Annotated in this window: 54 protein-coding genes and 1 tRNA gene (1 of these 55 running past the window's edge); 40 read left to right on the top strand and 15 right to left on the bottom strand. The window is 44.9% G+C overall.

Annotated features, from left to right (window positions below):
- Together GX089_06930 and GX089_06925 are read left to right on the top strand one after the other, a co-directional pair.
- Positions 1 to 186, top strand: the end of a protein-coding gene (locus GX089_06930; GenBank protein ID NLP02210.1) for a hypothetical protein. It extends 189 nt beyond the left edge of the window; 186 of the gene's 375 nt are visible here — the last part of the coding sequence; its start codon lies beyond the left edge, outside the window; its stop codon occupies positions 184 to 186.
- The gene (locus GX089_06925; protein ID NLP02209.1) at positions 137 to 1,225 is read left to right on the top strand and encodes a tetratricopeptide repeat protein; all 1,089 of its coding nucleotides are present in this window, start codon (positions 137 to 139) and stop codon (positions 1,223 to 1,225) included. The genes GX089_06930 and GX089_06925 overlap by 50 nt, the downstream gene beginning before the upstream one ends.
- Before the next feature lie 33 nt (positions 1,226 to 1,258).
- On the opposite strand, the gene GX089_06920 is transcribed toward GX089_06925, so the two are convergent.
- Positions 1,259 to 1,663 carry a methyltransferase domain-containing protein gene (locus GX089_06920; protein NLP02208.1) on the bottom strand — a complete coding sequence of 135 codons (405 nt, stop codon included), beginning with the start codon at positions 1,661 to 1,663 and terminating at the stop codon, positions 1,259 to 1,261.
- Positions 1,664 to 2,233: 570 nt separating this feature from the next.
- Here GX089_06920 and GX089_06915 point away from each other — a divergent pair.
- Positions 2,234 to 2,306: transfer RNA gene (locus GX089_06915), tRNA-Thr, on the top strand.
- Between the two features lie 192 nt (positions 2,307 to 2,498).
- Here the strand turns inward: GX089_06915 and GX089_06910 are convergent.
- The 5 genes from GX089_06910 to GX089_06890 are packed head-to-tail and all read right to left on the bottom strand — an operon-like array spanning position 2,499 to position 8,057.
- Complete coding sequence (locus GX089_06910) at positions 2,499 to 3,251, bottom strand: hypothetical protein (GenBank protein ID NLP02207.1); 753 nt, start codon at positions 3,249 to 3,251, stop codon at positions 2,499 to 2,501.
- Positions 3,252 to 3,266: 15 nt separating this feature from the next.
- On the bottom strand, positions 3,267 to 4,859 hold the full coding sequence (locus GX089_06905; GenBank protein ID NLP02206.1) for a DUF1957 domain-containing protein: 1,593 nt from the start codon (positions 4,857 to 4,859) through the stop codon (positions 3,267 to 3,269).
- 20 nt (positions 4,860 to 4,879) lie between these two features.
- Positions 4,880 to 5,524 carry a DUF4912 domain-containing protein gene (locus GX089_06900; protein ID NLP02205.1) on the bottom strand — a complete coding sequence of 215 codons (645 nt, stop codon included), beginning with the start codon at positions 5,522 to 5,524 and terminating at the stop codon, positions 4,880 to 4,882.
- A 37-nt stretch (positions 5,525 to 5,561) separates the two neighbouring features.
- Entirely contained in the window at positions 5,562 to 6,800 is a 1,239-nt protein-coding gene (locus tag GX089_06895; protein NLP02204.1) for a hypothetical protein, read from the bottom strand.
- Positions 6,801 to 6,812: 12 nt separating this feature from the next.
- A complete protein-coding gene (locus GX089_06890; protein ID NLP02203.1) occupies positions 6,813 to 8,057 on the bottom strand; it encodes a hypothetical protein in 1,245 nt (414 codons plus the stop codon).
- Between the two features lie 264 nt (positions 8,058 to 8,321).
- On the opposite strand from GX089_06890, the gene GX089_06885 reads away from it, so the two are divergent.
- The 10 genes from GX089_06885 to GX089_06840 all read left to right on the top strand — a co-directional run bounded on the left by GX089_06885 (position 8,322) and on the right by GX089_06840 (position 18,762).
- Complete coding sequence (locus GX089_06885; protein NLP02202.1) at positions 8,322 to 9,782, top strand: diguanylate cyclase; 1,461 nt, start codon at positions 8,322 to 8,324, stop codon at positions 9,780 to 9,782.
- Positions 9,779 to 11,050 carry a hypothetical protein gene (locus GX089_06880; protein ID NLP02201.1) on the top strand — a complete coding sequence of 424 codons (1,272 nt, stop codon included), beginning with the start codon at positions 9,779 to 9,781 and terminating at the stop codon, positions 11,048 to 11,050. The genes GX089_06885 and GX089_06880 overlap by 4 nt, the downstream gene beginning before the upstream one ends.
- On the top strand, positions 11,047 to 12,150 hold the full coding sequence (holA, locus tag GX089_06875; GenBank protein NLP02200.1) for a DNA polymerase III subunit delta: 1,104 nt from the start codon (positions 11,047 to 11,049) through the stop codon (positions 12,148 to 12,150). The genes GX089_06880 and holA overlap by 4 nt, the downstream gene beginning before the upstream one ends.
- A gap of 8 nt (positions 12,151 to 12,158) precedes the next feature.
- The gene (truA, locus tag GX089_06870; GenBank protein NLP02199.1) at positions 12,159 to 12,893 is read left to right on the top strand and encodes a tRNA pseudouridine(38-40) synthase TruA; all 735 of its coding nucleotides are present in this window, start codon (positions 12,159 to 12,161) and stop codon (positions 12,891 to 12,893) included.
- Positions 12,893 to 14,131, top strand: coding sequence for a trypsin-like serine protease (locus GX089_06865; GenBank protein NLP02198.1), 1,239 nt, complete (start codon positions 12,893 to 12,895; stop codon positions 14,129 to 14,131). Before truA ends, GX089_06865 begins: the two co-directional genes overlap by 1 nt.
- Positions 14,132 to 14,162: 31 nt before the next feature.
- The gene (locus tag GX089_06860) at positions 14,163 to 14,459 is read left to right on the top strand and encodes a DUF4321 domain-containing protein (GenBank protein NLP02197.1); all 297 of its coding nucleotides are present in this window, start codon (positions 14,163 to 14,165) and stop codon (positions 14,457 to 14,459) included.
- Positions 14,460 to 14,514: 55 nt separating this feature from the next.
- Positions 14,515 to 15,951, top strand: coding sequence for an Asp-tRNA(Asn)/Glu-tRNA(Gln) amidotransferase subunit GatA (gene gatA / locus GX089_06855; protein NLP02196.1), 1,437 nt, complete (start codon positions 14,515 to 14,517; stop codon positions 15,949 to 15,951).
- Positions 15,952 to 15,964: 13 nt separating this feature from the next.
- Positions 15,965 to 16,507, top strand: a complete 543-nt coding sequence (locus GX089_06850; GenBank protein NLP02195.1) for a C40 family peptidase — start codon at positions 15,965 to 15,967, stop codon at positions 16,505 to 16,507.
- Positions 16,504 to 17,355 carry a prephenate dehydratase gene (gene pheA / locus GX089_06845; GenBank protein ID NLP02194.1) on the top strand — a complete coding sequence of 284 codons (852 nt, stop codon included), beginning with the start codon at positions 16,504 to 16,506 and terminating at the stop codon, positions 17,353 to 17,355. Before GX089_06850 ends, pheA begins: the two co-directional genes overlap by 4 nt.
- 126 nt (positions 17,356 to 17,481) lie before the next feature.
- A complete protein-coding gene (locus GX089_06840; protein NLP02193.1) occupies positions 17,482 to 18,762 on the top strand; it encodes a hypothetical protein in 1,281 nt (426 codons plus the stop codon).
- On the opposite strand, the gene GX089_06835 is transcribed toward GX089_06840, so the two are convergent.
- Positions 18,763 to 18,945 carry a 50S ribosomal protein L28 gene (locus GX089_06835; GenBank protein NLP02192.1) on the bottom strand — a complete coding sequence of 61 codons (183 nt, stop codon included), beginning with the start codon at positions 18,943 to 18,945 and terminating at the stop codon, positions 18,763 to 18,765.
- A 296-nt stretch (positions 18,946 to 19,241) separates the two neighbouring features.
- Here GX089_06835 and GX089_06830 point away from each other — a divergent pair, with 296 nt between their 5' ends.
- From GX089_06830 to rseP, 13 genes are all read left to right on the top strand, one after another.
- Positions 19,242 to 20,081: an MBL fold metallo-hydrolase gene (locus GX089_06830; protein NLP02191.1), complete on the top strand. Its 840-nt coding sequence runs from the start codon at positions 19,242 to 19,244 to the stop codon at positions 20,079 to 20,081.
- 216 nt (positions 20,082 to 20,297) lie between these two features.
- The gene (locus GX089_06825) at positions 20,298 to 21,146 is read left to right on the top strand and encodes a sigma-70 family RNA polymerase sigma factor (GenBank protein ID NLP02190.1); all 849 of its coding nucleotides are present in this window, start codon (positions 20,298 to 20,300) and stop codon (positions 21,144 to 21,146) included.
- Between the two features lie 107 nt (positions 21,147 to 21,253).
- Complete coding sequence (locus GX089_06820; protein NLP02189.1) at positions 21,254 to 21,604, top strand: hypothetical protein; 351 nt, start codon at positions 21,254 to 21,256, stop codon at positions 21,602 to 21,604.
- Positions 21,605 to 21,796: 192 nt separating this feature from the next.
- Complete coding sequence (gene rplM / locus GX089_06815) at positions 21,797 to 22,225, top strand: 50S ribosomal protein L13 (protein ID NLP02188.1); 429 nt, start codon at positions 21,797 to 21,799, stop codon at positions 22,223 to 22,225.
- A gap of 22 nt (positions 22,226 to 22,247) precedes the next feature.
- Positions 22,248 to 22,637 (top strand): 30S ribosomal protein S9, encoded by a 390-nt coding sequence (gene rpsI / locus GX089_06810; protein NLP02187.1) that lies wholly within the window; start codon positions 22,248 to 22,250, stop codon positions 22,635 to 22,637.
- Positions 22,638 to 22,861: 224 nt separating this feature from the next.
- The gene (gene rpsB / locus GX089_06805; protein NLP02186.1) at positions 22,862 to 23,704 is read left to right on the top strand and encodes a 30S ribosomal protein S2; all 843 of its coding nucleotides are present in this window, start codon (positions 22,862 to 22,864) and stop codon (positions 23,702 to 23,704) included.
- A 43-nt stretch (positions 23,705 to 23,747) separates the two neighbouring features.
- A complete protein-coding gene (locus GX089_06800) occupies positions 23,748 to 24,623 on the top strand; it encodes an elongation factor Ts (GenBank protein NLP02185.1) in 876 nt (291 codons plus the stop codon).
- Between the two features lie 8 nt (positions 24,624 to 24,631).
- Complete coding sequence (locus GX089_06795) at positions 24,632 to 25,351, top strand: UMP kinase (GenBank protein ID NLP02184.1); 720 nt, start codon at positions 24,632 to 24,634, stop codon at positions 25,349 to 25,351.
- Positions 25,348 to 25,911 (top strand): ribosome recycling factor, encoded by a 564-nt coding sequence (gene frr / locus GX089_06790; GenBank protein NLP02183.1) that lies wholly within the window; start codon positions 25,348 to 25,350, stop codon positions 25,909 to 25,911. The genes GX089_06795 and frr overlap by 4 nt, the downstream gene beginning before the upstream one ends.
- A gap of 421 nt (positions 25,912 to 26,332) precedes the next feature.
- The gene (locus tag GX089_06785; GenBank protein ID NLP02182.1) at positions 26,333 to 27,061 is read left to right on the top strand and encodes an isoprenyl transferase; all 729 of its coding nucleotides are present in this window, start codon (positions 26,333 to 26,335) and stop codon (positions 27,059 to 27,061) included.
- On the top strand, positions 27,058 to 27,951 hold the full coding sequence (locus tag GX089_06780) for a phosphatidate cytidylyltransferase (GenBank protein NLP02181.1): 894 nt from the start codon (positions 27,058 to 27,060) through the stop codon (positions 27,949 to 27,951). Before GX089_06785 ends, GX089_06780 begins: the two co-directional genes overlap by 4 nt.
- A 2-nt stretch (positions 27,952 to 27,953) precedes the next feature.
- A complete protein-coding gene (locus GX089_06775) occupies positions 27,954 to 29,114 on the top strand; it encodes a 1-deoxy-D-xylulose-5-phosphate reductoisomerase (GenBank protein NLP02180.1) in 1,161 nt (386 codons plus the stop codon).
- A complete protein-coding gene (rseP, locus tag GX089_06770; protein ID NLP02179.1) occupies positions 29,111 to 30,445 on the top strand; it encodes an RIP metalloprotease RseP in 1,335 nt (444 codons plus the stop codon). Before GX089_06775 ends, rseP begins: the two co-directional genes overlap by 4 nt.
- A gap of 37 nt (positions 30,446 to 30,482) precedes the next feature.
- Here the strand turns inward: rseP and GX089_06765 are convergent, their stop codons facing one another.
- Genes GX089_06765 through GX089_06755 form a run of 3 tightly spaced genes read right to left on the bottom strand, consistent with a single transcriptional unit; the run spans position 30,483 to position 31,693 of the window.
- Positions 30,483 to 30,725, bottom strand: coding sequence for a PLDc_N domain-containing protein (locus tag GX089_06765; GenBank protein NLP02178.1), 243 nt, complete (start codon positions 30,723 to 30,725; stop codon positions 30,483 to 30,485).
- Positions 30,726 to 30,737: 12 nt separating this feature from the next.
- The gene (locus tag GX089_06760; GenBank protein ID NLP02177.1) at positions 30,738 to 31,259 is read right to left on the bottom strand and encodes a hypothetical protein; all 522 of its coding nucleotides are present in this window, start codon (positions 31,257 to 31,259) and stop codon (positions 30,738 to 30,740) included.
- Entirely contained in the window at positions 31,256 to 31,693 is a 438-nt protein-coding gene (locus tag GX089_06755) for an OsmC family peroxiredoxin (protein ID NLP02176.1), read from the bottom strand. Before GX089_06755 ends, GX089_06760 begins: the two co-directional genes overlap by 4 nt.
- A 706-nt stretch (positions 31,694 to 32,399) precedes the next feature.
- On the opposite strand from GX089_06755, the gene GX089_06750 reads away from it, so the two are divergent.
- Positions 32,400 to 34,877 (top strand): hypothetical protein, encoded by a 2,478-nt coding sequence (locus GX089_06750; protein NLP02175.1) that lies wholly within the window; start codon positions 32,400 to 32,402, stop codon positions 34,875 to 34,877.
- 7 nt (positions 34,878 to 34,884) lie between these two features.
- Positions 34,885 to 36,666: a hypothetical protein gene (locus GX089_06745; protein NLP02174.1), complete on the top strand. Its 1,782-nt coding sequence runs from the start codon at positions 34,885 to 34,887 to the stop codon at positions 36,664 to 36,666.
- A 19-nt stretch (positions 36,667 to 36,685) separates the two neighbouring features.
- Here the strand turns inward: GX089_06745 and GX089_06740 are convergent, their stop codons facing one another.
- Positions 36,686 to 37,129, bottom strand: a complete 444-nt coding sequence (locus GX089_06740; GenBank protein ID NLP02173.1) for an ATP-binding protein — start codon at positions 37,127 to 37,129, stop codon at positions 36,686 to 36,688.
- A gap of 155 nt (positions 37,130 to 37,284) precedes the next feature.
- Between GX089_06740 and GX089_06735 the strand changes: the two genes are divergently transcribed.
- A complete protein-coding gene (locus tag GX089_06735; protein NLP02172.1) occupies positions 37,285 to 37,383 on the top strand; it encodes a 30S ribosomal protein THX in 99 nt (32 codons plus the stop codon).
- A 130-nt stretch (positions 37,384 to 37,513) separates the two neighbouring features.
- Here GX089_06735 and GX089_06730 read toward each other — a convergent pair whose 3' ends face one another.
- From GX089_06730 to glgB, 3 genes are all read right to left on the bottom strand, one after another.
- Positions 37,514 to 39,844 carry a YfhO family protein gene (locus tag GX089_06730; protein ID NLP02171.1) on the bottom strand — a complete coding sequence of 777 codons (2,331 nt, stop codon included), beginning with the start codon at positions 39,842 to 39,844 and terminating at the stop codon, positions 37,514 to 37,516.
- 135 nt (positions 39,845 to 39,979) lie between these two features.
- The gene (locus GX089_06725) at positions 39,980 to 41,506 is read right to left on the bottom strand and encodes a protein kinase (protein NLP02170.1); all 1,527 of its coding nucleotides are present in this window, start codon (positions 41,504 to 41,506) and stop codon (positions 39,980 to 39,982) included.
- Positions 41,507 to 41,760: 254 nt separating this feature from the next.
- Complete coding sequence (gene glgB, locus GX089_06720; GenBank protein NLP02169.1) at positions 41,761 to 43,704, bottom strand: 1,4-alpha-glucan branching protein GlgB; 1,944 nt, start codon at positions 43,702 to 43,704, stop codon at positions 41,761 to 41,763.
- Positions 43,705 to 44,036: 332 nt separating this feature from the next.
- Between glgB and GX089_06715 the strand changes: the two genes are divergently transcribed.
- Positions 44,037 to 44,783 carry a hypothetical protein gene (locus GX089_06715; GenBank protein NLP02168.1) on the top strand — a complete coding sequence of 249 codons (747 nt, stop codon included), beginning with the start codon at positions 44,037 to 44,039 and terminating at the stop codon, positions 44,781 to 44,783.
- Between the two features lie 14 nt (positions 44,784 to 44,797).
- Here the strand turns inward: GX089_06715 and GX089_06710 are convergent, their stop codons facing one another.
- A complete protein-coding gene (locus tag GX089_06710) occupies positions 44,798 to 45,394 on the bottom strand; it encodes a DUF3157 family protein (protein ID NLP02167.1) in 597 nt (198 codons plus the stop codon).
- Between the two features lie 124 nt (positions 45,395 to 45,518).
- Between GX089_06710 and GX089_06705 the strand changes: the two genes are divergently transcribed.
- From GX089_06705 to dnaK, 10 genes are all read left to right on the top strand, one after another.
- Complete coding sequence (locus GX089_06705; GenBank protein ID NLP02166.1) at positions 45,519 to 46,463, top strand: glycosyltransferase; 945 nt, start codon at positions 45,519 to 45,521, stop codon at positions 46,461 to 46,463.
- Positions 46,460 to 47,494 (top strand): glycosyltransferase family 4 protein, encoded by a 1,035-nt coding sequence (locus GX089_06700; GenBank protein NLP02165.1) that lies wholly within the window; start codon positions 46,460 to 46,462, stop codon positions 47,492 to 47,494. The genes GX089_06705 and GX089_06700 overlap by 4 nt, the downstream gene beginning before the upstream one ends.
- A gap of 168 nt (positions 47,495 to 47,662) precedes the next feature.
- Entirely contained in the window at positions 47,663 to 48,427 is a 765-nt protein-coding gene (locus GX089_06695) for a pentapeptide repeat-containing protein (GenBank protein NLP02164.1), read from the top strand.
- 80 nt (positions 48,428 to 48,507) lie between these two features.
- Entirely contained in the window at positions 48,508 to 48,699 is a 192-nt protein-coding gene (locus GX089_06690) for a hypothetical protein (GenBank protein ID NLP02163.1), read from the top strand.
- A gap of 169 nt (positions 48,700 to 48,868) precedes the next feature.
- Positions 48,869 to 49,312 (top strand): hypothetical protein, encoded by a 444-nt coding sequence (locus GX089_06685; GenBank protein NLP02162.1) that lies wholly within the window; start codon positions 48,869 to 48,871, stop codon positions 49,310 to 49,312.
- Positions 49,313 to 49,410: 98 nt separating this feature from the next.
- Positions 49,411 to 49,857, top strand: coding sequence for a 23S rRNA (pseudouridine(1915)-N(3))-methyltransferase RlmH (locus GX089_06680; GenBank protein ID NLP02161.1), 447 nt, complete (start codon positions 49,411 to 49,413; stop codon positions 49,855 to 49,857).
- A gap of 239 nt (positions 49,858 to 50,096) precedes the next feature.
- On the top strand, positions 50,097 to 52,127 hold the full coding sequence (locus GX089_06675; protein NLP02160.1) for an ATP-dependent DNA helicase RecG: 2,031 nt from the start codon (positions 50,097 to 50,099) through the stop codon (positions 52,125 to 52,127).
- 102 nt (positions 52,128 to 52,229) lie between these two features.
- Positions 52,230 to 53,741 carry a glycosyltransferase gene (locus tag GX089_06670; GenBank protein ID NLP02159.1) on the top strand — a complete coding sequence of 504 codons (1,512 nt, stop codon included), beginning with the start codon at positions 52,230 to 52,232 and terminating at the stop codon, positions 53,739 to 53,741.
- A 131-nt stretch (positions 53,742 to 53,872) separates the two neighbouring features.
- Positions 53,873 to 54,940 carry a redox-regulated ATPase YchF gene (gene ychF / locus GX089_06665; GenBank protein NLP02158.1) on the top strand — a complete coding sequence of 356 codons (1,068 nt, stop codon included), beginning with the start codon at positions 53,873 to 53,875 and terminating at the stop codon, positions 54,938 to 54,940.
- 508 nt (positions 54,941 to 55,448) lie between these two features.
- Positions 55,449 to 57,401, top strand: a complete 1,953-nt coding sequence (dnaK, locus tag GX089_06660; GenBank protein NLP02157.1) for a molecular chaperone DnaK — start codon at positions 55,449 to 55,451, stop codon at positions 57,399 to 57,401.
- Positions 57,402 to 57,671: the final 270 nt, after the last annotated feature.

Raw genomic sequence — 57,671 nt, 5'->3', positions numbered from 1 at the left:
TCCTATAAATTGTATGATGAAGGGAAATATTCCAAGAAGGCCGAGGTTGATTTTTATTTCCTCAAGAGCGTAAATGTCAAGATAGTAAGGAAATATCGTTATCTTAGATCGAAGCGGATGTGGGAACGATACTTTAATGACTACAGTCTTCTGCCCGATAAAGCTGATTCTTCGCGGAAACAATAGCATTTCCACCGCGGTCCTGGTCTTTTTATGCATAGTCAATGTTTATTCCGCAGCACCGCCGCTCCCCGAAGATCTTCACCAATGGGCTATTGCATCGCTGGATCATGTTTACAATGAAGATTTGAAGGAGTCTGAGGAGGAGGTCCGCAGGATTATCAGAAAGTATCCGGATCATCCGGCCGGTTACTTCATGATGGCGGTTGTGATAGATGCCTGGATGGTTAAATTCCAGTCGAAAAAGAAGGAGAATGAGTTTTACCGCTATTGTGATCTTGCAATAGAGAAGGGTGAGAAGCTTCTCAGTAAAGATCCTGGGGATCAATGGGCAAAGTTTTTTATAGGCGGGGCGGATGGGTATAAAGGGACCTATGAGGCCAGATATGAGAGGTGGATTACGGCATTCAGGTATGGATGGAAAGGTGTGTCGGTTCTGCTGGAGCTTCAGGATGCAAAAAGTGATATAGTTGATATCAATTATGGTGTTGGCAGTTATGATTACTGGCGCAGTGCTTTGATGAAAGTACTCTGGTGGATGCCGGGTGTAGAAGATAAGAGGGAGAGTGGGATACAGAAGCTTTATGTGGCTCGTCAGCGCGGTGTTTACACCAGAAATTTCGCTTCATCGGCACTGGTGGATATTCTGCTGAATGAAAAAAGGTATAAGGAAGCGCTGGAGATAGCTGATGAGATGCTTCAGAAGTATAAGAGGTCAACTCTTTTTCAGTGGGGGAAAGCCAGGGCGCTTTTCGGCCTGAAAAGGTATGATGAGGCAAGGATGATTTTCCAGTCTATCTTGAGTAAAGTGGAAGCTGATCCTCAGGATAATCATTACAATGCGGCTCTTTGTCATCTGTTGATTGCCAAAATAGATATGGAGCTAAACAGGTACGAGCAGGTGATTGCTGAAGTCAACAGAATGGGACATTACGAATTCGACAATGAGGTAAGAAAGAGACTTGATAAACCGTTTTCTGAGGCCAGGCACCTAAAGAGGAAGGCACTTTCTGCTCAGCAGAAAAGAGAAGAAATCAGTGAATAGTTTGCAATTACCTCAGCAGCTTCAGGAATTTTTTTAATCACACCTGTTTTTATAAGCGATAAATGTGTAACAATCAAAAAAACCATAATGATGGTACTCCCGGTATTTTGGAATATCAATCTTAACATTGAAACCAATTCTTGTCATTTCTTCTATCATATCAAACCCGAAATGGTTATATGCAGGAATCTTGTCCCTGATTCCATCACCATGATATTCTACTGGTTCCACAACTGGAACAAAATTGCCGTTTACATTATCGAATAACTTCTTTGTTTGTGATACAAAATAAAAGGGAACACTAAAAACATGTGCACCACCGTTGTTTAACACACGATATATTTCCTTTGCAGCAGTTCGCCAATCTTGAATATGCTCAAAAACATCCTGGGTGACGACTATATCAAACTTATAGTCATCAGATGTAAGTTTCTGCAAGTCCTGACACAGAATGTTATTCTTGATTTCACAGAACGACAATTATCAAAGAATTCTGACACTGTTAATGATGGGTTATTTCTCAGTGCAGTAATAAGTTGTGTACCTGATTCTGCAAAATAAATTGCAATGTCAGGCCTTCTTCTTAGATCTGTGTATTGCTTAATACCTTTCTCTTTCAAAGCCATCGAGATACAGTATGCCATGTGTCGATGTCTGGAGACGCTGTGACAATGTATGCATATAGCATGATTTCTAATTTTCCACAATTCATCATTTATTGTAGTATAAAGAGAGATGGTTTATCGCAGACTGTACAATACCCTGCTTTTAATCCTCGAATTTTGAAAAGAGATTTGAAGTTCATCTATTCTTCCTGCTGGATACAGACAAAGTTGTTTGTTTTGATGTTTAATATTTTATCAAATAGATAGTGACATGTCTATATTGCATTTCTGAGAGAGCCTTTCTCTTTGTGATGATGAAGTTTTATTGTGTATCTGTATTTATGACTATAGAAGCGCGAAATGTGGCCGATTAATAGTGGCGGATTTTATTTTGTTGGCTTATGCCGAGATAGCTCAGTCGGTAGAGCAATTGATTCGTAATCAGTAGGTCAGGGGTTCGAGTCCCCTTCTCGGCTTTTTTCCCTTCAAGTATAACCCCCGATAGCCCAGCTTACTAACGAAGAGTCAGAAGTTTAAAGCTCACAAAATGTGAACTTGAAGAGAAACTGGATAGCTGGTAAGCTTGACATCATAAAATTACTTCACAATTTGTGATATCAATCTGGGCTCACTGTAAGGGGATTGTTTGTCCCCTTACAGCTTTCAGATTAAAAAACTATAAACCGTATTCCTGCCCGAATCTGCCAGTTGGACCCGGGGGCTCTTAGCGGAGCATCAAGATTTGCAGCATCCTTCTCATAATTGATGGTGAGCCCATCTTCGATCCGTTTGCGCCACTTGAAACTCAGCTGTTCAAATGCTACCTCGCCGAATACAGCCATGAGGTCGGAAAGCGGTATATCAATTCCCAGTAGCCCTAACAATCCCAGTGCAGGCGAGGATTTTATTTTGCCGTCAAAATTATCTACATTTGTTCCAATTGTTTTTGATCTCTCATAGGAGAGGGAATTCCAGAAAAATCCAATACCTACCCCTGTGTACATGTTGAGGAGCTCCAGTATCTCAAATCTGGGTACCACTAGTACCTTTAAGCCAAATAAGCTGGATCTGTAATTAATTGAAATAGAGCTGTCTAGTAATGCTGCGTTCGTGAAATTATGATTGTTTTGGATTTCAAGCCTTGGCACTTTTCCTGAAAATCCGAAGGCTAACTGAAGAGCCACGTTTTCCATCATGAAATACTGAATCCCGGCTTCAAGCTTGATACCCTGGCCATAATTGAAGTAGTTATCTTTCCGTTCGGTAAGAGTATTATCATCATAGGTGTGTGAGGAGAAAACCTGTCCTCCTGTGGGAAATCCAAAACCTAATGATGCGAAGATGTTGAGGGTTTCACTGTCTTGCGCGAAAGCAAATGATACGGCTGCAAGCAATAAGGTAGCGACTTTTCTGCAATTCATAGATACTCCTTTGGGTCAGGAATAGACTCTGTAATCTATCTCAGGAAAAATATTATTGTGCGACTCAAGAAGCGAAATGTAGTCGATGTCGAACCTGTTGTTTTGTAAATCATCATAAAGCCGCAGGAAATTTGCAATGTGTTCCTTTGTACGTCTCTCGGCATACTGTACCATCGTGCCGGTTTTCATTATAAAAGCCCAGTCGCTTGACTCTGCAAGAAGAAGCTCACGTGCCATCTGATTGAGTACCCGCCTGACATTCTGATCCGCCTCAGGAAATCTCATCGCGCACTCTGTCATCCTCTCTTCCATACGATGCAGATGGCGGTAGATCCAACTGTTGCACTCATGCAGCCATACTTCTGAATATCCTCCCTGTCCCCATGAGGAGAATGCAGGTTGAACAGCCTGATTGGATGGAAAAAGTTCAAGATAGTCGGAAGGGGTTATCAAGCGGATCGTATTCTGCTCGAAAGCTATCTTACGGATAAGAAAATTGAGCCACTCCGGACCCTCATACCACCAGTGCCCGAACAGCTCGGCATCATAGGGCGCCATTATAATCGGCGGCCGGTCCATTATGGACCTCAGGTGTTCGGTTTGTTTCTGCCGGTTGAACATGAAATTCCCAGCATGCTCAGCCGCAATTTTCATCCCCTCCTGACGGTTATAGGGCTGTTTTTCGCAGTTATTGCCAGTCACTTTGTGATACTTGATTGAAGTGTTGGTTCTCATACCGATGGGATCGATGTAGGGGGCTATATAATCCATTTCCAGATCAAAGCCAATATCCCTGTAGAATTCACGATAAGAGGGGTGTCCGGGATAGCCTTCATGGGCGCTCCAGACAGATTTTGACGATTCCACATCCCTGCCGAAGGCAGCTACATTGGTTCCCTGACAATAAACAGGTGCGTAAACGCCGTATTTAGGTTGGGGGTTTGAATGAAGAATTCCATGGGTCTCCAGGAAGAAATAGCGGATTCCTGCTTCAGCCACGAATTTCTCTACTCCGGGATAATACCCGCATTCCGGAAGCCATATTCCGGGTGGATTTCTGCCAAAGAAGCGCTGGTATGAGTTTGCTGCTGTGATAATCTGAGCACGAACCGCTGAGGGGTTTACCTGCATGTTGGGAAGATATCCATGTGTTGCGGCACAGGTGATTATTTCCAGAAATCCAAGATCCTGGAGGTGTTTAAAACCTCTGGTGATATCTCTGTCGTAAACGTTTTCAAACAACCGTTTGCAGAGTGTAAATCTTTCCAGGTACATTTCTGCAGTAGAATGAAACTCGGTGTTTTTTGTACGGTCGAGTTCTTTCTCTGCAAGTTCAATCAGTTTCAGAAGCCTTGCCTGATAGCGGGTCTGCAGAAGCTCATCACTCATCATTGAACAGAGCGTAGGTGTAAGGGACATGGTGATGCGGAAAGGAACTCTGTCTGAAACCAGGTTGTTGAAAATTGCAAGCAAAGGCAGGTAACACTCGGTCATTGCCTCATAAAACCAGTTCTCCTCCAGCATATAATCACATTCGGGATGCCTTACGTAGGGCAGATGGGCATGCAGGACAAGACTCAGAAAGCCTTCAGGGTTGTTATTGCTCATAATAAGTATTCAAATGGGAATCAGAAACCAGCAGATCCCAGATATGTTGAACTCTCATGGGCCTGTTTTGAGGTCCCCTTCACGACCGATAATCCGGCAGAAAAGCTGATCAGCTTTTCTGTTGATTCTGAAAACCATTGTTTGTCAATGTTTACGCTGACTGAATTCAGAGGTGGAGTCTGAACCGGTGTCCTTGAAAGAATAGAATATTCGCCTTTGTCTGAGAATGCACCAAATTCGAAGTGAAATTTTTCAGGTTGGGGCAGGCTTATGAATTGCTCATTTCTGTTGTTCTGCAGTTCTATTTGATGTGCCGTGGTACTGTTATCCTGGTGAGGCTCTTTAACGGTCATAATGATTTTCGATCCTGAGGGGGAATTAAAACCGCTTTTTTGAGGATTTTTGTTGGTAAATTCCCAGTATACAAAAGAGATGTGTGGATCTCTGGGCAGGACGCACACATAATCTTGGTTGTATTTTTCCGGTATTTGGGTGCTGAAACTGTAGCGCGGAGTGTTTTTGTTTACAGGTTTGATCTCTGATGGTGTTATCAGATCATTATTCCTGGATTTGGAACGGGAAATTCGGGTTCCGGATGGCCTGGAGTTTTTTTGCACGCTTTTTGTTTCCGATCTGGAAACCTTGCACTGCCTGCTTGCCATCATTCTCTCCATAGAATCTCGAAAAAGCGTGCTGGATCGGTCAATAGCTGTTTTGTGCGGACTGATACCATTTCCTGCCGGCGTTAATTCCTAAATAAATTCCTGCAAATTCTTCTGTAAAGTTCTGATACCTGCTGTCCCATCGCCGACCATATTCCAGCACTATATCAAAAAGGCCACCACCTTCCTTGAGTGGAAGCCCCAAGCCGAGAGTAAAAGCGAATTCAGAGGCTGTGGGAGTGGGCAACTGAGAGTACCGGAATCCTGCACGGTATTGCATTATTTCGTAATACTTCGGAGTAAGAAGGTTTGGTGCGGGAATGTATTGAGTACCAATGGAGAAGTTGTATGCTCTGTCAACTTCATCGACAGTTTCTATTTCCGAGTAAAATCTGTTCCAGAGTATAGCTTCCAGTTCTACTGCAGCCATCCATTCAGGTGTGATAACATAAGAGGCCCCGAATGCTATGGAAGGAGCTGGTTTCAGTTCATAGGTCAGGTTTTCAGTTATCGGAGCGTCCTTTTGAGGACTGTTCTCTTGTACTCGTGTACCTCTGATTGTGCGTTTGTCACGCGCGTCGCTTTTGAAAACATATTGACCGCTGATCCCCAGAGTCAGATTCTGAATAGAAGACTGAATTCCGGCTCTGATGCCGTTTCCGGTAAAAACAGTGTTAGTGGAATCAATAAGTGTGTCGTTGAGGAATCCTTCTGTTTTTTTGATCAGGGAGGTCTGATTATTGAAATAGATCCTCTGATAGCCAAGTCCTATCCTTGCCCATTTTGTAATGGAGACACCCACCCCCACTTGCCAGTTCGATATCCCGCCGCTTTTTACAAGTGCCAAGTCCTCCTCTATTTTACCATCTCCCAGCGGGTAGGTTCTGCCGAGCCTGAACTTCATGTCAGTATCTGTCTGCTGATTGTAGGAAAACCCCAATGCACCAAGCATTCCCAGTGGGAAAGAGAACGAGAGCAGCCTGGGGCCGAAGCCTGCATGGTTGCTTCTTTGATCATTTTCGTAGATATTGAGCAGGCTCAGCGAGAATGCTGCACTGAAGACTGCACGGTTAATCGAACCCAGATTTGCCGGATTGTCAACCATACCAAAATAATCATCGGAAACGCCTGTTCCGGCTCCACCAAGGGAAAGAGAGGGGCCGCTACTGCTTTGTAAAGGTAACCCGAAGGGGTATTTGAGTCCCAGAACAGACTGAGAATAGACGCATGCCGCAAGCGACAGGATTACGATTGATGAAAACAACTTTTTATTGATCATGGTAGTTTTCTGCTATTTGATTGTTGTCAATACTGCATTGAATACAGGCTTTTCCCATAAAACCTTTTTCCAGCTCATATCTGATGATTTACTGATCTGAAGGTAAAGAAAAACTGTAGACGGGTGTTTTGATCTGTATTTCTGGAGATATCTGTCTGCAAAGAGAATCAGTTTCTTTTTCAGCCTTCCTTTACTATCTTTCTCGATTTTGAATTCAAATGACCTTGAAAAGATGAGGGAATCCAGTTCGGAGCCATCCTGAATCAGATTGTCGGAGATATAATGCCTTACGGCAAAACTGGTGTCTTTTTCATTATCGAAATTGATATGGGTTTCAGGTATGATGTTAAAGCCAGCTGAAAGGATTTCATCGAAGCCGCTTGTGTTCATTGTATCCCAGAGAGAAGAGATATCGATTTTAAAAACAGCAGTGCGTCCAGAGACATTTGATGAGACTGCGAGTGCCTTCTGTTCATCGATGTTCTCATCTTGCGCCACGTAATTGAAATAGGATGGCTTGATGGATTCGGTAATTGTAGATGTATCTCTGGTAAATGTGATTTTCATCAGAGGTTGAGACAGTCTTATAAAACTCGAATCATCTTCGTTATAAAGGCAGAAGCTGAATGTTTTTGCTTCCAGAGAATTGTAACAGGTGTCTTTGCAGCCTTTATTTTTATCGCATTCTTCGTAGCACTCTTTCAACGCCAGGCAAGCTGAAAAAATCTCAGAGACAAGCTCATCGTCATCTATTTCAACAGAGAGCCGGTTTTTTACTGTGCTGTCAGGTGCCAGTTCGCCGATAAGTTTTCCTTCAGGAGTAGTAGATGAGCGCGAGAATTTTTGATCCTGAGAGCATTGATAGAGAGAGAGCTTCAGGTTTTTAAATGCAACGGTTCCGTAATCGAGTGTGTCAAAAGTGAGAGATATGGAGACAGGTTCATCATCGAGTTCAAAACGGGACCCTGCATTTCTGCCGATGCTGAATTCGGTATAGCTGGAGGTTATGTAACCGGCTTTTGATCCGGCGGCTATGAGGCCGGGATGAATGCCAAAATGGGTGTCATTTTCGTCCGGAATGCTGAAAAAATCGGTTACTATGCTTTCGTTTCGTGAAAAGGTTCTGAAATTCTGGTCTATGCTGACAGCGGATGGATTGGTGCTGCTGATGATATCTCTGCCCAGGCCGGTAGTGTCATCAAGACCCGAGCATGATAGAAGCAGCGCCAGAGCTATTAAACTGAAGATTTTTCTCAAAATATTGCACCTGCCGGAGACTGTTAAAGTGAGTTATGGTACAGCGGGTAAGTACCTGTGATATGAATAGATAAAATAGGTTTGAGAGGTCAGGTAAGTCAAACCATTCTCGATGTTTCTTTGTAAGTGTTTTTTCATGGAATCGGCTTTTAGTTTACCTGTATATTAAGTATTTTTCGGTTGAGAGGGGAGCTTTCAGAAAAGCGGCTGATTCAGTGACTTAGACTCGACGGGTCTGGATTCAGGTCTGTCCTGCTGGAATTTATGGATAATCACCAGATCAAAAAACCTTCCGAATGCAATATCCTTGTTGTGGATGACGAGGAGATTATCTGCGATGTTCTGGAAGAGGCTCTGGAGCCTTTTTATAAAGTCACCACCTGCACAAGCGGCAGTGAAGCCTTAACTCTGATAGAGCAGAATGAATTTGATGTTGTGGTGACCGATCTTAAGCTGCCGGATATTTCCGGGATTGATATCCTGAATTATATCAAGGGAAAGGACGAGTATGCTGAGGTGATAATTATCACCGGGTATGCTTCGCTTGATAGTGCGACAGTTGCTATCAATCAGGGTGTCAATTCCTACATGATAAAGCCACTCGACATAACTGATTTTCTGATAAAGGTGGAAAAGGCTGTCGCATCGAGGATTTTCCATTTAAAGAGTCTCAATCTCATGAGGAATTCCGAAGGTATTTCCTCCGATGTAAAAGAACATCTTTTTGACCTTACTTCCTTGTACTTTTTTACAAGAAAACTGATGCTTTCTCTGGAGATTTCTGAAATCATGCGTATAACTCTGGAGGAGGCGAATCAGAAGATGGGATCTGTACTCTCGGTTATAAGTGTTAATCTTTCCGGATTCATGGAGGTGTTTGCGATGCCATCTTCCGGGGAAATAGAACCCAGAGAGGTCAGACAGGTTCTCCTGAACATGCATCAGAGGGTCATGCCCACAATTGACAAGGAAAGATTTGCGGAAGGTGAGATACCTCTTGTTGTTTACAAAGGAAAACAGGGTGAAGCGCCGGGAATAAAGACAATTCATCCGGTCAGTGTTCCCATGATGGTGACTGGCAGGACAATAGGATCGTTAACTGTGTTTTTTGATGGTCCGGAGAGAAGCAGCAGCGATCATAGCCAGTTTCTGTATGTTTTCAGTTCGATGGTTTCGCCGGTGGTTGAACACGGATATACCGCTCTTCAGGTCAGAAGACAGGCTAAAACGGACAGTCTTACCGGAATCGCAAATCACAGGCTTTTTCAGGAAACTCTGGACAGGGAAATCGCACGGGCAACCAGGAAAAAGGGAAATTTTTCACTGCTGCTTATCGACATAGATGATTTCAAAAGTATAAATGATACTTACGGGCATCAGGTCGGTGATGCCGTAATAATTGATTTGACAAAGAGAATTTCTGCCATGGTGAGGGTATGTGATCTTTTTGCCAGGTACGGTGGGGAGGAGTTCTCCCTTGTGCTGCCTGACACGGACCTTTCCGGGGCGGAGATCCTGGCTTCAAGAATTTTAAAAGCTATTTCTTCAAGATCCTTTTCTTCTCCTCAATACCGGATCGATTATACAATCAGCATCGGTCTGGCGGTTTTTGACTGGGAACACAGCCTGAAAAAAGACAGGTTGATTGAAGTCGCTGACAGAGCGCTTTACACCTCAAAACGAAATGGAAAGAACAGGTTTACAGTCGGCAATATTTCAGTATGAAACTACAATATGTTCTGATCTCCGGTGCCATTATCGGCTATAGTACAATACTGGACCTGGTACGCAGGATAATTTTTCCGTTACTGACAAAAATTAGTGAGAAAAGAGGCTGGGATCTTCCAGCCAGGCAGCGGTTTCCCTATTCGATAAGAGACCACAGGAACAGGTCTGTCGTATGGATTCACGCAGCATCACTCGGGGAGGCTAAACTTCTTTTCAAATTCCTGGAGATTCTTGAGCAGCGGCATCCTGAAGACCTCTACCTTCTCACTGCGGCGACCCGCAACGGTGTAAAATATCTCGAGAGCAGAGATGTAAAGTCAGTCTGTGCGACAGGTTTTCTCCCGCTCGATACGATACCGCTGGTGAGCGGTCTTGTCGATCATTTCAGAGTAACACGTGTGTGGCTTCTTGAGACTGAACTGTGGCCGTCAATGCTCTGGACCTGCAGACGTAAAGGGATTCCGGTGGGTATAGTTAACGCCAGAATCGAGGAGAAGTCTTTCAGCAATTATAAACGGTTCCGGGGAGTGCTGAAGTTTTTATTCGGATGTTTCGATGTGGTTCTGGCGCAGAATGAGACCTATGCGCAGCGCTTCGCTGAACTGGGTGTGAAAACAGAGAATATTCATATTGTCGGGAATCTTAAAAGTCATATAATGATCAAGCGGCCGCCCAGAAAAGAGTGGCTGGCGTTAAGAAAAGGACTTAACATCAGCGACAATCAGCCTGTGATAACTGCAGGGTGCGTGCATGCTCCGGAAGGCAGAACACTCAGGGTATGTCTGGACATACTGAAAAAGAACAAAATGCACTGCAAACTGATTGTGGTTCCCCGGCATCTTCAGGATGTTCCGGATCTGCTTAAGCAACTGGGGGGAAATGCTTTGCATCTAAGAGATATAACTACCTCGAGAAAATGGGATATCTGTGTAATAGAGAAAATCGGTATACTCGATGAAATGTACAAGATAGCCGATGCCGCGATAGTGGGAGGAACATTTGATTCTACCGGAGGCCACAATGTGTGGGATCCTGCGAAATTCGGAATCCCGGTATTTTTCGGCCCTGATTACCATACCCAGATAGACGGGTGCGAAAAACTGATTACCGCTGGAGTAGGTTTCAAGGCTGAGGAATCGAGGGATCTTGCCACACTTATCCTGAGAGTGATGAAAACTGAAGCGAAGAAATTTGTAAATGCCCAGTTACTGTTTCAGGAAACAATTAACAAAAGGCAAGCGGTTCTGGAGCCGCTTATTCCATGACAGAAAGTTTGAAGCAGATTTACATTCTGGCAGGCAATGACACAGTGGGAAGAGAGCATGCCCGTGGAGGCATCATTGAGAGTATCAGCCGTAACCACGGCCAGGTGACATCAGTGCGTTTTGACACGGGGGATGGAGATTTTTCCCTGTTTGCTCAGGATATCCTTACACCATCGCTTTTTCAGGAGACAAGGGTGTTTCTGATCGGGCATGCACAGGAACTGGGCGAAAAGGAGATTTCCCAGTTGAATCAACTGCTTGACAATCCACCTCCGGACTGTTACCTGATAATTGAGATCGATGAGGATAAAAAGGGTAAGGAATCGGAACCTAAGACTGCCAAAAAGCTGGGGGCTTCCAGACGGGCTGCCGAGGGCGGCTGCAGTTATATGGAATTTCCAAAACCTCCTGAGTATCGAATATCTCAATGGCTTCAAAGTCAGGTGCCTCTTCTTTTTGGGAGGAAGATATCGAAGAGTGATGCCGATTATCTTGCTGACCTGGTGGGATCGGATCTGGATACTCTTCATTCGGAGCTGCAAAAAATCGATATTCATCTTCCGGCAGGCCGGGCAATCGGCCACTCTGCGATCGAGCATGTAGTTGGCGCATCAAGGCAGATGACTGTGTATGAGCTGGCTTCCGCCCTTTCACAGAAGCAGTTCCCTAAGGCGTTAGCCATCATTAACTCTCTTTTTTCCACGGATTTCTATGCGCCTCTGATGATTTCAGCATTTTTCAGGCATTACTGGGCGCTTTTCCGTATTCGCCGTTTTGCCGAGGCAAATCCTCAGGTCGTTAAAACTTTTCTTTCCTCCCGTGGTTACAAGGATCCTGCGGTGGACGCCGCGGCTTATGATATCGGGCTAGCCAGCGGGCTTTTGCATGAAGGGGAGCAGAGAAAAGTATACCCGGTAATAATTGCATCCGGGATTGTGCAATCAGCACGTAAATTTAGTGATGAGGAGCTTAAGACTGTTCTCAGATGGCTGCTTGAGTTTGACGCAGGAGTAAAGACCGGAAAAATAGAGGCAACAGAGCATGAAGTACAGCTTTTCTGTTTCAAGATCGCCCGGGTATCGGAATTAATCAGGAGCTGAACGGATATTTGAGATACTTTTTCAGGGTAGAATATGATGGGAGCCGGTTTGGAGGATGGCAGCGTCAGCCTGATGTCCAAAGCATTCAGGAACATCTTGAGAGAGCCTTTTCCATTGTACTCAGGACTGAGGTCTCTGTTACCGGAGCGGGGCGAACGGATGCGGGGGTTCATGCAAGGAGGCAGGGAGCCCATTTTGATTTTGAGGGCTTAATAGATTGCGACAGATGCCAGTTATCGGTAAACGCGCTCCTTCCCCCTGAGATCGCGGTATTTAATTTTCAGCGGGTAGAACCGAATTTTCATGCCAGGTTCTCTGCTGTCAGCCGCCTTTACAGGTATCATATCTGTTTTCAGAAACGGCCGCTTCGGTTCGGACAGGTATGGAAACTCAGGTACAGGGTAGACTGGGAAAAGGTGAGGGCCAACATTCCGGCTTTAATGGGAGAGAGGGATTTTGCCGCATTTATGGCATCAGGGAGCGGCTCGAAAAATTCGGTGTGTTCGGTAAAAAGGGCCTCCCTTGAAAACGAGGGGGACATTTTGGTATTTACAATTGAAGCAAACAGATTTATTTATAAGATGGTAAGGTCAATTGTCGGTACATTGGTGGATATTGGAAGAGGCAGACTTGAGGCTACAATGGAAAAGATAATTGCCAGCAGGGACCGCAGCCTGGCTGGGGAAACAGCTCCGCCTTTCGGGCTTGTGCTGGAAAATGTTATGTATCCGGGGGTAGACTGATGTACCGGTGTGAGGGAAAAGCTTCCGTATACCTTCTGTTTCTGGTCCTTGGGATTGGTGCCGGTCTTATTGGCGGTGCCGAATTCATGCGCCGTCTCTATAACGGAAACTTCCAGTTCTTTTCAAATTACACCGAATCTGTCGATACTGTGTACCGTGAGTCTGAACCTGAAAAGAATTATCGTCGTCAGGAGACGGCTGTTGCTCAGGATGAACTGAACCAGTCGAGGAAAAACGCCATAGTAACATCGACAAGGCTTGTGGCGCCCTGTGTTGTTGGCATAGTAGTCACTCAGATCCAGGTAGTGCGGAACCAGTACTATTCCGATGATTTTTTTGATTTTTTCTTTGGACCGGAGCTTATGCCCAGGTACCGTCAGGTTGAAAGCATCGGTTCGGGATTTGTTATCCGTAAAGATGGTATGATTCTCACGAATTACCATGTTGTGCAGAATGCAGCCAAGCTGTATGTAAATTTTTCCGACGGGCGCCAGGTTGAGGGGGTTGTGGTAGGTGCAGATGAAAGGTCGGATCTGGCGGTAATATCTGTAAAGGGTGATAAATTCAAGTCTGTACGGTTCGGGAATTCTGACGAGGCAATGATCGGTGAATGGGCCATTGCAATAGGCAACCCGTTTCTGAATTTTATAAATGATGCTCATCCTACAGTGACAGTTGGAGTAGTAAGCGCACTTAACAGGAATTTTGCTCCTACGGAAGGTGTTTACTATCAGGGAATGATTCAGACCGACGCAGCCATTAATCCAGGAAACAGTGGCGGACCACTGGTCAATGCCCTTGGGGAAGTTATCGGGATAAACACCTTTATCTATACAGGATCAAATGCCAGCAAGGGGTCTATAGGGATTGGGTTTGCCATACCTATAAACCGTGCCAGGAAAGTCGCCGAAGAACTGATTCGATATGGAAAACGCAGGCAGGTGTGGACCGGGATATCAGTGAAGAATCTTAATCGTTCAATAGCGATCTCTCTGGGATACGAAGGTACTGATGGTGTGGTAATTGTCAGTGTACAGCCGGGCAGTCCCGGGGAGAAAGCCGGTTTACGTGTGGGTGATATTATCCGGCGGATGGGAAAAAGAGTGATTCAGAGTCATGCTGATATCGATGGTTTCTTCCTGGATTACTTTGTAGATGACAAGGTAAAACTGGTTATCATTAGAAAAGGCAAGACTATAGAAACCGGTCTGACTCTCAGTGAGTATACCGGAAGATAAAAACGCTGGGCATTTTACAGAAAGGATCGGTATGGCGGTTCCTTTAAAGGAAAAACGGATCTCTACAATTGTGCTGGTGGTTTTTGTGGGGATCATTATCGGAGCTTATCTTAACAGTATAGTATCGATGCTGCCCGGAGGCGAGAATGTTGTAAAGACGTTTTTTACCTACAGCATTCCATTCGGAATTGGGGATTTCGCGCATAACAAGCCAGCACTGATAGATCTGCATGCTGTCAAATTCCAGTTCGGTTTCATGATCAGATTCAGTTTGCTTTCCATAATAGGAATTTTTGTCAGTCTATATCTGTTTCGCTGGTACAGATAAGCATTGAAGGTGCGATCCGGTTCATGCCGGAACAATTAACAGGAAGGTTTTTAGAATGGCTTTTTTAGGTATGGGAGTTTCCAGGCTGGTCGAGAAGATCCGCAGAAAAGAGATCGGGTGCCTGGAAGCAGTTAAAAGTTCGCTTGATCTGATAAGTGAGAAAGACGGCAGTTTGCATTCTTTCATCTCTGTTCAGGAGGAGGAAGCTATAGCAAGGGCTAAAGCTCTGGACTCTCTTCCTGATGAACAAAAAGAGAAGATGCCTCTTCTTGGTGTTCCCCTGGCTGTAAAGGACAATATCTGCACTGAAGGAACGGCGACAACCTGTGGGTCAAGGATGCTTCAGGATTTCAAACCCCCTTACAATGCGGCAGTTGTGGAGATGCTGCTTGAGGCCGGGGCAGTAATTGCAGGTAAGGCCAATCTCGATGAATTCGCGATGGGATCCAGCACAGAAACATCATTTTTCGGTGTCACAAGAAATCCTGTTGACCAGGAGAGGATCCCCGGGGGATCGAGCGGAGGAAGTGCTGCGGCTGTTGGAGCGGGGCTTGTTCCTGCTGCTCTGGGTTCTGATACCGGTGGCTCTATCAGACAGCCCTGCAGCCATTGCGGGGTGGCAGGTTTAAAGCCGACTTATGGCAGGGTTTCCCGGTATGGCCTGGTCGCTTTCGCATCATCACTTGATCAGATCGGCCCTATTGCCTCCGATGTACGGGATCTTGGACTTCTGCTATCTGTAATTTCCGGTGCTGACAAGCGGGATTCCACCTGTGCCGGTAAACCCTTTGCCGATTCCACCTCTCTTTACAGTGGTGATATCAGAGGGTTGAGGATCGGCCTGCCTGCAGAGTATTTCGGCGAGGGTTTGACAGATGAAATCAGAAAGCCGATTCTGGAGACTGTCGGGCGTCTGAAGAAATCGGGTGCGGTTGTGGAGGATGTATCCCTGCCGAATGTTTCTTTCGCAATTGCAACATATTATATAATCTGTACAGCAGAAGCATCTTCGAACCTTGCCCGCTATGATGGCGTAAAGTATGGTTTCCGCAGCGGCGGGAGTTCAAACCTTATTGACATGTACAGCGAAACCCGTAAACAGGGTTTTGGGGAAGAGGTAAAGAGGAGAATAATGCTGGGTACATACGTGCTCAGTTCAGGTTATTACGATGCCTACTATCTGAAAGCGGCCAGGGTACGGACACTGATAAAGGAAGATTTTGAGCGGGCATTTCAGAAATGTGATATCCTCATATCACCTGTTACTCCGGCACCCGCATTCAAACTGGGCGAAAAGCTGCATAATCCTTTACAGATGTATTTGACTGACATCTATACTGTTTCAGCAAATCTGGCAGGAATTCCTGCCCTCAGTGTTCCCTGTCCTTTTGCAGAAGGTCTTCCTGTCGGGGTTCAGTTCATGGCTCCCCACTGGAGAGAGGATACGGCACTGCGTATGGCATTTGCGGTTCAGGAGATGAAGGGAAATTGACAGGGAATATTTGATGAAAAGTTCCGGGCCGGGTTTCGGACTTAGTGCGGTGTTTATAAGTGCAGTTCTTTTCTTTTCCGGCTGTGCTCCATCGGTGAAATATTCCCGTGGTTCTCCTCAGACAGGGACCACTTCAAAACAGTATCTTGTGCCCCGGGACTGGGATTACCGTAAAAATTACCAGATTCCTCAATCCCGTCTCTCTTCGGTAATAGCGTCCTACATTGGTACTCCATACCGCTATGGAGGAATGAGCAGAAAGGGTGTGGATTGTTCCGGCTTTGTCTGCCTTGTTTTCAGAGATGTAAGCAGAGTGAAACTCCCGCATTCCACCAGGAAACTCAGGAAATACGGAAGGGTAGTTCCCATGCAGCAGGCTCGTCATGGGGATCTTATATTCTTTAAGGGGTCGAGGGGGATTGTCAATCATGTAGGTATTTTTCTGGGTGAGGGGCGTTTTGCGCATGCAAGCAGCAGTAAAGGTGTAATATACAGTAATCTGAGTGAAAAGTATTATTCTCAACGTTTACTGGAGGTACGGAGGTTGTTCAAATGAAAGTTGCTTTTCTTGGTGAGCGCGGCTCCTTCAGTGAACTGGCCGCTATAGAGCATTTCGGCCCTTCGGCAAAGCTTCAGGCAAAACCTGATTTCCCGGAAATTTACAGATCTGTTGCTGATGGTGACTGCCGCTATGGAATAGTACCGATTGAAAACTCCCTTGCCGGGAGTATTCATCAGAACTATGATCTCCTTCTGGAGAGTGGACTATTCATAACAGGTGAGATACTGTTGCGGATCGGGCATTTCCTTATTGCCAATAAAGGAGTGAAAAAAACACAGGTGAGAAGAATATTCTCTCACCCCCAGGCTTTAGCTCAATGTAAAGAGTACCTGAAACGTTTCCCGAATGTAGAGAAGATTCCTTATCCCAATACTGCTCTGGCCGTGAAGAAGATCAGAGACGAGAAATTGGATGACTCCGCGGCTGTGGCATCGATGCAGGCGGCTATCGACTTTAACATGAATATTCTGGCCGGCAACATCGAGGATAACAAATGGAACACTACAAGATTTCTGATAGTGGCAAGAAAGGCGGAAAAACCTCCGAAAGGTGTACCGGTGAAAACATCGGTAGTTTTCTCCATGAAAAACGTTCCGGGTGCCTTGTTCAAATGTCTCGGGGCGTTTGCCCTCAGAGATATCGATCTCTATAAAATCGAATCACGCCCGGTGCATGGGAAAGGATTCAAGTACCTGTTTTATCTTGACTTCGAAGGTTCAGCCGAATCGGAATCTCAGCGGAACGCAATCTCCAATTTGCAGGAAATCACCCGGTTTTACCGTCTTCTTGGCTCCTATCCACAGGGAAAGCCGGTTCAGCCAAGGTGCCAGAGGAGAAAATAGCGACAGTCTGCGATTGTAAATGGTAGATGCAGATAGTAAGGTATTGCCTTTTGGCGTACCTGACAGATTTCATTTCCTTCTCTGTAATTGTTGTCCTTTACGTAAACTCAGGTTATAATAAACAGGATGCGATCAATTCTGTTTATATTGATTTCCACCCTTCTGGGAGCTTCGATTCTGTTCGAGGACGACTTCAGTAACGAAGCGCTCTCGACTCTGAATTGGGTGGCACGTATTGACAATGGCGGAAGTGCCGGTTTCAGCGGCGGATCTGCATCAATTGACAATACAAGTATGGTTTATTCTGCGATGCTGGTACATAATATGCCTCAGAAATACCCGGATTTCACTTTCAGTGCAAAAGTAGTATCGGTTTATCCCGGTGCGGGACTCCTTTTCTGCTTGAGAAACACAGATGAAGGGGCCGATTCTTATGCAGTAATGACTGGTGATGGCTCGGTTTTCGCTTACAGGCACAGCCCTGACGGAGCAACCCTTATCTCTTCAAAGGAAAGCCCTTTTGTGAAGAAGACCGAGAACCAGATCTCAGTGAGCAAAAAAGGGGAGCGGATAAGTGTTTTCTGTAACGGGTATTTCATCTTTTCGTTTACTGATTCTGAACTGGAAAGCGGTGATATCGGATTGCTTGCCCAGCCCTATATTTCTGCATCCTTTGATGATGTGGTTTTCAGGGATGAAACCATTGACTCAGCAACTTTTACCTGTTTCAGGGATGATTTCCGGGATACTGCTGCTTTTGGGTGGACAACAGATGGAAGTGGAGACGCAGTACGAGGGGACAATGTCCTGAAAGTCACAACGACAGCTTATCAGGAATTCTTTTATGGGCTGGAGATTCCACTCGGGAATTTCTGCATGAAAACAACTGTAAACCCTTCAGGAAGTGACAGCAGTTCACTTTGCGGCCTCTTTGTGCTTTCCGGCAATACCAATCTGTTTTTCTGTATCAATGGAAAGAGCCAGTATTCTGTCCATTCAGATGGCCAGGACCCGGAGCTTGAATTTATTAAGCGATCAGAATCTGAGGGTATCTATACTCTGGAGTTGAAAAGAGAAAATGGAGAGCTTCAATTTCTGATCAATGGCTCATTAGTTGAATCTAAACCTGCTGAAGCTTTATATCATAAAGCAGGGTTGTATACCTCTTCAAATGCGCAGGCATTGTTTGATGATTTTGAGTTGATTGATCCTGATGGGTGTGATCACTTTACATCTATAAAGCTCAGCAGAGTAAGAAAGGTTTTTAAAATAAGGGAAGGCTTTGAAACAGATATTCTGGGACGAAAAATAAATTTCTGCAATTCCTCATTACTTTTTATCAGGACTGGGAACCAGGGGAGAGAAAAGGGGCTTCGGCTCCGTGCTGGAAGCACGGAGCAAAGATAGTCAGTTTTTGGCCATGGCCTTGAGGCACTTCATGCAGATCTTTATTCTTTTGGAAGTACCATTTACAACCCTTTTGATTGTGCGCAGGTTCGGATAGAAAATCCTTTTATTTACATTGTGCGCATGCGAGATTGTATTACCGGACTGCGGGTGTTTTCCGCATATTTCGCAAGTTTTTGACATATTTCCTCCTGATATCAATTTTCAGAGTAATCTTCAAATATACTTTTTGACGGTAGGCTGTCAAAGAAATACGATCAAGTCCCTGAAATCTTCTGACCGGACCCGGTTATCTAAATCAAGAGGGGATACTTTTTTATCGTATTTTAAACAGTGAAGATTTATAATATTGGATTCTGTGGCGTGTTCGGAGAAATTAAGGATAGATTGAGCTGGTAAATAGTCTGCTGCGGATTATCAGGGTTAAGAAGTGATTTTTCTGGATTTAATCAAAAATGTTGCTTTGATGAGGTGTGAAGATGCGCATTCGTTGCTGGGGATCGAGAGGGTCCATACCCGTAAGTGGTCCTGAATTCATTAAGTATGGGGGGGATACTGCATGTGTGGAGGTCAGGTCCGGGGAAGGTGATTTAATAATCCTGGATGCAGGAAGCGGTATAAGGAATCTGGGTGTTAAGTTGATGAGGGAAAAGATCAGAAAACTAAACATCCTCTTCACTCATCTTCACCTTGACCACATAATAGGGCTTCCTTTTTTCGGTCCTGTTTATAGTCGTGAATTCAGTATAAATATTTACGGGTGTCCTTTTAAGATTTCCAGTTTCGAGAGTGCATTGCATGGGATGATGAGGTCTCCATATTTTCCGGTGGATCTTAAGAACCTTCCTGCCAGAGTACGCTACAAAGATATCATGGCCAAATCTTTCCGGATAGGTTCTGTAAAGGTAACACCCATTTATTTGAACCATCCGAATGGGGGGCTGGGATACAGAATTAAGGAAAAAGGGAAGGTTTTTGTATTTCTGACGGACAATGAGCTTGGTTATGACCTGCCCGGGAGTCAGCCTTTTGAGTATTACGTGGATTTCTGTAAAAATGCGGACCTGTTGATTCATGATGCAGAATTTGACAGGGAGGAGTACAGGAAATTTAAGGCCTGGGGTCATTCTATGTACACTGATGTGGTTGAGCTTGGGATCAGGGCAGGTGTGAAGAGACTTGGACTTTTCCACATTAACAGCTATCGAACCGACAGGCAACAGGAGTCAATAGTAAGGGATTCTAAGAGAATAATCAAGAGGAATAATTGCGGGATGGATTGTTTTGCGGTAGGAAACCAGTTTGAAATCACCATTTAGAGGAATTAATTTAGTGCTTGGTTTTCTGGAGAAATCCAGAGCAGAGCCGATTTTTTTGGAAAGTTCTTTATATCTGTTTTCCATGATGATATAATCGAAAAACTAGGTTGGATTGCACATAAAGTGTGGATTTGTTTATATTGTAAGAATTTTTTCAGAGAGTACCAGGACAGCATTTACATAGCTGGTTTTTATATATGAGGTGAAACGGAGAGTATGGAAAAATCGCAATTTCTTCCTGAGGAGGGTTCGCTTGCGCTTTATCTTAAAGAAATCGGGAAAAACAGGAGCCTGACGGTAGAAGAGGAATCCAAGCTGGCCGTAAGGATTCGCAAAGGTGACCGGAAGGCGCTTGAGAAGCTGGTAAAAGCTAATCTGAGATTTGTGGTAAGCGTTGCCCGGAATTATCAGAATCAGGGATTACCCCTGAGTGACCTGATAAATGAGGGTAATCTGGGTTTAATCAGGGCTGCAAAGCGCTTTGATGAGAAGAAGAATTTCAAGTTTATCTCTTATGCGGTTTGGTGGATAAGGCAGGCCATTTTACAGGCTTTGGCTGAACAATCCCGAATAATAAAGTTGCCGCTTAACCGGGTTGGTACAATTCATAAGATAGGGAAGATGCAAAGCAAGCTTGAGCAGAAGTATCGTCGTCTTCCCAATGTAGAGGAGCTTGCTGCTGAGCTCAATATTGATGAAGCTGAAGTGCGGGAGACGATAAAGATCGGCAACAGTCATATGTCTCTGGATGCCCCGCTTCAGCACGGGGAAGATTCCAAGCTGATGGATATTCTTCAGGATGAGGATCAGGAGCAGCCGGATGACGGGCTAATGGAGATTTCACTTCAGGATGAGATAAATCACACCCTTGAGACTCTCAGTGAGAGAGAAAAGGAAGTTGTGAGGTTATATTTCGGAATAGGGGAGGATACTTCTCATACCCTTGAGGAAATAGGCCAGCGGTTTAACCTGACCCGGGAGAGGGCGCGTCAGATAAAGGAGAAGGCTTTGCGGAGGCTGAAGCATTCATCCCGCAGTAAACGTCTCCTTGCCTACAGATCTTGATCTTTGGAGTGCAGGCGTGGGCAGTTATTCTTTATTAAGTAAATAGAGGGCTTTTTCCTTATATTGACAAAGTAGTGCAGTGATAGTTTACCTTTCTGGGGGCCGGTATGAAAAGCTCAGTTGGATGGTTGCTGTTTGCAGTACTGATACCAGTTTTCTTCATCTCTTCTGTATATGGTTCCGAGCCGGTCAAGGGCGGGAAGAGTGATTCGGAAAACAGGAACACTTTTAAAGCCAGATCCTATTCCAGTAATCAGGATATTGCGTTTATATCGGTGATGGGGAGTCGTCCGGACGCCCGCAAACTTCAGGGATTCAAGCGCGCGGTGCTTTACAATGCCAAGGGTGAGGTCGTGCATAAAATTGACATGAGAAGCGACTCCATATATTCCCTGGACAAGATGATTCAGGAAAACAGCAAAAAAGGCCCTCTCTTTATACGCATGTACCGGAAGTGATTTTTTTGCAGAGAAGCATGAAAGCAGGGGAAAAGGCAGGGCACCGGTTCAGGAAAAAACTCAGGTAAAAAATTGCAGGCACAGTTTTTCCTGCTGAACTTTAATCAAGAATGTTGACTTTTTCCTCACCTCTGTTTTATATTCAACAAACTTATCCAAAAAACGAAATTTGTATTTCAGGATGGAATGACCATGAAAACAGTAGTTGTGGACACAAAGTCGATTGAGCGTAAGTGGTATGTGCTTGATGCTGCCAATCAGACCCTGGGAAGGCTTGCATCGAAGGCTGCTCAGATTTTGATAGGGAAGGGTAAGGTTGCTTATTCTCCAAATCAGGATCATGGGGATTTTCTGATCATAGTAAATGCAGAGAAGGTTGTGCTGACCGGAAAAAAGGCGGAGACCAAAGAGTATTTCCGCCATTCCCGTTATCCCGGTGGGGGAAAATTCCGTTCCTTCCAGGAGCAGATGAGACTTGATCCATCGAAGGTTCTGGTTCATGCTATCCATGGTATGGTTCCCAAAAATGCGCGTGGCAGGGCTATAATGAAGAAGCTTCATGTGTATTCCGGGTCAAATCATCCTCATACTGCGCAGCAGCCCACTGCTTTAACCATCTAAGATAAAAAAGGAGCTGGTCATTTTGGAAAACAGGTATTCTGCGACCGGTAAGCGTAAGAACGCGATTGCGACCGTAATTGTTCGTCCCGGCAAAGGTGAGAGGATCATAAATGGAAGGTCTATTCAAGAGTATCTCATGAGTGATGTACTGGTGAAGGACACGGAACAGCCTTTGCATTTACTCCAGGTAGCTGATTCTTTCGATGTGGTTGCCAGTGTTCGGGGGGGCGGTCTTAGTGGGCAGTCTGGTGCGATTCGTCTGGGAATTGCCAGGGCACTGGCTTTGATCAGTGAGGAAAACCGTAAAGCCCTGCGCAAGGGTGGATTTCTTACCAGAGACTCCCGGGTGGTTGAGCGTAAAAAGTATGGCCAGGCTGGAGCCCGCAGAAGATACCAATTCTCAAAGCGATAGTTTTATTCCCATTTGTAATAAAATTCTGTTGCTTGCTCTGGAGATATCGTTCGTGTCGGATTTATCGGACACGAACGTTTTCATTGGACGCAGGCGGCGAAGTTCAATTTTAAAAAAATAATTTCACACGGTGAGAGCGGAAGACGGGTGCTGTCTGCAGGGGTGGTAATCTATCCGTAATGAATCTCCGTGGAAGTTCAACCCACTAAAGTTAAGGAGTTTGTATGTCTACATTATCAGTACAAGACCTGCTGGAAGCCGGGACCCATTTTGGCCATCAGACAAAGCGCTGGAACCCGAAGATGAAGCGCTTTATTCTTTGTCCAAGAAACGGCATCTATATCATTGATCTGAACAAAACTCTGCTTTCTGTTGAAAAATTCATTACGCGAGTGCGCAAGGAAGTTGCCAAGGGTGGAAAGGTTTTGTTTGTTGGTACAAAGAAGCAGCTTAAGGATTGCATCCGGGAAGAAGCCGAGCGTTGCAAGATGCCTTATGTAACCGAGAGGTGGCTTGGCGGGATGCTTACTAATTTCCAGACTATTCGCAAGAGTGTTTCCAAGCTGGAAAAAATCGAGACCATGGAGGCGGATGGTACAATCGAGGCTCTTCCCAAAAAGGAAAGGATGCTTCTTATTAAAAGAAAGGAGAAACTCCTTTCTGTGCTGAGTGGTATCCGTGATATGCGCAGGCTTCCAGGTATCATTTTTGTTGTTGACACAATCAAAGAGCATATTGCAATTGCCGAGGGACGTCGTCTGCGTATACCGATCGGGGCAATAGTAGATACAAATTGTGATCCTGATGTGGTTGATTATCCTATTCCCGGTAATGATGACGCCATAAAGTCGGTGCAATTGATAGCCAGAGCAGTTTCTGACGCAATCATGGAGGAGAGCGCAAACATTGCTGAAGCAGAGATTATCGAGCAGGAGACTGCAAAAGCGGCATCTGCACCAGCAGAAGAGACTGAGGTAGCAGAGGGAGCTGTGGAGGAAACGGAAGAAACAAAGAAAAAACCTCGTGTTATCCACAAAAAAATCGTTAAATTTGCCGAAGAAGAATAACAGAAGCACATCGGATCTGCAGGAAAGAAAAGGAGAATAACAAATGGAAATATCTGCTGCACAAGTAAAAGAACTCAGAGAAAAGACCGGGCTTGGAATGATGATCTGTAAGCAGGCCCTGATTGAGTCCAAGGGTGACATGAACCTGGCAATTGAGAATCTCAGAAAGCAGGGTCAGGCAACTGCTGCCCGCAGAGCAGGCAAAGCGGTGAAAGAGGGAAAGGTCACCCTGTTGATTGAGCCTTCCTGTGGTATAGTTTTCGAAGTCAATTCAGAAACAGATTTTGTCGCCAGGAACGAGGATTTTATCGAGTTTGTGGACAAGCTGGGAAAACTTTTGATTCAGGAGAAGCCTGCTGATATCGAAGCTGCCCGGAAGTTGACCTCTCCAATGTTTGGCGGGCAGTCTGTTGAGAGCAGGCTGACCGAGCTTATTGGAAAAATCGGGGAGAACATCACTTTCCGCAGGTATCGCAAGATGGATGTCAATCCTGCAAGTGAACGTCTTTTCAGTTATCTTCATGGCAATGGGAAAATCGGTGTTCTGGTCAAATTGTCTGCTGACAAGGAGCTTGACAGCCAGGCTATGGCGGATCTGGGTAAGGATCTTTCCATGCAGGTTGCTGCTGCCAATCCTATTGCAGCCAACAGGGAAAACATTCCTGCGGATGTGGTAAATAAAGAGAAGGAGATTTACTTTACTCAGGCACAGAGTTCAGGTAAACCGGAAAAAATCTGGGATAAGATAGTTGAAGGCAAACTGACGAAATTCTATCAGGAAGTCGTATTGACTGAGCAGGCATTTATAAAGACTCCGGATATCAGTGTGACTGACCGCATAAAAGAGACTGAGAAGCAGACAGGTGCAAAAATCAAGGTTCTTGATTTTGTACGCTTTGAGCTTGGTGCGGAGGAGTAATATACCTGATGGGTGCCAGGTTCAAGAGAGTGCTATTGAAGCTTTCCGGTGAAGCACTTGCCGGAAGCAAAGGGTTTGGCATAGATCCGTCGGTTATTTCCAGAATAGCCGAGGAGATTGCTGAGGTGCTTGTCGCCGGGACTCAGGTAGGGATAGTAATTGGCGGGGGGAATTTTCTCCGCGGGGCTACAATTGAGGGTGTTTCGAGGGTAACCGGTGATGCCATGGGGATGCTGGCGACAGTGATAAACTCCCTTGCAATGAAGGAATACCTGGATAAATGTGGGTGCCCATCGAGGGTACTCACTGCTGTTCGTCTTGACCGGGCAGGAGAATACTACACTCCGGCCAAGGCGATTGAGTGTTTGCAGAACGGGGAAGTGGTAATAATCGCGGGGGGAACCGGCAATCCATTTTTCACGACAGATACCGCTGCTGCGCTGCGTTGCGCTGAGATAGGCGGTGAAGTGATTCTGAAGGCAACCAAGGTAGATGGTATTTACGACAGCGATCCTTTAAAGAACCCTTCAGCGGTACGGTTCAGCAGCATCAGCCATGCTGAAGCGCTGGCAAAGGGGTTGAAGGTGATGGATGTGACAGCCTTTTCCTTCTGCCAGGAGAACTCAATTCCGATTATCATCTTCAAGCTGCTTGAACATGGAAATCTCCGTAAATGTATAGAGGGTCAGGCTGTGGGATCAATTATCAAAACAGGAGAACAGGCATGAGTGCTTTGGATTCTATTCAGTCGGAAACTAATCAGAGAATGCAGAAGACAATTGAAAGCCTGAAAAAAGACCTTTCAAGGATCAGGGCAGGAAGAGCCAGTCCGGCACTTCTCGATGGTTTGACAGTTGATTATTATGGTTCTCCCATGCCTGTAAATCAGGTCGCAAATATCTCAGTTCCTGACGCCAGGATGATTGTTATCCAGCCCTGGGAGAAAAAGATGCTTACTGCGATTGAGAAAGCAATCCAGACATCTGATCTGGGACTCAATCCTCAGAATGATGGTAACCTTATTCGCCTTCCAATACCTCCTCTTTCAGAGGAACGCCGCAGGGACCTGTTCAAGAACTGCAAGAAAGTTGCAGAGGAAAGTAAAGTTGGTATCAGGAACATCAGGCGTGATTCAAATGAAAAGTTGAAGAAGACTGAGAAGGACAAGGAAATTACTCAGGATGAATCAAAGAAGGGGCTTGATGAGATTCAGAAGCTTACGGATAAGTTTATAAAAACGGTTGACGATCTGCTTGCCAACAAAGAAAAAGAGATCATGGAGGTCTGAGTAGAGACCTCGATTTTCTTGATTGAGTGATTTTCCTGAGTTTCACCAGAGAATAAGGTTTCGATTAAATTTATTAAAAATGGTCGCACTGGTTTTTTCATGAGAAAAACTTGGATTATTTGATAAATGATTCTCTGGTTTATTTGGAGAATAAGAATTTTATTTTTAAGAGTATCAGAAATCTATACCCATAAAACCCAGATGATTCTGATACAGGCCCTAAATATCCGCTTCATTTCTTCTATTTCCCGCAGAAAGTATATTTAACAAGATTTCTACAGTTTAACATAGGGAGCAGAAACCTCTTGTCGGGAGTCAGTTTTTTTATGAACTACGAATCCTCTCTATGCAGGCTGGTGAAAGGGCATTTAAACATTAATCGACCTCATATCGAAAGTTTAGTTGCTAATAGTCCCGTTAAATGGCGGGAAATTTACTCATAATGATTATTCCCACACATATTGGAATTATAATGGATGGAAATGGGAGGTGGGCGCGGCAGCGTGGGCTTCCCAGGTCCGCAGGTCATCGTGCCGGTACCGATGCTACCAGGGAGGTAGTCAGAGCTTGCGGAGAGCTGGGTGTCTCATATCTGACCACCTATGTGTTCTCTGCGGAAAACTGGGGACGGCCCAGTTCAGAGGTATCTATGCTGATGGATCTTCTGGTAGAGATGACCAAAAAAGAGATAGCGAGTCTGAATGCAAATAATGTGCGGTTAAGGGCAATCGGTGATCTATCACGGGTTCCCCCCAAAACCCGTCAGGTGCTCCTTAATGGTATCGAGGAGACCAGAAATAATACCGGGCTGAATTTAAACCTGGCCATAAGCTATGGAGGACGTTCTGAAATAGTAAATGCCGCACGAGAATTTGCCAGGAAGGCTGCAGAAGACCCCTCTTTGATTGACCTTCTCGATGAGGCATCGTTCCGTGAGTATCTCTTTACAAAAGACATCCCCGATCCTGAGCTGATAATACGGACTGGGGGGGATAAGAGAATCTCCAATTTTTTGCTCTGGCAAGCGGCCTATTCTGAGCTTTACATCACTGATGTGTTGTGGCCGGATTTTAATAAAGACTGTCTGATAGAAGCCATTGAGGATTTTTCCAGACGGGACCGCAGATTTGGGAAGGTGAAGGAGTCATGAGATTCTCAGATCTGGGTAAACGTCTTTTATTTGTGTTGTGGGCGGCTCCTCTGGGGTGGTGGGTTATAAACTCTAACATATCGATTATACCCAGGAGCGTAGCTGTAGTATACCCTGCTCAGGCTGCTGTAGTTGTTCTTGTATTAATGGCTTGCTTTGAATACATCCGGATGCTCCGCATATTTTATCCCCGCAACGCGTTCTGGTTTGGGTATATCTGGCTGGTCTCTTATTTTGTTCTTTACTTTGACAAAGAGAATATTGTTCCCTCAGACCTGAGTATCTACACTCTTCTGATTCTTGTAGCGCTTGAGGCTTTTATCTGGGGAAAGAGAAACCAGAGAAAACGTTGGGTCAGGGCCAGTCTGTTTTTCAGCGGAATAGCCTTTCTCTACATTGCAGGGACATCTCTTTTGAGCCTGTACAGGGAGCCTTTCCAGTCTATTTTTCCACCCAGGTTTGAGGCCCAAATGCTTTCGCAGTTAGGAGTAGTTACAGTAATAGCTTCGATTTTCATGTGTGATTCTGCAGCCTACATTTTTGGTTCCTTATGGGGAAAGACCCACTTCAGCAGTATCAGTCCAAAGAAGACAGTGGAGGGGAGTATAGCTGGTCTCCTTGCGGCTATATTAGTGAGTGGGGCAGGCTGGTGGTATTTTGCCAATCCTTTATATCCACGCTGGCTGGGGATAGTGCTTGGAATTTTTATCGGGGTTTTTGCACAGGTGGGGGATCTTCTGGTCTCACTTATGAAGAGATATTTCCGGGTGAAGGATGCATCTGATATGATTCCCGGTCACGGCGGAATTCTTGACAGATTTGATTCGGTTTTTTTTACTGCACCGGTTCTTTCACTCTTTTCCTACACGGTAAGCAGGTTTTTCGGATAAAAATGGAGATTTCACAATCAAGAATATTGCTTTTAGGCTCCACTGGCTCAATCGGGACTTCCGCTCTTAATTGTATAAGAAGGTTCGGGGATAGATTCAGGGTAAGCGGGCTTGCAGCCGGAAGGAATGTAGACAAATTTATCTCTCAGATACGCGAATTCAATCCACAGATGGTATTTATCGGCGATCCTTCCGGAGCAGATAAGATAAGGAACGAGTTTGGCGGGAAGTTGAGAGTATGTGGCAGTCTTGAGGAACTGGTCAGGGAAAATGAGTGTGAAATAGTGCTTAACGCCCTGGTGGGTGCGGTGGGATTCAGACCTACGGTGATAGCGCTTGAACTCGGCAGAAGAGTGGCTCTGGCCAATAAGGAGAGTCTGGTAATCGGTGGAGATTACATAAGAAGTCTGCTTGAACAGGGAAAGGGCGAATTGGTACCTGTTGACAGTGAGCACAGCGCGATTCTTCAATGCATGCACGGAGTAAAAGATTCCACAGTTGAATCAATTATTCTTACCGCATCGGGTGGACCTTTTCGTAATCTGCCTGCCGGGAGTTTCGATTCTATCACTCCGGCTCAGGCGTTGAGTCATCCGACCTGGTCAATGGGTCCTAAAATTACTATCGATTCATCGACACTTATGAACAAGGGTTTTGAGGTAATAGAAGCGCATCATCTCTTTTCTCTTCCATATTCACGATTACGGGTCTGGATTCATCCACAGTCGATTATTCATTCCCTTGTGGAGTTTCATGATGGGGCGATAATGGCGCAGTTGGGACTTCCCGATATGGAGCTTCCGATTCAGTTTGCACTTAGTTTTCCGGAGAGGCTTCCGATGGGAGGGAAGCGTTTATCACTTCCAGAGATTGGGCGGCTGGAATTCTCTGATCCTGATCTCAATCGTTTCCCCTGCTTGCGTCTTTGTATTGAGGCCGGAAAGGCCGGGGGGACGGCACCTGCAGTGGTGAATGCGGCTAATGAGGTCGCAGTTGCGGCTTTCCTGGATGGAAAAATCTCCTTTAATCAGATTTCCGAGATAGTGGCATATTCATTGCAAACCTGTAAGCCTGAACCTGCTGACTCCTGCGAGGAGATTGAGGAAGCAGACAGGAGGGTTCGCGAAAGTATATTAAAACAATTCTTAAAAGGCAAACGATGACAGTTATACTATCGATAATTCTGGGTTTACTTGTATTAGGTATTCTTGTTTTCATTCATGAACTTGGTCATTTTCTGGTGGCGAAGAGGTGTGGGTTCAATGTCCTGGCATTTTCTCTGGGATTTGGTAACCCTGTTTTTAAGAAGACCTACAAGGGGACTGAATACCGGATCGGTTCGATTCCATTTGGTGGATATGTGAAGATGGCGGGTGAGAATCCGGAGGAGCCGCGAAAAGGTGATCCTGATGAATTCACATCAAAACCGGTTTATCAGCGTGCATTGGTGGCAATAGCCGGACCTGCAGCAAATTTTATCTCGGCGATTTTCATGTTGTGGATAGTTTTCATGTGGGGTGTTGATAAGCCGCTCTATTATGAGCGTCCTGTTATCGGTGCTGTAAAAGACAGTTCAGTTGCTGAGAGTGCTGGGCTTTTGGCTGGAGACAGTATCATTTCTATTAATAAAAAGAGTGTGAGTTCCTGGGAAGAGATTGAAAGTTTCTTTGCCCAGCAGGAACAGGAATACACAATTGTTTACAGCAGGGATGGTGAGCAGAAAACAGCAATGCTCAGGATGGAAAACAGTGACGGGTCGATTCCTGAGAATCCCACAGGGGGAGTACTCCCGGCGCTTCCGGCAATTGTTGCAGAAGTAAACAGTGGGTCATCTGCTGATGAGGCAGGGATGAGGGCAGGAGACACTGTCCTTTTCATCGATGGGCAGAAGATCTATTCCTGGTTTCAGTTGATGGATATTATATCAGAGAACAAAGAGGGCAATCCACTTCTCTTTGAAGTGAAAAGGGGTGAGGAAACAGTCTCGATGCAGATTACGCCCAGATTTGACAAGCAGACCGGACGCAATCTGATCGGAGTAAGAGTAAGTGAGGGTGAGGTCAGAAAAGTAAGGTATGCTCCCGGGGCAGCTTTCCAAAAGGGATTGGAAAAGAGTTGGGAGTATACCACAATGATATTTGATGTAATCGGGAAAATGGCATCCCGGAAAGTTTCTGCGAATAATCTCAGCGGCCCTCTGGGGATAATTCCTGTTTCCGGTTTTCTTGCACTTCAGGGGATCTCTCAGATACTTAATTTCATGGCACTGATAGGGATAAATCTCGCAGTACTCAATCTGCTTCCACTGGTAATTACCGATGGTGGTTTACTTTTGTTCCTGCTGATTGAAGCGATCCGCAGAAAACCTTTACAGGTGAAAACACAGATGGTTATCAACAAAGTTGCCATTGCATTTTTTCTGCTGCTTTTCCTGTTTGTCACCATAAATGATGTAAAGCGGATACCGGATTATTTACGCTTATTCGGCAGGTAGTGTCAGACTGGGCAATCCGATTCAGCTCTGAAAAAGATCAGGCAACCTTCCCGGGCTCCTCAGGACTTTTCCTGCCGAAAAGGAAATAGGAAACAGGTCCTGCAAAATCGATAAAAGAGATCAGTACCCACTTAAGCTTCCTGCCTTTTATTCCGGAAGAGGGCCTTCTTGCAATGTCGATAAGAGCGCTGGCAAGGAGAATGATCTGCAGTGCAGCTAAAAAGATTATTCCTTTTTTCTGTACAGGACTGAACTCATTCCAGTGCATTTTCCTCTTCATCAGGATCTCCTTTCAATTAGTGGGCACCAGAATAAAAAGAAGAGCAAGTGCGATTATCTGCACAATCCATCCCAGGATGCAGACCATAACTGCTCTCACAGTACTAGTATAATCTAATGCCTGGCGTACGGCTACAACCATAGCAATAAGTGACCAGACAGCTGAGACAGCGAAGGCGATGGCACCCAGGACAGGGATCAAACCCAGAATTCTGATTACTCCCGGGGAGCTTGAGAAGCCGATTGTGCGGAGCAGTTGTCCCAGATCTGCCTGGGTTTGAGCTTCAGGCAGGAGTTTTGTTCCGATAAAAAAAGTCAGAAATGACCAGATGAACCAACTTATCAGTGCGGTGAGAGTTCCGATTACAATTCCTGATGGGCCGCGCTCAGGGATTGTTCCGATTCCGGCGGCGATACTGGATATAAGGATAACGGTCATTGCCGGCAGTAGTGCATCAGTATTGGATTCGACCTCCTCATATAGAGAGGAATCGAGTTTTGCTGCTCTTATCATCTGGTTAAAGATCTGTATCATTGCTGGATCTCGTCTGTTAAAGATGCTTCGAGGGAGATTGGAACTGACAGGGCTTTTGAGACCGGGCATGTGTCTTTAGCTTTCAGGGCTTGTTGCATAAAGAGCTCTTTTGAGATTCCGGGCACAACGGCTTCTGTGTAAAGTTCGATATTTGTGATGGTGAACCCTTCGGTTTGTTTTTCTATATGCACTTTTGAGCGGGAGTGGATCTTTTTAGCGGTAAACCCGCTCTGAGCCAGCAGATGGGCGAATTGCATTGAGAAACATCCTGCATGAGCTGCCCCTATCAGCTCCTCGGGATTGGTTCCAGGTTCATCCTGGAATCGCATTGCTGCGTTATATGGGCTGCTGAAGAGGCCGCTTTTTACTTTTATGGTTCCATGTCCTCCCATCAGGGTTCCTTCCCAAAAAGATTCTCCGGTTCTTACAGGCATTGGTTACCTCCAGGATTGGGTTTATGAGATGATAGTGATCATGTATCAACATGTGTGCCATTTTGGTATCATTGTGGAAGTTTGAGAGTTACTGAAAGCGGGGGGAGATCCAGTATTCAAATGAATTCTCCCTGTAAAAAAACCTGATTTTGATGTTTTTGCAGTGTTGTTTTATCCTTTTCTCTTTATCAGTTTGAAAAAAGTGCTGTCTTCACTGCTGGCCTTTTCCTTCTGATATAGAAATGCAAGGTGATTTTCTTCGAATTTATCGAACCATTGATCCCAACTGACCTCCTGAAGCACATCTTCTCCACTGCCTCCGGGGAAATCTATTCTTAGAATTCCAGGATCATTCTGATTTCCGGTGCCTCTGACCCGGGCTGGATGACCTCCATGCTGTTCGACCCAGTTTTAATTTCTTTATGATCTGTGGTAATTTTCGATACGGTTTTAGCCATAATATCACCTCCTTGTGTTAAAGGGCAATTCTTGTTCCAGCTAATAGCTGTCTATGATTTGGTTTTAGGAAAGATTATGAGTGATTTCAAAAATTGAAAAGAATTGAATAAGCAGAAGATATTTTAATCTAAATTTTTCGCCGTCTTTTACTATTGAGACATGCTGAGGTTTACGATGGAATAAGGTAGAGTCATTGTATTATTAAACTGTTGTGCGTCTTTGTGCTACTAAGTGGGGTGGGGGTGTTATGAAACTATACAAAAATAAAACATCAGTGTTGGTTGTCTGGGCGGTATTGTTCTATTGCTTCCCAGTATTAGCCGTTAAATTAAACGGTGTAGTGGTAAATGGGGAAGATTCCAGGGTTCCGGTGGTCAATGCTTTGGTGTCTGTGGGGCATTCCTCTGTGAAGACCACTACAGATTCGGAAGGAAAGTTTTCCCTTGAGGTTTCAGAGTTGGCTGCCGGTACTCTGATAAATTCTGTAGGGATGATGAGGATTCGTTTTCTGGGGAATCAGAGGCTTTTTGATTTCAGTCAAGCTGAGGCAGTGGAGCGCTTTTCGATTTTCAGGCTTGATGGATCGGTTGTTTTCAGGGCTGATCTTGGAGCAGGAAAAAGGATAGTCCGGATTCCTGCCATTTCCAAAGGTCTTTACCTTGTAAGGTTTACATCTGGTCAAAGGCAGATTACAAAAACCTGGATCATGTCCGGGAGCAACAGTACGTTTGAGTGTATTATGCCCGAAGCAATTGCCAGAAGGAGCGCTGCGGTTGGTAATGTAAAACTTCTGTTAAGACACGATGAGTATTATCCTCTGGATTTTGAAACTTACGGTACGACTGAAGGCTTACTGATAGGGATGCGTCCTGACCCAAGGGCATACGTTTTTGATCCGATGCAGGTGCATTCTTACTATTTTACGCTCAGTAAGGAAGATTCTCTTAAAATGGAGAGAGAGGCACGCAGGGAAAACTATGTCCGTGCAGAGATGCAGTTTAATGGTAAATCCTATGGAACAGTAGGATTCCGGTACAAGGGGTCATTTTACTCATTGCCCAATTGTTTCGATCTTCAGGGGAACCGGGAGGATAAACCTGTGTGTAAAAAAATCTCCTTTAAGGTGAAATTCAATAAATTTGTGGACACCACCCGTTTCTATCTCATGAAGGAACTAAATCTGCACTCGATGTCTGCGGATGACAGTAAAATGCATGATATGCTCTCCTATGAGATGTTCCGGAAAATGGGTATTTACAGTCCCCGGACAGCATACGTGAAGGTTTACATAAATAATGTTTTCCAGGGACTCTTTGTGGCTGTGGAGTCTATTGACGGCAGGTTTACAAAATCAAGATGGCCGGAATACGGTGACGGGAATCTTTATAAAGAAGCCTGGCCGAAAACCAGTAACATCAATCACTATTTACTCCAACTGAAAACCAACAACGATTATGGTGAAACCCCTGATGCTACCGGGATGGTCTCTTTTTATAATGCAATCAATAGTTCTACTCAACAGAATTTTGTCCAAAATGTCTCTCCTTTTATAGATCTTGATTACTGGGTGAACTATATTGTAGTTGACAGAGCTATTAATAACTGGGATGGGATAATGGCCTGGTATGGCAGTAGTACTTCTGACGCAAGTAACCATAATTACTTCTTATATGAGGAGGAGAATCCCGGAGGTAAATGCTGGATAATCCCCTGGGATCTTGACAATACATTCTGGAAAAATGATCCATTTATAGAAGATGCTGATATTCCGAACTGGAACGAAGTTCCTGAGAGCTGTGGTCCGATGAAGGTTTGGGGTACAACAAATGTTATTCCTCCAGGTTGTGATAAATTGACCTCTCTGATTGCTGCCACTCAGTGGAATAAATTTGTAAAAGCAGGGGAAGATTTTCTTGCGACATGGTTCCGGTCTGATTCCTTGCAGGATAAGATTGACAAGTATCAGCAGGTTATATCAGATGTGGTGGAAATAGATCCCGTAGTGGAGAAGAAAACCTGGGAGGCTGAGGTTGAGTCGTTGAGAAAGGATGTAGTGACATTATGCAAGAAATTCGATGATTATATCCATGGGCGCAAAGAGGTGATGGATACATCGGATTATTCGGTTCCATTTGTTGGTAATGGTTACTTAGTAACGGATCGTACCAATAACTTTGAGTTTACTCCAGTATCTACGGTCAAATTTGCCTATGCCTATGCTTCAGAAGGAACGATCACAAAATTAACTCATAATACTGAAAATCCCCTGTGGGGAACAGCCGATTTACTTTTTAATTTTGAATATGCTAAAATAGAGGATAATGAAAGGTATTCAGAGTGGTCCGGGATGGGAGTCTTGTTTGATGAAATGGCTGATCTGAGTGAATTGAAGGAGATTCGTGTCAATATGAAATCCGATGCTATGAGATACATGCGTGTGTATCTTGCCAGTCCGGTTTATGCAGACAGTGGTGCAGATACAGAATACGGCTGGACGGATTTCTATGTTGGAACGAACAACAAGATATATGTTTTCGAAATGTCGGATATCTCTTATCCCTCCTGGGGTGATCCATCAAATCCTGATATTCTTGAAGAGGTGAAAAGATCAGTTACGGGATTGGTATTTACACCGAGTGCAATGTTTGATGCTGCTGGTGAGCTTTCTGTAGTACCTGATAAAGGTTATCTTGCGATAGACAACATTAAATTTGTTTTTGAGTGAGGGGGCCATGAGAAAGAACAGATTTAAAGATCTTTTTGTTGGTGCAGCAATATCTTTATTGGCTGTAGTCTCTATTTCATCTGCTCAGATTGTCATTTCAGAGATACATTATCATCCTCTGGAGGAGGGCACTGTAGATGGAGATGAGTTTGAGTTTATTGAGTTGACAAATGTAGGTGATTCGACTGTTTCCCTTACCGGGTATGCGTTTAATACAGGCATAACTTATACATTTCCATCAAAAGCAGAGCTTGGTCCCGGTGAGTTTCTGGTTTTGGCCTATAATGCCGAGTACTTTGAGCAGCGGTATGGGTTTGCTCCTTTTGGAGTCTTTACAGGCCATCTCTCCAACAGTGGAGAGAAAATAGTGCTTATGAACACAACTTCCAAAACGGAGATTTTTTCTGTGAAATATGAAACAGATAGTCCCTGGCCGGAAGCCGCGGATGGAGCCGGTTTTTCACTTGTAATGGCTTCCAGTGATGGATCCGGTGATCCAAATGATGCTTCATGGTGGAGAGTATCAACTGCGATTGGCGGATCACCAGGTGAAGATGATCCTGCTCAGAATTATGATGCAATGAAAATAAGGGTCAATGAGATACTCGCAAATCCTGGTTCGAATCAGAAAGATGCCATTGAGCTTTATAACACTCATTCTAAAGCTGTGGATATAAGCGGGTGGTATTTGACAGATAAAAAAAGCGAACCGAAGAAGTTTAAAATTCCTGACGGAACGGTGATGGAGCCTAAGTCCTATATAGTGTTTGATGCTGATGATTTCAACCCTGATGATCTTGGGTTTGCGCTCAGTGCCCACGGTGAAGGAGTATATCTTTTTCCAGTGGATAAGAAAGGTGAATTGACAGGCCAAAGTCATGGTTTTGAGTTCGGAGAGACATCAAAAGGCGTTTCAGTCGGAAGAGTAGAAGTTTCCTCCGGAGAGGAGTTTTTTGTTAATCTTGAGGATGTGACTCTGGGGTCAAAAAATTCTGCCCCCTGGATCGGTCCGCTGGTAATATCAGAAATCAATTATAATGCTGAAGGCGGAGCTGATTATGTCGAACTGATTAACATATCAGATTTAGAACTGACATTGTATGATCCTGAAAAGCCTCTTAACACCTGGACAATCGGGGGGCTCTCCTTTTCTTTTCCACAGAGTGTTGTATTGGATCCTGGTGAGGTTGTGCTTGTTATCTCTGATTCTGTGAGTATCAATGATTTCAGGATGACCTACAATGTTCCTTCTTCTGTAAAAGTATTCCGTTATGCAGGTAATCTGTCTAAGAATGGTGAAGAGCTCCGGGTTGAGATGCCCAGTGATCCGTATGTTGACGGGACTGAAACAATCGTTCCTTATTATCTTATCGATCTGGTAGCATACGGTACAAAAGCTCCCTGGCCGCAGGTTGCGCCAGGAAAATCAATTGTAAGGATCAATCTACGGTCGTTTGGCTGTGAGCCTGAAAACTGGAGAGAAGCAGAACCATCGCCAGGTAACGCTAGTTTATCTGTAGATAAGGGACGTATTTCCCGTCAGAAAATCCTCTCCGGAATAGATTTCAATTTCAGGAGCTCAGAAATCAGATTCTCATCTCCATCATCCGGGCCTGCTCAGATTCAGGCGTTTGATTTGAATGGGAAATGTCTCTTCAGGAAAACAGTTTCAGCAAAAGCTGGAAATAACTGCTTTAAGGCGGATCTTCCCTCTCAAAGCAGCGGCACGCGCATTATTCAGGTCCGGAAGGGTGAGCAGATTGTTACCGGCAAATTTCTGATGCCTTGAATTATCAGACAAACAGGGGTTATCTGATGAACTCCTCGACTACAAATAATCCCTGTTTGTTTAAAGTTACCCTGTAAAGTTCATCAAAACCCTCCTTCAGTGAGGGTTCGACAAGCTTGTTTCTGGTGGCCCTGATTCCCTTTTCCGGTATAATCTCTTTCCCTTTTCTCAATGAGTTTCTGAAAAGAGCCTCCTCCAGAGTCGAATCGAAAAAATATCCTGTCACTTTAAAGTGAGCAGCTTTAGCTCTGCTAATATACCTCTGACGATCCTGAATTGTGGGATTAGTATTATCGACTACAAAACGCATCGCAGTGTCGAAACATGTCTGAAGGAATTTTTCTTCCCTGTTACGCGTGCGGAACAGATCAAGGCTCACTCTCAGGTGGGTATTAAAGAATATCTCCTTGAAAAAGGTGGTTTTTCCTGAACCTTGTATTCCAATAAATATTACCGCCTGCATGCATCGAATTGAATCACAAATAATGCCAGAAACAGGTAACAAATTAGAGATCATCCAGTAAGAATAGAACAGCCGGATTGTGTATCAGGCCTGAAAAGATTTATTTTATACCTTGTTAAAAGTTTTTAAAACAGTATTGTTTCAGGAGGACGAAAATGGGTAAAGGTGACAAAAGGTCAAAACGCGGCAAAATTTTCAAGAATTCTTTTGGAAAGAAACGCCCGCGCAAAGCCAAACCCGAAGTTAAAGGCTGATTCGCGGATTACGAAAACCATAGAAAATACTGAAGGTTAGCTGATGGGTATCCTTTAAGGGTTGCCCATTTTTTGTTTGCGCATTAAGCAGATGAACAGAGGGCGCGATCAGGGAGATCTGGTTTGTTTGTTATTTTACCATGCCTACCCATGGTTGTTTCAGTCGTGCAGGTAAATGTATTCTGTTCCAGAATAGAATCAAGGTAGAAAGCATCAGAAGCATTATAACCGAAACTACCATCCCGACTTTGAAAAAATCCGATTCAAAGCGCATCACTACCCTGTGAGTTCCTTTTTCTATGGGGACAGCCCTGAAGGCAAGATTTGCTGCGTAAAGCCTGCTTTTTTTTCCGTCAACTGTGACCTTCCAGGATGGGTAATAGATTTCCCCTGCAGAAAGGAATGTGTTACCCTGAGCATTGACTTCCAGTTCTATAATATTTGCGGTTTCGCGTAAAAGCTTTACATTGGACACAGATCCGTTTATAGTATCGGTTTCAATCTCCGGCAACTCTTCAAGAACTATGTCCCTGCCCGGAGTGAATGACGCGGAGTTGAGGTATGCCAGTGCCGAATCATGGTTTTCGACAACCTTTACAAAAGGAGAGCAGTAAAACCGAGGCATGGTTTTGAGTTCATAGAAGGCAGGGTGTTCGGGGACTTTCTTATATTTCACATTAAGAAGTTCCTGGCTGACAGTATCGTTTACATAATTCAGAAGATCGCTGTATCTTTTGAGCATGAACTGGTTGTATCCCTCTGTCAGGGGGAGTTCATAGACATTTCCAAGGTTACGTGGAAGGATCATCTGGCCTTTGCCCGGTCCACGATAGAGCCTGCTTTGAACCCGGAACGATTCCTCTCTGAGTTTTTCTTTAAGTGGCCGGCTGATGTCGTTTTTGTAGAACTGCTCGAAAGTCACTTTTGAACCTGCAAACGAACCTCCGAACGCGTAAAGTTCTATAAAGGTGAAAGCAACTATTGCCATTCCCCAGGCAGACTTGTTTTTCCTGAACAGAATGGCCCATATAAGCACAACGCTTACTGCTATTGACAAGAGGGCAAAACCCGACGCGTTAATTGAGTTTTTCAGAACCGTTTCATGCTGGAAGTATTCCGAGGTTCTGAATGCGCCTGCCAGAAAGAGAATAAGTCCGAATGCTGTGACTCCACCGATTACAGCTACTGTCCTGAAGTAGTTTCTGTTGACCTTTGGATCAGTGGAATTCTTGAGTATCAAATCCAGGCCGGTTCCTGCAAGAAAAACAACCATGTAAGAGAACCAGGAGATAAAGCGCCCCGGGAGTCTGAAATTACTGAAACCTGGAACATAGTTGAATACAAGATACCAGAGAGGTGTGTTGTTGCCGAGTGAGAGAATAAGTGTCAGTGAAGCGGCTATGAGCAGGAAAATTACTACGGGGTTTTTCCTTGTTTCAAAAATCGCCCTCACTGCCAGGAAAAGTGTGGTTATACCCACAAACGCATTTGTTTCCCAGAACAGAAATGACTGTGGGAATCCCCAGTAAAAAGACTGTCCCATCGAGCTTCCACTCACAGATCCGAAAAACTGAGGAGCAATAAACGTAAGGAGGTTGCGCAAGGGGATTGATCCCAGAGAGGCCTGCTCAAAGTCAAGTGCCTGGCGCACACTCTGTTGCATCAGTTCTACCGAAGGCAGGTATTGGACCGCGGCGAGTCCCAGTCCGATTGCCATAACAAGGGCATAGTAAGAGGCGTATAGCAGCCTTGCGGTCCATGATGATCTCCAGTTTCTTACGATAGCCAATGCTGTCCATCCGGCCAGAATCCAGGCGAAGTGGAGGTTTGATTGGGGATAACCACCGAAGGTTGAAATCCCGAAGAACAGCCCGGAGATCAAGCAGTACCGGAGATTGCCGGTTTTAAAAGATTTATCAAGAAAAAGGAGTGTCAACGGGAACCAGGAGATTACATAAATGTAGATAAAATGGATAACATGAAGAGAGACGTACCCTGTGAACATGAGTGCCACTGCAGTGAACAGGGCAGAGACACGCCTGAAACCAAAATGTAGAGAAAGCAGATAGACTCCGATTCCCAGCCAGAGGATATGGATCACTATAAAGGATGAAAGAAGCAGTGTATGTGAACTTGTAAACAGGGAGAGGAAAAGGAGTATCCAGTAGGGAGGGTAAAGTATGTTTGCCTGCACATCGGCAAAAAAAGGCATTCCGCTGAAGACATAGGGTGTCCAGAAAGGAAAGAGTCCCTTTTTGATGCTATGTAAAGTAAACATCAGGTTGGGGTATGCCTGCTCAACCACATCTTCCCATAGCGCTGCGTTTCCGATCAGGAATTTTCCGTAAAAGAACAGGAAAAAGATGATGAGGGAGAGAGAGAGGTATTTTCCGTATTCTACTTTTTTACCGGGTTCTGTTTTTTGTTCCGGTGCTGCAACTGGTTTCTTTTTTTTTGCCATTTTGAAGAGTCAGGTTTTTTATCTGAATTATCTGATGTCCTGGGTGGATAATAAAAACAAATTGTTATTTGAAGTTAAGTAAATCATTTTCTGATAAGGAAAACCGTGTAACGAGGTTGAAAAGAGGAAAATACATTACCTCCCTCCATATTCCTTAACGATCTTTTCCAGCTCGGTGTCCACTCCTGAGGCGATTTTCAAAGGGGTTCTTCCTCTGCGGTCTTTGAGATTGGCATCAGCGCCACCCTTCAGAAGGATTTTGACAATTAACACAGCATCTTCCCGTAGAGCATAGTGCAGAGGAGCGTCACCATATTTATCACGGACATTTGGTCGGGCACCCATTTTCAGGAGAAGTTCTGTTTGTTCGGTGGATCCTCTTCGTACTGCCTCATGAAGAGGGGAAGTGGGAGAACCCGCGGGTACATCAGATGAAGCACCCTCTTTGAGCAGGCGTTTCAACTCCCCTGTATCTCCGATCTTTACAGCTTCAAGGACCGGATTTTTCCCGGTTACAGGTTTACTGATAGTTTGTGAAACTGGTTTTGGTTCAGGTGTTTTACGTTTTTTGGGGGATGTTTTCTTAGGTTTCCTGCTTTGATCAACTGTAGCTGTGTCAGTTGGTTTTGATTGCTCTGGTTTCTGCCCTGCAACAAGACCGGAAGGGTTCTGCACCTGGTGTCCCTTTGAGGGTGTCCTGAAAACAAAAATCGAAAGCACAATCATTATACATATTGATACTAATGTAAGTAGTAGTGCAGTGTTATCATTTTTCTTTTCGGGTGGTTGGACAGGAGCAGCTTCAACTGGAGGAGGGGGTAATGGTTGTTGTTGCTGCTGGGTATTATCTATCGCTCTTTTCAGTGCAGTAATAGCTTCCAGAGGAGTCTTCAGACGTGCGTCAGGATCCTTTTCCATCATTTTTGAAACAACTCTGGAAAGGGGCTCAGGAATATCAGGATTTACCAGATGCAGAATAGGTGCCGGAGTTTTTATATGATTAAGAATGATTTCAACCGGAGTAGAACCCTGATAAGGAACATTTCCAGCCATCATGTGGTAAAGAGTGCAACCCAGAGAGTAGATATCTGATCTGCAATCTGCTGCTCCGGGGTTTTCGGCCTGTTCGGGTGCTACATAGTGAGGGCTGCCGAGTACTGTGTTGGACTGGGTGAGCGATGTGTCGCCATCTATCCTCGCCAACCCAAGGTCTGCCAGTTTGACCCTGCCCTTCTCCAGCAGGATGTTTTCAGGTTTGATGTCTCTGTGCACGATTCCATTTTCCATTGCAAATTGAAGTGCTTCCAGCACTTCGATTGCTATCCGCACCGCTTCATCGGGTTTGATTCCACCGGTTTCTTTGATGATGGAGAGGAGATCTTTACCCTCGATGAATTCCATGATGATATAGTGCAGTCCCTTTTCACAGCCGACATCATGAACACCGATTATATGCGGGTGTCTCAGTCTTGCGGCTATACGTGCCTCGCGGAGAAATCTCTCCTCTGCACCTTCTGTAGCTGAAAGAGGTTGAAGAATTTTGATAGCCACAGGGATGTCCAGAGCCAGATGATGAGCTTTATAGACAGCACCCATGCCTCCGTGGCCAATTTTGGACACTATCCGGCACCCGCCTATTATTTTCCCTGTCAAATTGTTCATCAAACGCCTCCGGTTTGCTTTCAAATATATTAAAAAAAACACCCGGTTATGGAATTTAAAGAGGGTTTTACCGATGTTAAGAGATTATAGATCAGGTTACCGGTAAAACCCGCTCACGCAAGTGTTAAAGGGTGTCTTCAGTGTGGTTGATTCAGGAGTTTTGTCAGAGCCGATTGTAGTGATCCGGTTTATGATTGAGGATTCAGGTCTTTCTGGAAAGGTATTCCTGAATCCTCCCGGAGGTTTGATTTTCTCTACTCCTTATGGTACTTAAAGACGTTAATCGCAAGCGGAGGGAGTGTAAGCAGCAGAGACTGTTCTCTTCCAAACCAGGTAACCGGTTCTGAATATGCGCCACCTGCGTTTCCGATTCCTCCTCCGCCATATTCTTTTGCATCGCTGTTGAAGATTTCTTCCCAGTATCCTGCCAGAGGTATTCCGACTCTGTAGAGAAGGCGGGGTACAGGGGTGAAATTACATGCCACGAGTACCATCTGATCGGGTTCATTGCCTTTTCTTACGAAGGTCAGCACACTGTTTTCCCAGTCATTGCAGTCCATCCACTCAAACCCTCTTCCGTCGAAGTCCAACTCATGAAGAGACGGGAGTTCTCTGTAGATTCTGTTAAGGTCCTTGACCATGAGTTGAATTCCACTGTGCCTGTCCCACTGTGTGAGATGCCATTCGAGCGGATTATCGTGGGACCATTCGGTCCATTGGGCAAATTCTCCTCCCATGAAGAGGAGCTTTTTCCCTGGATGCATGTACTGGTAGGATAAAAGCAATCTGAGGTTAGCCAGTTTCTGCCAGTCATCACCAGGCATCTTGTTTACAAGTGAGCCTTTACCATGCACTACCTCATCGTGAGAGAGGGGGAGTACATAGTTTTCTGTGAAAGCGTAAAGCATGCTGAATGTCAATTCATGGTGATGATATTTCCTGTAGATTGTGTCCTTATTCATATAAGTGAGTGTGTCGTGCATCCACCCCATGTTCCATTTCATACCAAACCCCAGGCCGCCGACATAAACCGGACGGGAGACCATTGGCCATGCAGTTGATTCTTCGGCAATGGTCTGCACATCAGGGAAGGCTTTATAGACTTCCTCATTGAATTTTTTAAGGAAAGCGATTGCTTCCAGGTTTTCCCTTCCTCCAAATACATTGGGGATCCATTCTCCTTCACGTCGGGAGTAATCAAGGTAGAGCATCGAAGCCACAGCATCGACCCGTAAACCATCGATGTGGTATTTTTCCAGCCAGAAGATGGCACTGCTTAGAAGGAAACCCTGTACTTCGTTACGCCCATAGTTGAAGATGAAGCTCTTCCAATCGGGGTGGAAGCCTTTTTTGGGGTCTGAATGTTCATATACACAGGTACCATCATAGTAGGCGAGCCCATGCTCATCACCGGGGAAATGTGATGGGACCCAGTCGAGGATCACACCTATCCCCTTCTGGTGCAGATAATCGATGAGGTACATGAAATCCTGGGGTGTTCCATAGCGGCTGGTAGGGGCAAAATATCCTGTGGTCTGGTAACCCCATGATCCGTAAAAAGGATGCTCCATGACAGGGAGAAACTCAACATGAGTAAAACCCATATTCAGTAAATAATCAGCCAGTTCCGGTGCAATTTCACGGTATGACAGAGGTTGATTATCGGGTTTACGGCGCCATGATCCCAGGTGAATTTCATAGATGGAGATAGGAGCGGAAAGTTTGTTTTTCTCCTTGCGCTCATTCATCCATTCCTGATCCTGCCACTCATAATCAAGGTTCCATACTATTGGCGATGTTTTTGGCGGTTCCTCCCAGAAGAAGGCGAAGGGGTCGCCGCGGTTGGCTTTGTATCCGTTGTAGTTGGAATCGATGTGGAATTTGTAAAGAGTACCTGTATCGATTCCGGTAATGAAACCCTCCCAGATTCCCGAGCCATCCCATCTGGCAGTAAGGGGGTGAGTTTCGGGGTTCCAGTGGTTAAAATCCCCTACAACTGAAACCTTTTTTGCATTTGGTGCCCAGACGGCAAAATAGGTACCTTTGACGTCATCTACTGTCATCACATGGGCACCCAGTTTTTCGAAAAGCCTGTAGTGGTTTCCTTGTTTGAAAAGATAAACATCAAAATCAGAAAAAAGCGATACTCCGCTTTGCACCCGCGGTTCGGGCTTCTCCGCAGTTGTCTTTGATTTCATAGGTCTCCCTTGGTCATTTCGAATTTTGTATGAAGAATATAGTTCCAGCCAGAGGCTGAATAGTTGATTTATTGCAATCCTACGGGCTTTAAAAGGGAAAGTGACAAAAATAATGCCATTTATTATTCCGGGTGTGCAATCATATTGAAGATCGTTTATATTTAAGATACAAACCTGATTTTCTTACCTTGATAATCTTGATCAAGGTGGTTTACCTGAATTTTATCAGAGAAAAAGAGTTATCTAAGCACAAGGTGCAGATAATTCGATGCAAGAGCTACCCTCATCAGCTTGCCAATTATTGACCGGATCGACCGATGGAGGTGTTTGTCATGAGGAAATATTTACTATGGATTTCTCTCCTGTTGTCAATTATTACGGTTTTCTGCAGCAAGACATCTGACCTTCTGCAGAAAGCAAAGGCCTCTGAGTCAACCGGAAATATGGGTGAAGCTTATACACACTACACCCAGGCCCTTCTGGAAGGTTCTCCTTCGGGGAAAATACCGGATTTCAACAGATCCAAATTTCTCGAACCGGCTCTGTGGAAGAAGGAAGTAGAGAAATACATCCTCTGGGTCACCACAGGTACTGGGAGAAAATCAGCCAATATTAACAGTATCATAGAAGGAATAAAAAGATGTGCACATAGCACCAGTTCTGTGAATACTCTCTTCAATCTCAAAGACAAAGAGTTGACTTCTGAAGAGTATCTTAATCTCTGGAACAAGACATTTTTTGCTCCAAATGTCCCTGTAAACCCGGATCATGCCGGGCTGGCATCGGGGAATTACATCAGAAAACTGTCTTTTATCACCATTAAAGGTACGAAAAATTACACCTATGAGGGTGCTCTGGTAAATGAGGAAACCGGATGCAGTACCGGGTTTATCCTTTATGCTGAGGGGAACGTCACATTCCTGGCTCCTCCCGGAAAACATATCCTGGTCTACAGAAGCACAGCAGAATTTCCTGACAGGAAAGTGTGGAGATCTCCCTACTCTACAGTTGGCCTGGATATCCCGGAAAAGGCATCGTTAGTTACGGCTGAACTGAGGACCAGTGTCAGCCGTAAGTAAAAAGAGGAATGCTGCTATTTTTTAGCAGCTTTGGTGGAATCCTGTGTTTCTGGCGTTGCAAGGTCGATCTGTGTTTCGACACAGTCCAGAATCTTTTTAACCTGGACTTTCTCCAGACTTACCTTTGCCTGCGCAGTCCATCCTGGTTTGTAACTGACTTCCGCACCTGCCTCACCTATTTCGTTTTTGATGCAGGCAGTCAGGTATTTATGAGTCATTTTTGATTTTTTTGCGTATGGAACCAGACGGTCTGCGGCTCTTTTAAGTGCACCCTGAGTAGCTGTCTGAACAGCCTGATCAAGGACTGGTTTTGTGGAAGAAGCGGTAGCGGTTACAGTAGGGAGCTCCTGAAACGATTTTTTCCGGGGTGCCTTTTTAGTGGTGAACTCCCAGGTATTGTCTTCCATTTTCAACCAGATCGTACGTCCATCGTCTACTGTTATATAAATATCTTCTTCATCTCCGTGGCTGATGGTGAATTTTGCAAATCCCCATGTATTGTCATCATGCAAAATCACATCCCTGCCGTCATCGAGAGTTAAAACCATATCACCTGCTGCCCATGCACTCAGGGAAAAACAAAGCACGATTAATACAAACAAAAATCTCATACCCATACTCTCTCCTTCATTCTGATGGGTTTGGTTTCGGTTATTTCTATTAATATATGAAAAAATCACAGCATCCAGATGTATTAGTTGCAATAAATTTTGTTAATATATAATGTTTTATAGTATGTCTCCAGAGATCTCCATAGTCATCGCATCACATCGCCCGGCACTGTTAACAGGTCTGCTTGATTCGCTGTCCAGGCAGGATTTTGGTGCTGACAGATTTGAAACAGTAGTTGTGACCGATTATGACCCCGGCGCTTTTGCGGAAAAATACCGGATGATCAACTGGCGATTTCTCGATAACAGGAGCATAAGTGCAAAGCGCAATCTTGGGGTTTCTCTGTCTAAAGGGGAGATTTTGGCTTTTGTCGATGATGATTGCATTCCGGCATCTGACTGGCTGAGTAAAGGCGCTTCTTACCTTGCTGGTCATAAGGATGCATCGGCAGTTGAGGGCTTGACCACAATTGAGGAAATCGGTAAATTAACAGGTGCACACAGAGAGTATAAGAGGCTGGAACGACCCGGATTCCGAACCAACAATATCTTTTTCAGGAGAGAGGCTTTCCTGGCTGTCGGGGGATTTGACGAACGCTTTACAGTCCAGAGGGAGGATGTCGATCTTGCCTTCTCGGTGAAAAAGATGGGAGGGAAGATCGATTACTGTCCGCAGATAAGAGTTGAGCACAGGTTCCGCTACTGGGAGCGGTGGGATTTGCTTAAGAATTGCTGGAACAGAAGATTCGATCCGCTTCTGTACCGTAAACATCCGGAACTTTACCGTAAACATATCCATTCGCCTTTTCCTCCGGGAATTTTATTGATCTCTGCAGGGTATCTTTTCCTCTCTTTTTCTTTTCCTGCCAACAACCGTACTGTCTCGAAATGGGCGGCTGTTCTGAATCTTGCACTTGTGCTGGTGTTTGGAATAAAGAGGTGCGGGATCGGGAAGGAAAGTCTGAAAAAATTTGTTTCTGAAACTGTTTCGGTGATTCTTTCACCTCTGGTTTTGACAGGTGCCCTGATTTATGGAAGCATACGTTTCCGGAAGTTTCTTCTGATATGAGAATAGCCTTTTTCAATAAATTTCTTTCATCCGACCAGCCCAATGGTGTTTCAGTACAGGTGCACAGGCTGGCGCAGTCACTTGTTGAACTGAAGCACGCTGTGACGGTATTCAGTTTCAGCCCCACTCCTGCAGATGCACTATATTCTCATGTAAAGCTGTCATGGGGAAACGATTCGCGCCTGATGTGCAAATTCAAGCCTGCGCTTCAGTTCAGATCAGTTTCCAAAGAACAGTTTGACATCCTGCACTATCATGGTGATGACTATCTTTGCAAAGGAGGAAATGGAAGGGTAAGGACTTTTTATGGTTCTGCCCTGCAGGAGGCGTTTCATGCAAAGAATTCCGGCCGGTTTCTTTATCAATCACTGTTTTATCTCTTTGAATGGATCTCCTGCCTGAGAAAAGGCGCTCTTATCACCATATCAGAAAGCACTTACTCTTGTTTACCGCTGGTTAAAAGATGTATCCCCTGTGGAGTTCCCCTTGATATCTATAGTCCGGGTGGGGGGATTAAAACTGATTATCCCTCTATTCTTTTTATCGGAGACCTGGACAGCCGCAAAAGAGGGCGTCTTCTGGTAGATACTTTTGTAAAAGAGGTGCTTCCCGAATTCCCTGACAGCAGACTCACAATAATCGGCCCACAGCCCTGCACTGCCCCGAATGTCATCTATGCCGGGATAACAGATGAAAAATCGCTGATAGAGAAATACCGGGAATCCTGGATCTATTGTCTTCCAAGCTCATACGAGGGATTTGGGGTCCCGGCATTGGAGGCGATGGCGTGTGGAACACCAGTTGTAGCAACAGTGAATGCCGGGATAAGGGAAATAATCCGGGACAGGGTTAATGGGGTACTCTGTGAACCGGAATCTCTTGGTCGTACTATAAAAGAACTCCTTAAGGACCAGCAACTGAGGTCCGGGATTATTGCCAATGGAATTGAATCTGTGAGAGCTTTTGACATCAGACGAATAGCAGCAGAGTATGAAAGCCTTTACCAGCAGATATTAATTGAAAAAAAATGAACAAAACCGGGATAAATAATCTCTAATTTATTCAGGGTGAATCAGCAGTATTCGGTAACAAGTAAAGAGGTATCAATTCAGATACCGCCCCCAAGCCTCAAAACATAAGGTAAAGGATTAAAAAAGGTGTACCTTTTAAGTAAATTGACCGGACGCAGAGGGAAAATAATGAGCAAATCACATGTGTTATCTCTTTTGTTTTTTTTCTTTTTTGGTTCCGTGTACTCAGAAGAACCGGTGATGTATCTGTGTATCGACAGCATGAAACAGCAGTTTGACAAAACCGGTGAAACTCCTCCAAAGCTGGTTTACGGATATATTGATGGGCAGAAGACTGAATGCATGAGAGAACATGAACTCAGGGCAGAGTTTTCCAGGCACAGTTTTCAACAGAGTCGTGCATCACAGCCTGACAGCCAGCAACTGCTTGATCAAAAAGGGCTTAGAAGAGAGATATCATCAGGGATTCTGCGAAAATCCATAAAAGAGAAAAAGAATCTTGCGGAATCTGATCTAAGGGGATATGACCTGAAGGGGGTTGATCTGTCCAGGGCGGATCTAAGGAAGGCTAATCTTGAATCAGCAGATCTGCGTTCGGCGAAACTGGAGGGTGCTGACCTGAGCGGAGCCAACCTGCAATTTGTTTATCTGAAGCACGCAAAACTTAAGAACGCAAAATTAACTGATGCAAATCTCAAAGGTGCTTACTTTCAGGGGGCGGATCTCAGGGGGGCAATCGGATTGGATCTGGAGAAACTTCGTGAGGTAACGACTCTCCATAATGCGATTCTGGATTCTACACTGATGGATCAGGTGAAGGAGTACTGCCCGGCAAAGCTCAAGGATCCGGGTTGGCAGTGGCATGCCACATATTTTCCTCAACAGGAGGAGACTCCCAAAGATCAGAGGGCTAACCGTAAGCAATTCCGGTAACTGCTTTATCCTTTGCTGCAATAAGCATATCCCATTGGCACAGGCTGTGCGGTATGCTTTTTTAATAAAAGGAGGCAGTTATGGACTATACGGGAAAATCTATTGTCAATCTGAAGATCCGGAATCATGAATTTTGTGTATTGTGGGACTGCAAAAAACTTAACAAAGAATACCCTTGTGCAAGCTGCCCTGTCCTGAAAGATCTTTCAGAGATGGCAAAAGCTCTGCAACTAAATAGCTCATCATTCGGGGTTTTTTCTGAGGCTGCTTGATCTGGGAGGTATAAAGGACGTTTATTAATTGCAGTAATCGATTCCAGCCGATACCAATGTCGGCACTGTGACTTCGGACGAGTAAAATAGTTTTGACATGCAGAGTTCCGTATCATATCTTCGGATTACAGGGGTCTGAAAAGTTTTATTCTGGAATCTGACCGTGCTCATGAAATCAAAGAAAAAAAACCGTCCTTTTGTCCCGAAGGCCGGATCTGCTTTACAAAAAAACAACTGTGTGGTTGATGCGGTTGTTTTCAGCACCCCTGACCTCTCTTTATATATAAAGCTTCAGAACCTGCTCAATTATTTCCTTGAATGTCTCAATGAAGTTGCTGCTTCTCCGCAGAAGGAGAATGCTCACCAGCTTTATATCTGTATTGATCATATAGTTCTTCTCGCAACAGACAGATCAGAAAGCTTTGATTCAGAAATCCGCAGAATGCTTGCGGAGTTTCAGGAAGAGACCCGGAAATTCGAGAAGCTGCTGAAAGCGTTTTCATCTCCTACATCTGATATGCTGATTCCGGCAAGAGCATCATATCTTCACTGGCTGGCGGTTTGTATCCTCGAGGAACTCAAAAAACCTTTTTCCCGTAATCAATCCGGATAGAGCAGGCACACCGATTCTATCTGTACTTTAATCCAGGAATACTGAAACTGAGCCGTTTTTGCTTATTTTTATGAGCAAACATTAACACAGGATTCTCAATGGCTGAAATTGTACTTGATATCAAGATTATTGCTGTTGGTAAAATCAAGGACTGCTCACTTGCATCGATGATAAAGGAGTATACTGAGAGGATTTCGCATGATGCGAAGCTGCAGGTTATTGAGATAGGGGACAGTAATCCGGAAAAGGAAGGGACCAAAATACTGGAGCATCTTAAAAAGAATCCCGGTCATGTGATAGTGCTCACTCAGGAGGGACGTCAGTTTGATTCGGTGGCTTTCTCCAGGTATATTGGATCGATAACCCATCAGCTCACTTTCATTATCGGGGGGCCTTCAGGGCTGAGCGCAGAGGTAAAGAAAGCTGCTGACCTGGTCTTGTCTCTCTCGGCCATGACTTTCACACATGAAATTGCCAGGATGCTTCTCCTTGAGCAGATCTATCGTGCGATATCTATTATCCGTCACAGGAGATATCATAAATAGCCGGAGAGCAGAAAGAAATAAAAATCACACGAATTGTGATCTTTATCACAGTATTTTTATCCAGATCGGATTATGTTTATATATAGTTACATTTCCTCTCTCTCCGTACTCCTTTGCTGTACAGCCCGACTCTCTGAGCCGGGCTTTTTTTCTGCGCTGTTTCTAACTGCTTCAGAACGCATCGATAGACAATCCTGCGATATATATTTCAGTTAAAATTGAAATATCGCTAAGGTATTATGACAAAAAGAGATGTAGAAGCAATGATGGATTTTCTCTCACCGGTTTCATTGGTTCCGGGGATGGGGCCGAAGCGGGTTGAGGCCCTGCTGGAGTCTGGAATAGAGACCATAGGAGATCTGCTTTATGCATTTCCCCGCCGCTACATAGATCGCTCCAGAATTACCCTAATCAGCTCAATCGGTGACTACTTTCAGGACTGTTGTACAATCGTTGGAATTGTTAAACGGGTGAGACTTGAACGCGGACGTCGCAGCCAGAGGTTGAGAATTCTAATAGATGATGGAACGGGGCAGATAGAGTTGCTGTGGTTCCAGGGGATCAGTTACCTGCGAAATGCTTTCAAGCCCGGGATGAGAATGATGGTTACCGGGAGGGTCAGCCGGTATATTCATTTCCAGATGGTTCATCCTATAGCTGACAGGGTGCCGGAGAGGGGGGAGGGACCACTGTTAAAATGCATTCCGGTATATTCATTGACTTCGGGTATGAGGGAGGCCGGATTGGCACAAGGACTTTTTCGCAAGGCGGTTTCCTGGATCCTTAAAAACCTGAAGCATTATCCCCGGGTGCTTCCGGAGCCTCTCGAGAAAAAACATCAGTTTCCTCCACTTGAGATCTGTATCCGTGAGCTTCACTTTCCTTCCTCTATGGAAGAGCTCCCCAAATATCGGCAGCGTATAAAATATGAGAGTTTCTACAGGGTGGCACTGGCACTTCGGTTCAGCAGGAAAAAATTTGCGCTTCCCGGCAGGAGTATGAATCCGGGGAGACTTCCAGATCTTTTAAAGAGCAGTCTTCCCTTTGAATTGACACCCGATCAAAAGGATGCTGTCAATGTGCTTTACAGAGATTCAGGCAGCCCCAGCCGGATGCATCGATTGTTGCAAGGGGATGTGGGATGCGGGAAAACGTTTGTGGCGATTTTCTCCTGTCTGCCGGCTCTCAATGAGGGGCTGCAGGTGGCGTGGATGGTTCCTACGGAAGTTCTTGCAGCCCAGGGTTATGCAGTTGTAAAGAAATGGCTCGGTGGTCTGGGTATAGAATCTGCCATGCTCACAGGTGCAACACCGGCTTCTGAACGCAAGAAAATTCTTCGCAGTCTGCTTACGGGTGAACTGCGATTTGTTGTGGGGACCCACACCCTTATACAACCAACTGTCAAGTTCAGATCGCTTGGCATGGTGGTAATTGATGAGCAGCATAAATTTGGTGTAAAGCAGAGAATGGCTCTTCAGGAAAAAGATCCGGCGAGTGATTTTCTTCTCATGTCGGCAACTCCGATTCCTCAGTCCCTTGCTATGACCCTGTATGGAGATTTGGATATTGTAACCATAAACAGGGGGCCAGGGGGAAGGGAGCCGGTGTCAACTTATCTTGTACCGGAGGAAAAGCGGGCAGAGATGGAGAAATTTATTCTTGAACAGATTACTTCCAGGGGGGCATCTGTATTCTGGGTGGCACCAAGAATCGAGAAGGGTGAGGAGTTTGATGAGGACCATGAGGTGAAAGATGCAGAGACTCTGTATGACCATTTGAGAAGAGGTGCTTTTTCCGGGATTGATGTTGGACTGGTGCATGGAAGGATGGATAGCATCGAAAAGCAGTCAGTTATGGAAAAATTTGTATCAGGGGAAACCAGACTCCTTGTATCTACATCGGTGATTGAAGTGGGGGTAGATGTTCCTGCTGCAACTGTTATGGTCATAGAAGGAGCAGATCTGTTTGGATTGGCACAACTTCATCAGCTAAGAGGAAGAGTAGGGAGGGGAGGGGGGAAATCTTACTGTTTTCTTTTAAGCCCGGCTGCCGGATCGGACTCAGAGGTAAGGGGGCGGCTTTTGGCTTTTTGCAGGCTTAATGACGGGTTCAAGATTGCGGAGATGGATCTGAGGTCCAGGGGACCGGGTGAAATGGCAGGAATAAGGCAATCGGGGTGGGGGAATCAGGTGATGGCGGATATACTTGATGCCCCGGATCTTTTCAGAGAGGTGCAGGAGGAGATTTGCCAACTTACAGGTTCTCAATAAAAGTTATTTTGTGTTGCACCATGCAATAATTATATTATTTGCTACATTTTTCGTAACATAAGTTAAGAAAAAAACCTATCACTCGTGCAGGCTGATAAAAATATGGTTGCACTAATCATTGTAATATCTTTGTACGTCTTGTGTTCGGCGATTCTGCTGGCATATGGGTTACAGTGTTATATTCTCACCTATCTTTTCCTTCGGAAGCGAAAAGCTAAAGTAATTGCCCAACGCGAGAGGATGAAGCACTTCTATAGTATAACAGATGAAAGTTGTTTCCCCAAAGTAGTAACCCAGCTTCCAATGTACAATGAGAAATCTGTAGCCAACCGGGTCATAGAGGCTGTGGCTGCGATTGATTATCCAATATCAAGGCACGAAATCCAGGTTCTTGACGACAGCACTGATGAGACAATTGGATTTGTGGATGAAACTGTCAGGCGGCTGAAAGAGCAGGGAATCAATATTTCGGTTATTCGCAGGGTAGATAGAACAGGTTATAAAGCGGGTGCTCTGCAGAATGGACTTGACTATACAGATGCAGAATTTGTAGCGATATTTGATGCTGATTTTGTACCCAGGCCGGATTTTCTGAAGAAGGCGATGGCCTTTTTTGTGGATCGCCCCAAGATTGGGCTTGTTCAGGGGAGATGGACACATCTGAACAAGAATTCCTCTTTGATCACCAGAGGCCAGGCCATGGGTATTGACGGGCATTTTATGATTGAACAGGCCGCCAGAAGCTGGAATGGGTTGTTCATGAATTTCAATGGCACTGCCGGAGTTTTTCGCCGTTCAGCTATTGAAACCAGTGGCGGGTGGCAGCATGATACCCTGACCGAAGATATGGATCTTTCCTACCGCATGCAACTGGCCGGTTGGGAAACAGAGTATGTTCCTGAACTTGAGGTGCCGGCTGAGATACCTGAGGATATAAACGCTTTTAAGAATCAGCAGTTCAGGTGGGCGAAGGGTTCGATCCAGACCGCTATAAAGATCATCCCTCTTCTGTGGCAGAGAAAGATTCCCGTGTTTAAAATGGTTCAGGCGGTACTTCATCTTACCCACTATATGGTTCATCCGTTGATGCTGCTTCTGGCACTTCTGACTATGCCGGTTCTCTATTATGTAAAGGTGTATCTTCCGCCGTTCTGGTTTGGATGTGTTATTCTGTGCATGATTCTGGCTACCAGCGGGCCATCGACAATGTACATGGTTTCCCAGTACTACATAGGAAACAAGATCAGAAAGCAGATCATGCTTATCCCGGCGATGATGCTTATAGGGACCGGGTTGGCCGTGAATAATGGTAAAGCGGTCTTTGAGGCTCTTCTCAAGATGAATTCGCCTTTTCATCGTACACCGAAAAAAGGTTCTAAGCGAAGCACTACATACAAGCCGATAAAAGATCTGACCTGTCTTGTCGAGATCATCCTGGGGATATACTGCCTGGCCAGTTTCCAGATGTTTCTTGGCTTTACAAATTTTCTTGTCAGTCCTTTTCTGATGCTCTACGCATCCGGATTTCTCTTCGTGGGCATAATCTCGGTTGTCCATTTCAGACGTCCGGAACTGATAGACCTGAAAATAAAGCCGCCATCAATCATCAAGTAACGGCTTATTCCGGGTAATGTGAAAATCCCCGAAATATCTCTCAGATTTGTTTTCACGGCCTGCGGGATGGGTCCCCGGCTGAGTTTTTCTGTATTGATTTTACTGAATATGTATCTCTGCATGGAGGAACAATGAAGATAGGACTGTTTGGATTACCCAAATCAGGTAAAACCACTCTCTTTAATGCCTTGACAAAATCGGAAGCTCCTGTATCTGCTTATGCCTCCTCCAAAGCCGAACCCAATATTGCTATTGTCAAAGTTTCAGATGAGCGGGTGAAGAGGCTCTCTGAGATGTACAAACCTAAAAAGACAGTCTTTGCCACGATAGAAATTGTGGATGTTGCAGGGATCGCGGAGGACTCGATTCGTCAGGAGGCCTTCGCGGGTGAGATGTTGAAGGTAATCCGGAATGCGGATTCGCTGGCATTTGTGATCCGTGGCTTTGCAAACGACATTACCGGCCCGGCAGATCCGATTGGTGATCTGAGAAAAATTGAGGAAGAGACTCTGCTTTCCGACCTGATAATAGCTGAGAAGAGGCTTGAGAAAATCAGGTCAGGATATACGAAGGGGCAGAAAAATGATGCTCTGCTGATGGAGGAAAAGGTTTTAGAGAGAGTATGTGAGCAGCTTAACAAATCAGAGCCTGTCAGAAAGCTGGAATTCAGCCCTGAGGAGGAACTGGCGATCAGGGGATTTCAGTTTCTTACCAAAAAACCGGCGATAGTTATTCTCAATACCGATGAGGTATCTTACGGGAAAAATGAAGCAGTGATGCAGAAGTTTTCAAAGGAGTATAATGCAATTGAGTTTGCGGGTAATTTTGAGATGGAGCTCTCGAGGCTCGATGAGAATGATGCGCAGATGTTTATGGAGGATATGGGAATAAAGGAGTCAGCAAAGGATCGTCTGACAAAAATCGCCTATGATACACTGGGGTATATAAGTTTTTTCACTGTGGGTGCAGATGAGGTGAGGGCCTGGAATATAAGGAGAGGTTCGACGGCGGTGGAGGCTGCCGGCAGTATTCATTCTGACCTGGCACGGGGTTTTATTGCTGTGGAGTGTTTCTCTTATGACGATCTGATGGAACTGGGATCGGAAAAGGCTGTGAAAGAAAAGGGGCGATTTCATCTGGAGGGTAAGGACTATATTGTGTCTGATGGGGACATAATGAGTATAAGGTTTAATGTTTGATTTTGAGGGGGGTGAGGTTGGAGTTAGATGCAGGTTTGGGGGTCGATTTAAGCGATTAAAATGTTCTTTATTCAGGGGACGGACTATCTTTATTCTTTTTAGAAAGGTTGTTCCGGTAGGGATGTTTTGGGGCAGTTGTCTTTTGATGGTTAAAACAAATTAAGTCATAATTCATCATTGCGGTGAAAAAGAGAGTGGATAAAGAGGTAATAAGGTCATTATCAATAGTATTATTTTAGGACTTTTTAGTTGATAGATGCTATAGAATTGTTTCATAATAAAACGTTTGCTTTATAATGAAATAATTGATTCTTTTAGATTATTCGATCTAAATTTCTGCTTTTAGGTTAATATCTGCTAAATTCGATTAGAACAGGCCATTTTTTAATTCTGAATTAAAACTGAAATGATTCAAACCGGATGTTGAGGGGAATGGCATGGTTTTTGATTGCAATTCTATAATCGTTTTTATTGCATTATAGAATTGATAAGATCGGAGGCAGTTTTTATGGGGAAGATAATTGGTATAGATCTTGGGACCACTAACTCCTGTGTTGCAGTGATGGAGGCTGGGAAGCCGGTAGTTATTCCTAATCCGGAAGGTGGTCGTACTACTCCGTCAATAGTTGCTTTTACCAAAACAGGTGAAAGGCTGGTTGGTGCGATTGCCAAGCGGCAGGCGATAACAAATCCTGAGAACACGATTTTTTCCATAAAACGTTTTATGGGTCGTCGCCACAGCGAGGTCGAATCTGAGGAGAAGCGGGTTCCCTATACAATCAAAGGGGCTCCTGAGGAACCGGTCAAAGTAAATGCTCTTGATAAAGACTATACTCCTCCAGAGATTTCTGCCATGATTCTTCAGTACCTCAAGAAAGCAGCTGAGGATTATCTGGGTGAGGAAGTCAAGGAAGCGGTTATCACTGTTCCGGCATATTTTAATGATGCCCAGAGGCAGGCTACAAAGGATGCGGGCAGAATTGCCGGTTTTGATGTAAAGAGGATAATTAATGAGCCTACTGCTGCATCGCTGGCTTACGGGCTTGAGAAGAAGCGCAATGAAAAGATAGCAGTTTACGATCTTGGTGGTGGTACATTTGATATTTCGATTCTGGAACTGGGTGAGGGTGTATTTGAGGTAAAGTCCACTAATGGGGACACTCATCTTGGCGGTGACGATTTCGATAAGGTTTTGATTGATTACATAGCAGAAGATTTTCAGAAGACTAACGGGATAGATCTCCGTAATGACCGCATGGCTCTTCAGAGGTTAAAAGAGGCTGCCGAGAAGGCAAAGATCGAGCTCTCTTCTGCGATGCAGGCTAATATCAATCTGCCCTTTATTACCGCTGATGCATCCGGACCCAAACACCTCGATATGACTTTGACGAGGGCTAAACTCGAACAGCTTGTACAGCATCTTATAGACCGGACGGTTGAGCCTTGCCGGAGAGCTCTGGCAGATGCGCACTTGAGCGCAAGTGATATCGATGAAGTGATACTGGTGGGGGGAGCAACCCGTATGCCTGCTGTGCAGAGTAAAGTTGAGGAGGTGTTTGGCAAGGCGCCACATAAAGGTGTCAACCCGGATGAGGTTGTTGCTCTTGGGGCTGCGATCCAGGGTGCGATACTTAGCGGTGATCAGAGCGTAAAAGATGTGCTTCTTCTCGATGTTACTCCTCTTTCTCTGGGTATAGAGACTCTGGGAGGAGTAATGACAAAGCTCATAGAGCGCAACACTACTATTCCTACAAAGAAAAGCCAGATTTTCTCCACTGCGGCTGACAATCAGACTGCTGTAAGTATTGTCGTTTACCAGGGAGAAAGAGAGATTGCCGCTCACAATCGTTTGCTTGGCAAATTCGATCTTATCGGTATTCCTCCGGCTCCCCGTGGAGTACCTCAGATAGAGGTTACTTTTGATATTGACGCAAACGGAATTATGAATGTCAGTGCAAAAGACATGGGTACAGGAAAGCAGCAGGCGATCCGTATAGAATCATCGAGCGGTCTCTCCGAAAGTGATATTGAAAGGATGGTAAAGGAGGCCGAGGCCAACGCTACGAGGGATAAGGCGGAGAAGGAGAAGGTGGAGGTCAAGAATCAGGCCGATCAGGTAATCTACCAGACTGAAAAGACACTGGGTGAGGTCGGGGATAAGATATCCGAGAGCGATAAGGCTGCTATTGCATCTGCCTTGAATAATCTTAAGGAAAAGGCCAAGACAGATGATACTGAAGGTATAAAATCCGCAATCGATGCTCTTATGAAAGCCTCGCACATCATGGCTGAAGCTCTTTACAAAGGGTCTGGGGGGCCGGGTGCTGCAGGTGCTGCGGGCGGAGCTGGTGCTGGTCCACAGCAGAAGGGACCTTCAGAGGAAGCTGCTGAGGGAGAGGAGCCGCAGAAACGTAATCGGGGTGATGGAGCAGTTGATGCTGATTACGAGATAGTTGATTGATTGGATTGTGTTGAATATTTGTGATTTTACGGGGTGGGTGGGTTACCTGCCCTGTTTTTTTTGTTTTCAGGGGACGGACCATCTTTTTTATCTTTGATTTTCCTTCGGCCCGGAATTTGCATCTTATTACCTCCACCTTACATCAATCTCACCCTTTTGCCGGAGGAAAATATGCCTCGAATGGCCCGTATGGAATCTCCTGGCTCTCTTTTCCACATAATGGCGCACTCTATCGAGGGCAAAGAGCTCTTTGTCGATGACGATGACAGG

The organism is Fibrobacter sp., from assembly GCA_012523595.1.
Classification (GTDB): domain Bacteria; phylum Fibrobacterota; class Chitinivibrionia; order Chitinivibrionales; family Chitinispirillaceae; genus JAAYIG01.
The sequence above is the reverse complement of the archived record's forward strand: the minus strand, read 5'-3'. Positions and strand labels throughout refer to the sequence as shown.

Bases quoted from the DNA above. Each gene is read 5' to 3' on its own strand.
- GX089_06925 (NLP02209.1), top strand. From the start codon at position 137: ATGACTACAGTCTTCTGCCCGATAAAGCTGATTCTTCGCGGAAACAAT.
- GX089_06910 (NLP02207.1), bottom strand. From the start codon at position 3,251: ATGAATTGCAGAAAAGTCGCTACCTTATTGCTTGCAGCCGTATCATTT.
- GX089_06905 (NLP02206.1), bottom strand. From the start codon at position 4,859: ATGAGCAATAACAACCCTGAAGGCTTTCTGAGTCTTGTCCTGCATGCC.
- GX089_06900 (NLP02205.1), bottom strand. From the start codon at position 5,524: ATGATGGCAAGCAGGCAGTGCAAGGTTTCCAGATCGGAAACAAAAAGC.
- GX089_06895 (NLP02204.1), bottom strand. From the start codon at position 6,800: ATGATCAATAAAAAGTTGTTTTCATCAATCGTAATCCTGTCGCTTGCG.
- GX089_06885 (NLP02202.1), top strand. From the start codon at position 8,322: ATGGATAATCACCAGATCAAAAAACCTTCCGAATGCAATATCCTTGTT.
- GX089_06880 (NLP02201.1), top strand. From the start codon at position 9,779: ATGAAACTACAATATGTTCTGATCTCCGGTGCCATTATCGGCTATAGT.
- holA (NLP02200.1), top strand. From the start codon at position 11,047: ATGACAGAAAGTTTGAAGCAGATTTACATTCTGGCAGGCAATGACACA.
- GX089_06865 (NLP02198.1), top strand. From the start codon at position 12,893: ATGTACCGGTGTGAGGGAAAAGCTTCCGTATACCTTCTGTTTCTGGTC.
- GX089_06860 (NLP02197.1), top strand. From the start codon at position 14,163: ATGGCGGTTCCTTTAAAGGAAAAACGGATCTCTACAATTGTGCTGGTG.
- gatA (NLP02196.1), top strand. From the start codon at position 14,515: ATGGCTTTTTTAGGTATGGGAGTTTCCAGGCTGGTCGAGAAGATCCGC.
- GX089_06850 (NLP02195.1), top strand. From the start codon at position 15,965: ATGAAAAGTTCCGGGCCGGGTTTCGGACTTAGTGCGGTGTTTATAAGT.
- pheA (NLP02194.1), top strand. From the start codon at position 16,504: ATGAAAGTTGCTTTTCTTGGTGAGCGCGGCTCCTTCAGTGAACTGGCC.
- GX089_06840 (NLP02193.1), top strand. From the start codon at position 17,482: ATGCGATCAATTCTGTTTATATTGATTTCCACCCTTCTGGGAGCTTCG.
- GX089_06835 (NLP02192.1), bottom strand. From the start codon at position 18,945: ATGTCAAAAACTTGCGAAATATGCGGAAAACACCCGCAGTCCGGTAAT.
- GX089_06830 (NLP02191.1), top strand. From the start codon at position 19,242: ATGCGCATTCGTTGCTGGGGATCGAGAGGGTCCATACCCGTAAGTGGT.
- GX089_06825 (NLP02190.1), top strand. From the start codon at position 20,298: ATGGAAAAATCGCAATTTCTTCCTGAGGAGGGTTCGCTTGCGCTTTAT.
- GX089_06820 (NLP02189.1), top strand. From the start codon at position 21,254: ATGAAAAGCTCAGTTGGATGGTTGCTGTTTGCAGTACTGATACCAGTT.
- rplM (NLP02188.1), top strand. From the start codon at position 21,797: ATGAAAACAGTAGTTGTGGACACAAAGTCGATTGAGCGTAAGTGGTAT.
- rpsB (NLP02186.1), top strand. From the start codon at position 22,862: ATGTCTACATTATCAGTACAAGACCTGCTGGAAGCCGGGACCCATTTT.
- GX089_06800 (NLP02185.1), top strand. From the start codon at position 23,748: ATGGAAATATCTGCTGCACAAGTAAAAGAACTCAGAGAAAAGACCGGG.
- GX089_06795 (NLP02184.1), top strand. From the start codon at position 24,632: ATGGGTGCCAGGTTCAAGAGAGTGCTATTGAAGCTTTCCGGTGAAGCA.
- frr (NLP02183.1), top strand. From the start codon at position 25,348: ATGAGTGCTTTGGATTCTATTCAGTCGGAAACTAATCAGAGAATGCAG.
- GX089_06785 (NLP02182.1), top strand. From the start codon at position 26,333: ATGGCGGGAAATTTACTCATAATGATTATTCCCACACATATTGGAATT.
- GX089_06780 (NLP02181.1), top strand. From the start codon at position 27,058: ATGAGATTCTCAGATCTGGGTAAACGTCTTTTATTTGTGTTGTGGGCG.
- GX089_06775 (NLP02180.1), top strand. From the start codon at position 27,954: ATGGAGATTTCACAATCAAGAATATTGCTTTTAGGCTCCACTGGCTCA.
- rseP (NLP02179.1), top strand. From the start codon at position 29,111: ATGACAGTTATACTATCGATAATTCTGGGTTTACTTGTATTAGGTATT.
- GX089_06765 (NLP02178.1), bottom strand. From the start codon at position 30,725: ATGAAGAGGAAAATGCACTGGAATGAGTTCAGTCCTGTACAGAAAAAA.
- GX089_06760 (NLP02177.1), bottom strand. From the start codon at position 31,259: ATGATACAGATCTTTAACCAGATGATAAGAGCAGCAAAACTCGATTCC.
- GX089_06755 (NLP02176.1), bottom strand. From the start codon at position 31,693: ATGCCTGTAAGAACCGGAGAATCTTTTTGGGAAGGAACCCTGATGGGA.
- GX089_06750 (NLP02175.1), top strand. From the start codon at position 32,400: ATGAAACTATACAAAAATAAAACATCAGTGTTGGTTGTCTGGGCGGTA.
- GX089_06745 (NLP02174.1), top strand. From the start codon at position 34,885: ATGAGAAAGAACAGATTTAAAGATCTTTTTGTTGGTGCAGCAATATCT.
- GX089_06740 (NLP02173.1), bottom strand. From the start codon at position 37,129: ATGCAGGCGGTAATATTTATTGGAATACAAGGTTCAGGAAAAACCACC.
- GX089_06735 (NLP02172.1), top strand. From the start codon at position 37,285: ATGGGTAAAGGTGACAAAAGGTCAAAACGCGGCAAAATTTTCAAGAAT.
- GX089_06730 (NLP02171.1), bottom strand. From the start codon at position 39,844: ATGGCAAAAAAAAAGAAACCAGTTGCAGCACCGGAACAAAAAACAGAA.
- GX089_06725 (NLP02170.1), bottom strand. From the start codon at position 41,506: ATGAACAATTTGACAGGGAAAATAATAGGCGGGTGCCGGATAGTGTCC.
- glgB (NLP02169.1), bottom strand. From the start codon at position 43,704: ATGAAATCAAAGACAACTGCGGAGAAGCCCGAACCGCGGGTGCAAAGC.
- GX089_06715 (NLP02168.1), top strand. From the start codon at position 44,037: ATGAGGAAATATTTACTATGGATTTCTCTCCTGTTGTCAATTATTACG.
- GX089_06710 (NLP02167.1), bottom strand. From the start codon at position 45,394: ATGAGATTTTTGTTTGTATTAATCGTGCTTTGTTTTTCCCTGAGTGCA.
- GX089_06705 (NLP02166.1), top strand. From the start codon at position 45,519: ATGTCTCCAGAGATCTCCATAGTCATCGCATCACATCGCCCGGCACTG.
- GX089_06700 (NLP02165.1), top strand. From the start codon at position 46,460: ATGAGAATAGCCTTTTTCAATAAATTTCTTTCATCCGACCAGCCCAAT.
- GX089_06695 (NLP02164.1), top strand. From the start codon at position 47,663: ATGAGCAAATCACATGTGTTATCTCTTTTGTTTTTTTTCTTTTTTGGT.
- GX089_06690 (NLP02163.1), top strand. From the start codon at position 48,508: ATGGACTATACGGGAAAATCTATTGTCAATCTGAAGATCCGGAATCAT.
- GX089_06685 (NLP02162.1), top strand. From the start codon at position 48,869: ATGAAATCAAAGAAAAAAAACCGTCCTTTTGTCCCGAAGGCCGGATCT.
- GX089_06680 (NLP02161.1), top strand. From the start codon at position 49,411: ATGGCTGAAATTGTACTTGATATCAAGATTATTGCTGTTGGTAAAATC.
- GX089_06675 (NLP02160.1), top strand. From the start codon at position 50,097: ATGACAAAAAGAGATGTAGAAGCAATGATGGATTTTCTCTCACCGGTT.
- GX089_06670 (NLP02159.1), top strand. From the start codon at position 52,230: ATGGTTGCACTAATCATTGTAATATCTTTGTACGTCTTGTGTTCGGCG.
- ychF (NLP02158.1), top strand. From the start codon at position 53,873: ATGAAGATAGGACTGTTTGGATTACCCAAATCAGGTAAAACCACTCTC.
- dnaK (NLP02157.1), top strand. From the start codon at position 55,449: ATGGGGAAGATAATTGGTATAGATCTTGGGACCACTAACTCCTGTGTT.